Raw genomic sequence first — 50865 nt, forward strand, 5'->3', positions numbered from 1 at the left:
GTCATTCCACAACTCGACACCGTGCAGATTGACGCGCCCCATGGCGCCGAGTTCATCGATGCCCCAGCGCGCCTTAGCCGCTACCGAACCTGGGGCGAGAGCATCGACAAGGCAGCTCTCCCGCAGGAGGCTTCCCTCGACCTCATCCGCCGTATCGCCCAGGAATTCTGAAGGAACACCCGTGTCCGAAGCCCTCCACTGGCAGAAGTCGTCGTACTCCGGAGGAAACGTCGAAACCAGCTGCCTGGAGATAGCCACTACCTCCACCGCCCTCCACCTCCGCGAGAGCGACGAACCCGCCACCCTCCTCTCACCCACCCCCACCGCCCTGAACGCCCTGCTCACCGCCCTGAAGGGTCAGTTCAAGGTGTGACCCGTCGTCGCGTCCACGTGAGCCGGGATCTCCTCATGCTGGTCGCCGACCGTGAGCGTGCCGGTCGGTTCGAGGACGAGGATCTCCGACGGGACCGGGGCGAACGGCTTGTGTTCCGTGCCGCGCGGGACCGTGAAGACGGAGCCCTTGGGGAGGACGACCGTGCGTTCGTCTGAGCCCGCCGACTCCCTTAGGGCGATGTGCAGTTCGCCCTCCAGGACCAGGAAGAACTCGTCGGTGTGGTCGTGGGTGTGCCAGAGGTGTTCGCCCTCGACCTTGGCGACGCGGACGTCGTAGTCGTTGACGGTGGTGACGATGCGGGGGCTCCACCGGTCCGTGAAGGAGCCGAGGGCGGCGGGGAGGGAGATGGGTTCCGTGGAGGTCATGGGGTCAGCCTGCGGGGTGTCGGGGCGGCCTCACGAGTGCTAGGAATCGCACATGCCGCAAGGATCCTCTCAGCGTTTCCCTTCGAAGCCTCATCGCGTCGCCGTCATCGTCGACGAGGGCACCAACCCCTTCGAAGTCGGCGTCGCCACCGAGCTGTTCGGGCTGCCGCGGCCCGAACTCGGGCTGCCCGGGCCGCTGTACGAGGTGCTGGTGTGCACGCCCGCGCGTGAGGTGCGGATGAACCACGGGTTCTTCACCCTCTCCGGGGCGCACGGTCTGGACGCGGTGGATACGGCGGACACGTTGGTCGTGCCGGGGCGGCCCGACAACGTCGTACCGCGCGGGGCCGCCGTTCTCGACGCCATCCGGCGCGCCCACGCGCGCGGGGCCCGTGTCATGAGCCTCTGCACCGGGAGCTTCGCGCTCGCCGAGGCGGGGTTGCTGGACGGGCGCCGGGCGACCACGCACTGGATGTGGGCCGACCGTTTCCGCGCCCTGCACCCGCGCGTGCGGCTCGAACCGGACGTCCTCTTCGTGGACGACGGGGACATCCTCACCGCCTCCGGGAGCGCCGCCGCGCTCGACCTCGGACTGCATGTCGTACGGCGGGACCATGGCGCCGAGATCGCCAACGCGGTGTCCAGGAGGCTGGTCTTCGCGGCTCACCGGGACGGCGGGCAACGGCAGTTCGTGGAGCGGCCGTTGCCCGAGGTGCCCGACGAGTCGCTCTCGCCGTTGCTCGCGTGGGCGCAGGAACGGCTGGGGGAGCCGTTGACGGTGGCGGGACTGGCCGCCCGTGCCGCCGTCTCCCCCGCGACCCTGCACCGGCGCTTCCGGGCGCAGCTGGGGACGACGCCGCTCGCGTGGCTGACCGGGGAGCGGGTGGCGCTGGCCTGCCGGTTGATCGAGCGCGGGGAGGAACGGCTGGACGTGGTCGCGGCGCGGTGCGGTCTGGGCACCGGGGCGAACCTGCGCGTACGGCTGCGGAGGGAGACCGGATTGAGCCCGTCGGCCTATCGGCGGCGTTTCGGACCCGCTGCCGGGGAAGCCGTAATGTCATGAGATTCCTCGTACGCGATCGGATCCTCGGCTTCGGTGAGGATTACTGGATCGAGGACCAGAACGGCAACAAGGTGTTCCTGGTCGACGGCAAGGCCATGCGCATCCGGGACACCTTCGAGCTGAAGGACACGCACGGGCGCGTGCTCATCGACATCCACAAGAAGATGCTCGCCCTGCGCGACACGATGGTCATCGAACGGGACGGTGAGCCCCTGGCGACCATCAAGCACAAGCGGTTCTCCCTGCTGCGCAACCACTACAAGGTGTCCCTGGTCGACGGCACCGAACTCGACGTCAGCGGCAAGATCCTCGACCGCGAGTTCGGCGTCGACTACGACGGCGAGCTGCTGGCGCAGATCTCCCGCCGCTGGCTGCACATCCGGGAGACCTACGGCGTCGACATCGTCCGCGACGACGCGGACGCGGCGCTGCTGATCGCGGTGGCGGTCTGCGTGATCCACCTGGCGGAGAAGGAACGGGAGGACTAACTCAGTTCCTGGTCGGCGGCCGTACGGGCACGAGCGCGTGCCCGGCGGCGCTCCTTCAGGCGGTCCCCGAAGTAGCCGCCCACGACGAACAGCGCGCCGAAAACCGCGCTGGCCGTCCAGCTGGGAGGGTCGTCCTGAATCCTGCCCACGAGCCAGACGAACACCGTCGCCGGGCCCCACGCGAGGAGCATGTCGGCGAGTACTGCGCGCGGCCGGGCGGTCGACCAGGAGTCGCGAGGCGCGGTGTCGTAGCCGACACGGGAGTAGTGGGCCTGACGGCGGCGTTCGAGGCGCAGGAACGCCCAGAACAGCAGCCACGCGCACGTGCCGACGAGGATCGCCCGGAACGGCGCGAAGGCCAGGCCGACGGGTATCGCGACGAGCAGCGCGGCCGCCGTGGCGCAGCCCGTCGGCTACCGGGCGGCGAACGCCTGAGGTGCGGGTGGAGGGTTCGCTCCGCCCAGGCCGCGGTCGATGGCCAGGAAGGCGCGCTCAAGTGCGGCCAGGGTCCGGTCCGTTCTGGCGCTCACCGCGTGCGACGCGGACGTTCCAACCCCAGTACCCGGTCCTTCAGCGCCGGGAACTGTTCCCGCGTCACCGCGACCTTTCCGGGGTCGAACTCCACCGTGAGGATCTCCTCCCCCGCTCCCGCCTCCGCGAGGACCTCGCCCCAGGGGTCGACCACGATCGAGTGACCGGCCTGGGGAACTCCGGCGTGCGTACCGGCCGTTCCACAGGCGAGGACGAAGGACTGGTTCTCGACCGCCCGGGCCTGGGCGAGGAGGGTCCAGTGGGAGCGGCGGCGTTCGGGCCAGCCCGCGGGGAGGACCAGGGTCTCGGCGCCGGCGTCGACGAGGCCGCGGAAGAGTTCGGGGAAGCGGAGGTCGTAGCAGGTGGCAAGACCGAGAATCGTGTCGGGGAGACGGACCGTCATCAGTTCGCTGCCCGCGGCCATCAGTACGGCCTCGCCCTTGTCGAAGCCGAAGCGGTGGATCTTGCGGTAGGCGGCGGCCAGTTCACCGGAGGGGGAGAAGACGAGGGATGTGTTGTAGAGGGGGCCATCAGGGTCACGTTCGGGGATCGAGCCCGCGTGCAGCCACACGCCCGCGTCGCTCGCCGCCTTGGCCATCGCCTCGTAGGTCGGGCCTTCCAACGGCTCCGCCTCCTCGGCGAACCGCTCGTAGGCGAACGCACCGGTCGTCCACAGCTCCGGCAGGACGACGAGGTCGGCACCGGCTTGGTCGCGGACGAGGGACGCCATCCGAACCCGGCGGGATTCGACTGATTCGCCCTCTTCTACGGCGATCTGGATGAGGGAGGCGCGCACACTACCACCGTCCTGGCATTCGAGCCGTTCACACGGGCCTACGATCGTCACACGAAAGCACTGCCGGGGTGCCTCACAGCAGCGTAACTTAGCGTTCCAAGACACCCGCCGACAGCCACCTCCCGCTGGCAACGCCGCCCGCCACCCGACCTGTACCGACCGCCGAGGGGTCCCGTTCCGTGAGTCTGCATCCCACTCTCCAGCCCTACGCCGACGCCTGGACCCACTCCATCGACGCGATATCCGAGCTGGTCACCCCGCTCGCGGAGGGAGAGTGGAACCGGCGAACGCCGTGCCCGGGCTGGTCGGTGCGTGACGTGGTCTCCCATGTCATCGGGCTGGACAACGAGATGCTCGGCGACCCGCGCCCCATCCACACCCTCCCGCGCGACCTCTACCACGTCACCAACGAACACCAGCGGTACATGGAGATGCAGGTCGACGTACGACGCCACCACACGGCGCCGGAGATGACGTCGGAGCTGGAGTACACGATCATCCGCCGCAACCGCCAGCTGCGGAACGAGTCGCGCGACCCCGGCACGAAGGTGCGCGGCCACGTCAGCACCGAGGTCACGCTCGAAGAGTCGATGCGGAACCACGCGTTCAACGTGTGGGTGCACGAGCAGGACCTGCGCGCCGCCCTCGGCCGCCCCGGGAACCTGGACTCACCCGGCGCGCACATCGCCCGTGACGTGCTCCTCGCCGCGCTCCCGAAGGTCGTCGCCGACGACTCGGGCGCCCCGCGCAGTTCGGCGGTCGTCTTCGACGTGCACGGCCCGATCGAGTTCCTCCGTACGATCCGCGTCGACATCCAGGGCCGCGGCACCCTGGAGACGGCCCCCGCGCTCGGCCCCGCCGCGACCCTCATCCTCGACTGGGAGACGTACGTCCGGCTGGCCTGCGGGCGGGTCACCGTCGACTCGGTGTCGGACAAGGTCAAGGCGGACGGCGATCCGGAGCTGTCGGCTTCGATACTGCGGAACTTCGCCGTCACCAAGTAGCGGTCTCCAAGCAGCGGTCTCCAAGTAGCGGCGGCGGGGCGGAAATTCGTTGTCCCCGGGCGGCCGTCTGTCGCTAGCCTCCGCCGCATGTCTGACGTGACGTCCGAAACCGCGCACACCGAGAACGCCGAACCCGACGACGGGCCTCCCCGGCTCACCCGGCTCGCTTTCCACAGCCCCCTCTCCGAGGCGCGCGCCGACGGGATCGTGCGGCGGCTGGCCGGTGCCGGGCCGCGCACGGTGCTCGACATCGGCTGCGGCTGGGGCGAGTTGATGCTGCGGGTCCTGGCCGCCGTACCGGAAGCGCGGGGTGTCGGGATCGACGTGAACGCGCGGGATCTGGCGCGTGGGCGGCGCGATGCCGAGGCGCGGGGGCTCGCGGAGCGGGTCGAGTTCGTCGAGGAGTCGGCCGTGGGGACGGAGCGCGGTCCGGCCGATCTGGTGCTGTGTCTGGGGGCGAGCCAGGCCCTCAGTGACGCGGAGCCTCCCCGGCACACGGCTGAAGCCCTGCGGGAGTTGCGGCGGCTCGTCGTCGGCGGAGGGCGTGTGGTGCTCGGTGAGGGGTTCTGGCAACGTCCGCCCACGACGGCCGAGTTGGCCGGGATGTGGCCGGACGCGCGGGCCGACGAGCACTACGACCTCGGGGCGCTCGTCGATCTCGCGGTGGCGGCCGGGTTCCGGCCCGAGTGGACCGAGACGGCGAACGCGGACGAGTGGGAGGAGTTCGAGTCGGCGTACCAGGCGGACGCCGAGGTGTGGCTCGCCGGGCACGGCGACCATCCGCTGGCCGCCGCGACCCGCGAACGGCTCGACCGGCACCGGGCCCAATGGATGAGCTACCGGGGCGTGTTGGGCCTCGCGTACCTCACCCTCGTAGCCGCCTGAAAAGGGTCTACGCCGGCACGTGCACCGTCTCCACCCGGCTCGCCACCAGGTGTTCGCTCTCGCGGCGGGCCGCCCGGCGGCGCAGCCGGAGGATCTGGCTGACGCCGACCGCCTGGAGGACGAAGATCACCGAGAAGGCGATCGAGTAGTTGTCGCCGGTCGCGTCGAGGAGCACGCCGACCAGGAACAGGGTCGTCATCGAGGCCACGAAACCACCCATGTTGGTGATTCCGGAGGCGGTGCCCTGACGCTCCGGCGGGTTGGCCGGGCGGGCGAAGTCGAAGCCGAGCATCGAGGCGGGCCCGCAGGAACCGAGCACCGTGCACAGCACGATCAGCAGCCACATCGGCGCGTGGTCGCCGGGGTAGAGGAGCGTGACCGCCCACACGAGGGCCGTGGCGCCGACCGTGCCGAGCGCCAGCGGCAGCCGCGCGGTGTGGTGCCGGGCGACGATCTGGCCGTAGACCAGGCCGACCAGCATGTTGGACAGGACGACCAGGGTGAGGAGTTCGCCGGCGGTGGCGCGGGACAGGCCCTGCGCCTGGACCAGGAACGGCAGGCCCCAGAGGAGCAGGAACACCATCGCCGGGAACTGGGTGGTGAAGTGCACCCAGAGGCCGAGGCGGGTGCCCGGTTCGCGCCAGGAGGCGGCGATCTGGCGGCGGACGTAGGCCGCGCCGCGGTGCGGGAAGGGGGCCGGTTCGTGGCCCTCCGGGTGGTCCTTCAGGAAGAGCAGCAGCAGGACGAGGACTACGACCCCTGCGAGCGCGCTGCCCGCGAAAGCGGCCGTCCAGCCGATGCCGTGCAGCAGGCGCGCGATCACCAGGGTGGAGACGAGATTTCCGGCCATTCCCGCGAGGCCCGCTAGCTGGGCGACCATCGGGCCGCGGCGGGCCGGGAACCAGCGGGTGCCGAGCCGCAGCACGCTGATGAACGTCATCGCGTCACCGCAGCCGAGCAGCGCGCGGGAGGCGAGGGCGGTGCCGTAGGAGGGCGAGAAGGCGAAGCCGAGCTGGCCTGCGGTGAAGAGAACCACCCCGATGGTCAGCACCTTCTTGGTGCCGAGGCTGTCGACGAGGAGGCCGACGGGTATCTGCATGCCCGCGTAGACCAGCAGTTGGAGGATCGAGAAGGTGGAGAGCGCGGAGGCGTTGACGTGGAAGCGCTCGGCCGCGTCGAGGCCGGCGACCCCGAGGGACGTACGGAAGATGACGGCGACGAAGTAGACGGAGACGCCGATGCCCCACACGGCGAGCGCGCGGCGGCCGCCGGGCGGGTCACCGGGCAGGGACATCGCCGCACTGGAACTGCTACTGCTGCTGCTCATCGGACCTCGCCCCGGGCCAGGTGGGAGAACCAGTCGACGTGCTGGTGGACGATCCCGGCGGCCGCCTCGGCGTCGCCGGTGCGCAGCGCGTCGAGGATCGCCGCGTGCTCGGTGAGGGTCTTGGCGATGCGGTCGGGGTGCGAGTGCATGATCGCGACGCCCATCCGCAGCTGCCGGTCGCGGAGTTGGTCGTAGAGGCGGGAGAGGATCTCGTTGCCGCCGCTGCGGACGATCTCGGCGTGGAAGCAGCGGTCGGTGACGGCGGCGCCGGCGAGGTCGCCCGCGGCGGCCTGTTCCCGCTGCCGGTCGAGGAGTTCCTCGAGGCGGGCGATGAGCGTCGGGGACGCCGGTACGACCTTGCGGACCGCGTGCTGCTCGACCAGCATCCGGGTCTCGACCACGTCCGCGATCTCCTGCGAGGAGACGGGCAGGACCAGGGCGCCCTTCTTGGGGTAGAGCTTGATCAGCCCCTCGACCTCCAGGCGCAGCAGTGCCTCGCGCACGGGTGTCCGTGACACTCCGACCGCCTCGGCCAACTCGCCCTCGGTGAGCAGGGTTCCGCCTTCGTAACGCCGGTCCAGGACGCCTTGTTTGACGTGGGCGTAGACGCGGTCGGCGGCGGGGGGTTGCTTGACGGCGGGGGGTGAGGTGAGTGACGGAGCGGGGGACGGGGACGGCATGAGGACAGCATAGATACAACACGTACGCATGAGGACGGGCGTCCAGGATGCGGACGGAACCGAACGGGGTCGGGGGTGCGTCTACGGGGATGCGTGTACGGCGTGGGTTTCCGTAGTTTCCGCGGCCGGTTCTCGGGGGCGTTTCACACATTCGGGGAACCCGGCGCAGCAACCGCACAACCTTCTGTGCTACTTACGTGTCACACACGTACGGCCCTTTCTTTCCCCCCTCCAACTGGGCCGTTCCTCAGGGGCATTCAACGTATTCGGGGTACCTCAGTTGATTACTGCCATTACCGGCATCAAGGGCAGCCGCTTCCGCAGAGCCGCCGCGGTCACCGTGACCGCAGGCGCCGTGCTCGCGACCGGCGCCCTGACCGCGGCACCCGCGCAGGCTGTCACGACGCCGTCGATCGTGGCCAAGGGCGGGTTCGTGATGAACAACGCCACCGGCAAGACTCTTTACACGAAGGCCGCCGACACCAAGCGTTCCACGGGCTCCACCACGAAGATCATGACCGCGAAGGTCGTGCTCTCCCAGGCGAACCTCAACCTCGACGCCAAGGTCACCATCCAGAAGGCGTACAGCGACTACATCGTCGCCAACACCGCCTCCTCCGCCCACCTGATCGTCGGCGACAAGGTCACCGTCCGCCAGCTCCTCTACGGCCTGATGCTGCCGTCGGGCTGCGACGCGGCGTACGCGCTGGCCGACAAGTTCGGCTCCGGCTCGACCCGGGCCGCGCGCGTGAAGTCGTTCATCGGCAAGATGAACTCGACGGCGAAGACGCTCGGCCTGACGAACACGAAGTTCGACTCGTTCGACGGCATCGGCAACGGCAGCAACTACTCGACGCCGCGCGACCTGACGAAGCTCGCCAGCAACGTGATGAAGAACGCCACGTTCAAGACGGTCGTCAAGACCAAGTCGTACAAGGCGAAGACGATCACGAAGACCGGCAGCACCCGCACGATGGCTGCCTGGACCAACACGAACACCCTGCTCAGCAGCTACAGCGGCACGATCGGCGTGAAGACCGGCTCCGGCCCCGAGGCCAAGTACTGCCTCGTCTTCGCCGCCACCCGCAACGGCAAGACGGTCATCGGCACGGTTCTCGCGTCGACGTCGGTCGCCCAGCGCTCGGCGGACGCGACGAAGCTCCTCAACTACGGCTTCGCGAAGATCGGCTGACGATCGGTCAGCTTGCTCATAGGTACTGAGGGGCCTGCCGCATGCCAGCGGCGGGTCCCTTTGCCGTACGGCTTCCTCGACGTACGGCGCTCTCTAGTCGGTGTCCGTCGCCGCCAGCACGGCGATACGGCGGCGGTCGGGGGAGAGGGCGGCTATCCCGTAGTCGGAGTCGATGTCGCCGTGGAACCACTCCGTGTCGGCCTCGAAGTGGAACCAGGTGCACTGCCGGGCACGGTGCTCCACCTCCTCCGCACTCGCGCCGGCCGGCGCACCGCTCAGCCCGGCGATCGAACGCCATGCCCACAGCCGGCCGTACCCGCCGTGCACGCCCGAGTCGAACATGCCGCCCATCGACGCCGTGGCGAAGAGGAGCCGCCAGATCTCGTCCGGCGGGCGGACGGCGACCCCGAAGCGGTCCTCGGGGCCGAGCCCGTCGACGCACGGCATGGGCAGGGTCGGCAGCAGAGCCGGTACCCGCTCGGGTGCGACGGCCTCGTCCAGCAGGAAGACCCAGGCGCCGTGGTTACCCCATTCGCCCGCCTGCACGGCGGCGACGATGCTCTCCTGTACGTCCGTCGTGGCCATGTCGCGCAGGGCGGACCGCTCGGACGTACGGGGAGTCGGCGGGTCCACGCGGCCTTCGGCGGGCAGCTGACTCGGCACGCCGTGGGCGGAACCGTTGATCGAACGGCTCGGGAAGTCGGCGACAGCCTCGATTCCACGGCGGTGCACCGGGAGCCAGGCCAGGGCGTGCCAGCCGGGTCGGACGATCGTCCAGGCGCGCAGCGCCGGGAACGCGTCGGCGTCCACACCGCGGAGCACCAGCTCGTGGAAGAGGCAGTCGCGCAGTTCGTCCAGGTGATCCGGCGCGCGACGTTCGAAGACGGTGGCCGCGAGGTCGGCGACCGGGTGGTGCTCCGCGAGGAGCGAGGCGACGAAGGGCAGCACGGGGCGGCGCCCTGTGGACGGGCGCTTCTCGTCGAGGAGTTGGAGCAGGTTGCCCAGGCTGTCCCGGCCGGGGGTGAGGGCCAGCACCCGTACCACGTGGGCGAGTTGACGCTCGTACTCCCGTACCTGGCGGACGGCTTCCGTGCGTCGGTCGGCCAGCCGCTCCCCCAGCTCGCGCATGGACCCCGCGTCACCTTGCGCGGCACGCTGTGCGGCCTGGCTCCATGTGAGGCCGTCGAGATCGCTCACCGTCGGTTGTCACCTGCGTGTGTTGCGAAGGCCGTCCAGGTTGAGGGGGTGACCTGGAGTATGGGGCCGTTGGGGTGCTTGGAGTCTCTGATGGCGATGGTGGTGGGGGTGTTGCGGGCGACTTCCACGCACTGCTGTCCGACGTCTCCGCCGCTGTGGCTGGACTTGGCGAACTGAAAGCGGGGCACGGTTCAGAGGTCCCTGGTGAATGTTGCCCATGCGGTTCGGGTGAGCCGGAGTATCGCCCCGTCCACGTCCTTCGAATCACGGACGGCCACCGCGCCGGGGACGTTGCGGGCGACTTCCACGCATTCCTGGCCGGCATTTCCGCCGCTGTAGCTGGACTTGACGAACTCGAATGCGGGCACGCCGGCTACGTCTCCTTCAGGATCGCGTCGATCAGTCTGACCGAGTTCTGCCCCGCGAGGCCCAACCGCGTGATCCGGTCGAAGAGCCCGTTGTGGTGGTCGGCATCAGTATCGCTCTCCAGCCAGACGGTCGACGAGGTGGTATCCACGTGAACCACGTCCAGGGCACCGGGTTCGGCGAACGACACGATGGTGAAGGCGCTCGTCATCCCCGGATGCGCACCGGCCAGGTAGGGCAGCACCTGGAGTTTCACGTTCGGTCGGCGCGCCATGTCCAGCAGATGCCCCAGCTGGGCTCGCATGACCTCACGCCCGCCCACGAGTTGACGCAGGGCGGCCTCGTGCACGACCGCCCACAGTTCCAGCGGGGCCTCTCCGTGCAGCCGAGCCTGTCGCGCCATTCGGGACTCGACAAACGGCTCGATCTCATCCGGGTCCTCCCAGTGGCCGTTGCCGACCGCCAGTGCCCGCGCGTAGTCCGGCGTCTGCAACAACCCCGGGACTACGGCCAGTTGCCATGTCCGGATGTTGGTGGCGATGTCCTCCAGCGCCACGTACTCGACCATCGCCTCCAGCTGCGGGTATTGGTTCCACCAGCCGTGCGCTTTCCGCCGCTCACGGTCCGCCTTCGCGAGGGCCAGCAGCTTCCCGATCACCACCTCGTCGCTCTCGCCGTACAGATGGCACAGCGCCCTGACATCGGGGTCGCGCATCGGCACCTGCCCGCGCTCGATCTTCGCGACCTTGGTCACGGACGCCGTCAGCGCTTCGGCGGCATGTGCCTGCCTCAGGTCACGCGCCTCCCGCATCCGAAGCAGCTCGCCACCGAGCCTGCGGCCCAACACGGTGGTCACCGTCCGCCCGCGGTCAGGGTTGTTGCCCATACAGCGTTTCCTCCCCATGAGTCGCCCCAGTCTGTAGCCCTCCCGAAGCAACTCACAACCGAGGCAGGAATTTTTCTGCCGACAAGTAGTTGCTGCCAACTACCGTGGAACGCTACCTTCAGTGCACAACAAGTCACCCAGCGACACCAGTTGGCGTAAGGGCACCGCGCTGCCCGCGCCCGACCCCCACATCGCACAAGGAGGTGCCCCCGGTGACCGACTCCTGTCCTCCCGGACTCCCCAACCCCCACAACCGCCGCTACGACCACTACGACGCCGTCACCTACACCCCGTACCCGATCAACATCCCCCGCGCCCGCAGACACGTCGCCCACCTCACCGCCGCCTGGGGACACCCCCACTCCGCCGGCGACGCGGCGCTCCTGGCAAGCGAGTTGTGCACGAACGCCTTACTTCACGGGTGCCTGCGGGACCGCCTGTTCCGCGTGGAGACGTCCCTCACCGGCAACGCCCTGCGCGTGGCGGTAACCGACCCGCGGGGCGAACGGCTCCCGTACCCCCAAACCTCCACCCCCGACGACCAGTTCGGCCGAGGCCTCCTCATCGTCCGTACGCTGGCCGCCCGTTGGGCCGTGGAGAAGCTCACCGTCGGCAAGACCGTCTGGGCGGAGCTGAACATCGCGGGACCCTGATGCCTCGCTTCGAGGTCACCGCGAACGAACCGTAGGATTATTGCAACAGCAAGTGACGTGTGATGTCGACGCGACGGGGGCGGAGATACGGCATGGCAGTGCCCGGAACCGGCGCGGGCCAGGGTGGCAACCCTGACCTGCACGTGTCGTCCAAGGACCTCACCAAGCTCGCCGGCGACCTCGACGACATGCAGGATCACCTCGACAAGCAGGTCAAGCGGATGGACGCGATCGTCGACCGCGTCGAGGCCGGCTGGCGCGGGCCGGCGGCGACGGCGTACCGCGAGTTCCACCGCGCGGCCACCGAGGACGCCGTACGCATCCGCGAAGTGATCAAGCTGCTGGAGCAGGCCGTGCGGATGAGCCGCGACGGCTTCTCCGCGAACGACATCGAGGTGCTGGAGCACATGCGGACGATCCAGGTCGACGTCGGCAGCGAGGTCGACAAGCTGTCCACGCCGAACGCGGAGGCGACGGGAGATACGCCACCGCCACCCCGCAGCAGCCTCGACTCCTTCTGAACGCGGGGCGCCAACTGCCCATCACTCAGCCATAGTTACCGACCGATATCCAGGGGGATCATGTCGACCGGGGCTTCCGCCGACGACGACCACATAGCCGTCTCCTTCGCCACACTCCACGACCTCACCGCCGAGCTGGAGGACATCCTCAAGCAGCTCAACGGCAGACTCGACGACCTCTACGGCCGTGCCGAACCGGTCGTCCTGTCATGGAAGGGCGAGGCCCGCGAGGTCTTCGTCCAGAAGCTCGACGAGTGGGACCGGTCGGCACAGGATCTGCAGGCCGCGCAGAAGTGGCTGCACGCGTACGTCACGACTGGTCACGCAAACTACTCGGCGGCTCATCGGGCGGTGCTGCGCGGCTGGGGAGCCGCCTGATGGCAACGCCCTCACCTCAGCCGAGTCCGTCCACCAGCCCCGCCGCCGGTGACACCGAACCGGCTCCCGAACCCAGTGCCGCGCAGCCCGACCCGAGCCCCGGCACCTCTCCGGATCCCCACTACGAGCCGCCACCCCCACCGGCCACCGAATCCGACGGCCGCCCTTCGGACGCTCGCCGCGCGTGGGAACGGGAACAGTTGAAACAGCCCGCGCCCGACAGCGGGAGCGGCTTCGACATCAAACCGGGGCACGTCTACTACACGTCCACGGTGATCCGCGACGAGCAGTTCACCTTCCACAAGACGGCCGGCCGACTCGTGCAGGACGTCGACCATCGACAGGCGGCCGGGAACGGCGGTGGCCCCGACGACTTCGCCGGTGTCTACGACGACGTGGCCAAGGAGTTCCTGAAGACGTGGGCGGAGTGCGTGGCCAGTATCGGCGGCGTCTCACTCGGGCTGACCAACACGGCGAACAACTACATGGCGGCCGACTGGCACTCCCGGGGCATCTACGGACCACCACCGCGCCGGGACGCTCCGATCGGCGTCGGCAAGGTTTCGTACGGACCCGTCGCCTCCATCAAGTGGACCGGCACCGGCGACGGTTCGGACATCCCCTTCGTGGCCGCGATAGGCGATGTCCCGGACTTCCTGGCCGACTTGATCAAACCGGCGATCGAGGAAGGGCTGCGCCTCGGCAGAACCCACGAGATCACTCCCGGCGCCGAGACGGACAACCTTCGCAGCATCGGAAACGCATGGGAAGCGGCCGGCAAAGCGGCACAGTCGTCGGCCGACAGCTTCACCCAGGACATCGAGTATCTGACCGACAGCGGCAACAACGACTGGCAGAGCGCGATGAACGCCTTCTGCCAGTCGATCTGGGGCACCACCGCGTGGGGCGGCCGACGGGACGGCGACAACAACGCCATACCGCCGTCCCAGACCGGCGGCCGTGACTGGCGTACCAATCCCGGTACGGCGCCCGCCGACCGGCGCCCCGTCATCGAGGTCCTCAAGAAGACCGGTGACGACTTGAAGCAGATCTTCCACGATGTCGCGGACGCCGCCGAGAAATGCCGGAAGACGACCGAGCGCCTGGCCTTGGAGGCCACGAAGGCGACCGTCAACGACATGGTCCCGGACGGCTTCTCCTGGGACGAGTTCACCAAGCTGAGTGCCTACGCCACGTTCGCCGAGATCGTCCTGAAGTTCCGGTCACACATGGACAAAGGAGGATGCGATGCCGCCGTCGAGACCTACCACAAGGCGTTCCACGACGGCGCCGATCGCCTCCGTAAACTGCTTCCCGAACTGACCGAAGCCGCCATGAGCGCTCCGACGTACGAGGCCGAGGAAGCCCGCGCCGAGGCGTTCGGGGCGCGTTCCCTGACCGAATTCAAACCTGGTCATGTGTGGTCCACACCCGGCGACGCGGACAACGGGGTCTACAAAGTCGACCTGGCGTCCACGGAGTGGCTGGAGAATTCCCACACCGTCTCGAAGCATGTCGGCCTGACGGACGACCAGTTGGCCCAACGCCTGCGCGACGACCTGAAGGGTCCGCCCAAGCCGGGAACGACATGGCCCTACGGACAGCCCAAGATCGCCCAGGCCTCCACGTTCAAGGATCTGAAATCCGCGCAGAAGTTGACACAGTACACTCTCGATAAACGTTCGGAAGAAATCCAGGCATGGCTCGACGGTCCACCGAAACCGACACCGGGAAAACGCGAGGATTTCACAGTGGACAACACTCCGTACGGCGTGAGCGGAAGGAGCATTCCCAAATCCGCGATACAGTCGAACCCGCTCCCTTCCGATCAGGCCAAGGATGTTACGGGCGTACAGGTACGTCTTGTCTACAACGACAAGCTTGATCCTCCTTTCACTGTCCTGACATCCATGCCGGTCGCCAAATAGAAGGGTCAGGTTTTCGACCTTGTCATCCAATAAAAAGAATCTGGCCGACTATTTCAGCGTATCCGGCGCCAGGCTCCTCCTCTCGCGCTATTCGGGATTCCCCGAAGTGATCCCCGATGACGCGAGTACGTGGCGCGCCGACCTGTTCCCGATGATCCGGGGAATCTGGAATTCCCAAGTATCCGGCGGTCGCAGCATCTATGAGATCTCGGCCGAGCTACGACATGCTGCCGACTTGTTCGAGCAATACCCAGACGGGTCGCATCGGTCACTGAAGAACCTACCGAAATCGGAGTCGGGGTCGAATACGCCGACCACTTATCGACAGATCGCCGATTATGTCGAACAATGGCTCTCGCCGTTGAGCGGCGAAGAATTGTATGCCGTCCCGATGACGTCGCGGGAATTGCATTTGCGCTTCCCTCGCCTCGACCATATTCTGTCGATCTACTTCGGTCAGGATGGGGTGGCGGTCAGTGATGAAATGCAGAGCGCCACTGCGGAGGAGGGTATCCGGATGTACATTTCAGAGACCCACCCCCAATGCCCTTGGCAGCTCCCGGGAGCGGTTGCTGAATGCTCGGAGGCACTCACCCTCTTCCACACCGAGGAACAACTGGACCACTTCTTCAGTTACGTGGTGCACGGCGGGTCGGGCAGTGAGGATTTCACTGACTTCTTCCCCCTCTTCATCCGCCTTTGCACAGAACATCTGAAGGAAGCCCATTCACCACTCTGGCAGTGGCAGGAGCGGTAGGGCCACCGAGCCGGATCAGGAGAACCCGTTCAGCATGCGCACCCGTACCGCCACGTACCCCGACCGCGAGACCGCCCAATGGGCCACCCAACAGACCGTCACCGCCAACGAGCAGGCAATCCACCGCTGGCTGGCCCGGTCCACCCGCCCCCGCCTGACCATCGAGGCATCCTGGCCCTCCCGCCCCGAACCGGTCGGCCGGGTCCTGCTCCAGGCGATGATGCTGGCCGGACGGGAACCCGTCGATGTCCGCGCGGCCCGGGTGATCCTGAAGCGGGACGCGTCCCGACCGCACGGGTTCGCCGTGCACGCCACGTTCCCGATGTACCTGTAACCCCGTAACGATGCACCTGTAGCGACCCGACCTGTAGAGGCTGATCCCGTGCCCCTGAGCCCCCTCGAACACGACCGCCGCTACGGCGAGTTGGACCAGGTGATCCGCGCCTACGCCGGTCAGCCGGCCGACGACACCCCGGACAAGCCGAGCGAGGCACTGGTCGCCTACCTCCGCCACACCTGGCACACCCGCCCCTGGGCCCTCGCCGTCGCCGAACGCCAACTCCGCGAGTACGCCGGCAATCCACCGGGCCGACTCCGCCTGCGCCTCGGCGAGTTCTACGCGATCCCGGACGTGGGACTCCCCGAGGCCGAGATCCAGCAATGGCTGTACTGCCTCGCCGACCACATCAAACACAGCGTCGAGGAGGGCGAGGTCCCGCCCCCGGCCAACCCCGCCACCCACTGGGAATGGCACGCCCGCTTCCCCGAACTCGGCCAGTTCCTCGGCGGGTGGTTCTCCCAGGACATGCCGGACGAGTTCGACGACCACGACGCGGCGACCGACGACTACCGCACCTCCACCGACCCGCACCTCGTCGCCCGCCTCACCGGCGAACTCCACGAACTCCTCGCCCTGGACCTCGACGAGTCCGACTACGCCCTCGCCGTCGCCGAGTTGGGCATGGAGGTCGACCCGCCGACGCCGTACTCACCAAGCGGCTGGCTCGCACTGGTCGCCGACCGGCTGACCACACCGCGCGCCGACTACGGGCCCCCGGCGTAAGAAGGGAGTCCAAGTGGCCCGGGACAGGGACGAGTTGTCGGTGCTGCTGAAGCGGCTGGCGCATGCTCAGCGCGTGTACGTCCGCTCGGGGCGGCTGCCTTCGACGAGCGGCGGTACAAGCGGCGGTACGAACGGCGTCCTGGCCGCCATCGCCGCTGAAACGCACATCCTCGTGGGGCAATTGCACCGGGAGGACTGGCAGCGGTTCGCCAGCGCCCCGGAAGGTCCGGCAGCCGTCGAGCAGGTCGAGGAGGCGTTGGAACCCATCGCCGCGAAGAACGCCGCGGCCCTGATGGGCCGTCTCGCCTCGCAGTGCCTCGTGTGGCCCCAGTTCACGTTCATGGACCGCGCCGAGGCCGACGCCGTGGCCGGCCTCGTGGTGGAACTCCTCGGGGCCGACGCCCTGTGGTGGTCGAACTGCGACGGAGACGACGAAGACAGCTGGACCGCCGTGACCGCCTGCACCTTCGACACCCTGGTCGCCGGCACCGACGGCCACCGCTTCGCCGTACTCATCCAGGTCGGCGAGGACTGAGAAGACCGGGAGACCCGGAGACCCGGAGACCGAGAAGACCGAGCCGCGCATCCCCAACTCACAGAGACGCGCGGCCCCCGCCCCCTACCCCCAGGTGATCAACCGCTTCGGCTGCTCAAGAATCGCCGCCACATCCGCCAGCACCTTCGACCCCAACTCCCCGTCCACCAACCGGTGATCGAAGGACAACGCCAGCGTCGTCACCTGACGAGGCTTCACCTTGCCCTTGTGGACCCACGGTTGGAGCTTGATCGTGCCGACCGCGAGGATCGCGGACTCGCCGGGGTTGAGGATCGGCGTACCGGTGTCGATGCCGAAGACGCCGACGTTGGTGATGGTGACCGTGCCGCCCTGCATCGCCGCCGGGGAGGTCTTGCCGTCCCTCGCCGTGGCGACCAACTCGCCCAGCGACTCCGCCAGTTGAGGCAGCGTCTTCGCGTGGGCGTCCTTGATGTTCGGGACGATCAGGCCGCGCGGGGTCGCCGCCGCGATGCCGAGGTTGACGTAGTGCTTGAGGACGATCTCCTGGGCGGCCTCGTCCCAGGACGCGTTGATGTCGGGGTTGCGCTTGATCGCCACCAACAACGCCTTGGCGATCAGCAGGAGCGGGTTGACCCGTAGGCCCTGGAGCTCCTTGTCCTGCTTGAGCTCCTCCACCAGCTTCATCGTCCGCGTCACGTCCACCGTCACGAACTCCGTGACATGCGGCGCCGTGAACGCAGAGCCGACCATCGCCGCCGCCGTCGCCTTGCGCACGCCCTTCACCGGGACGCGGGTCTCCCGGCTCGTGTCGTACGTCGCCGGTGCGGCGGCCGGAACCACCTGGACCTGAGCCCGCGGTGCCGTCGGAGCCGGCGCCTGGGGGACCGCCACCGCCGCGTGCACGTCCTCGCGCGTGATGACGCCGTCCGGGCCCGACGGGGTCACCGTCGCCAGGTCGACGCCGAGGTCCTTCGCCAGCTTCCGCACCGGCGGCTTCGCCAGCGGGCGGGACTGCGCTACAGCGGACCCGGTCTCGGCCGGCGTCGCCGTCGCGTGGCCGTTCAGCTCCGCCTGTACGGCCGCCACCGCCGCTCCCGTCGCCGACACGGCCTCCTGCGCCGGGATCTCCGCCCCCTTGCGCGGCCGGCGCTTCGTGGCGGACGTGGACACTCCGTAACCCACCAGGACCGGTGTGCGGGCCGCCGGCTTCTCCTCCGCCGGAGGCTCGGGAGCAGCCGCGGCCGGAGTCTCGGCGGGGGCGCCCCCGGAGACGTCCACCGCGATGATGGACGTGCCCACGTCCACCGTCGTCCCCTCGGGGAAGCGCAGCTCGCGCACCACCCCGTCGTACGGGATGGGCAGTTCCACCGCGGCCTTCGCCGTCTCCACCTCGCAGACGACCTGGCCGTCGGTGACGGTGTCGCCGACCTGGACGTACCACTTGAGGATCTCGGCCTCGGTGAGGCCCTCGCCCACGTCCGGCATCTTGAACTCGCGTACGGACGCTTCAGCTTCAGTCATCGTCGTCACGACCCCTCTCCTCAGTACGCCAGAGCGCGGTCGACGGCGTCGAGCACCCGGTCCAGGCTCGGCAGGTACTCCTCCTCCAGGCGGGCCGGCGGGTACGGGGCGTGATAGCCGCCGACCCTCAGCACCGGGGCCTCCAGGTGGTAGAAGCAGCGCTCCGTGATGCGGGCCGCGATCTCGCCGCCGGAGCCGAAGAACACCGGGGCCTCGTGGACCACGACCAGGCGGCGGGTCTTCTCCACCGAGGTCTGGATCGCGTCGAAGTCCATCGGGGACACCGAACGCAGGTCCAGGATCTCCAGGGACCTGCCCTCCTCGGCGGCCGCGTCGGCGACCTCCTGGCAGAGCTTCACCATCGGGCCGTAGGCGGCGAGGGTGAGGTCCGTACCCTCGCGGACCACGCGGGCCTTGTGCAGGGGGTCGGGGATCGCCTCGGTGCTGACGTCGCCCTTGTCCCAGTAGCGGCGCTTCGGCTCGAAGAAGATCACCGGGTCGTCGCTCTGGATGGCCTGCTGCATCATCCAGTAGGCGTCCGACGAGTTCGACGGGCTGACGATCTTCAGGCCCGGGACGTGCGCGAACAGGGCCTCGGGGGACTCCGAGTGGTGTTCGACTGCGCCGATGCCGCCGCCGTAGGGGATGCGTACGACGATCGGCAGCTTCACCTTGCCCAGGGAGCGGGCGTGCATCTTGGCGAGCTGGGTGACGATCTGGTCGTAGGCCGGGAAGACGAAGCCGTCGAACTGGATCTCCACCACCGGGCGGTAGCCGCGGAGGGCGAGGCCGATGGCCGTGCCCACGATGCCGGACTCGGCGAGGGGGGTGTCGACGACCCTGCGCTCGCCGAAGTCCTTCTGGAGGCCGTCCGTGACGCGGAAGACGCCGCCGAGCTTGCCGACGTCCTCGCCCATGATGAGGACCTTGGGGTCGGACTCCAGGGCGGCGCGCAGCGATTCGTTGATCGCCTTCGCCAGCGGCAGGTTCTTGAACGTCGTGGTCTCCGCCATGTCACTTACCCCCCTCTTCGTCCGCGAACGACGCCTGGTAGGCGGCGAACTGGGCCCTCTCCTCGTCGACGAGCGCGTGCCCGTCCGCGTACACGTGCTCGAAGATGGCGAACCGGTCCGGGTCCGGCATGGCACGGACCGCTTCACGCACTCGTCTGCCCAACGCCTCGCTCTCCGTCTCCAGTTCCGCGAAAAATCCCTCATCCGCGTGATGCGCGGCCTCGAGATACGTGCGCAGGCGCAGGATCGGGTCCTTCGCCTCCCAGGACTCGCGCTCCTCGTCGGCCCGGTACTTCGTCGGGTCGTCGGAGGTGGTGTGCGCGCCCATGCGGTACGTGTACGCCTCGACGAGCGTCGGTCCCTCGCCGTTGCGGGCCCGCTCCAGCGCCCACTTGGTGACCGCGAGGCAGGCCAGGACGTCGTTGCCGTCGACGCGGACGCCCGGGAAGCCGTAGCCCTGGGCGCGCTGGTAGAGCGGGACGCGGGTCTGCTTCTCGGTGGGCTCGGAGATGGCCCACTGGTTGTTCTGGCAGAAGAACACGACCGGCGCGTTGTAGACCGCGGAGAAGGTGAACGACTCGGCGACGTCGCCCTGGCTGGAGGCGCCGTCCCCGAAGTACGCGATCACGGCGCTGTCGGCGCCGTCCATGGTGACGCCCATCGCGTAGCCCGTGGCGTGCAGCGTCTGGGAGCCGATGACGATCGTGTACAGGTGGAAGTTGTTCGTGTTCGGGTCCCAGCCGCCGTGGTTGACGCCCCGGAACATGCCGAGCAGGTTGGTCGGGTCGACGCCGCGGCACCAGGCGACGCCGTGCTCGCGGTAGGTCGGGAAGACGTAGTCGTCCTCCCGGGTGGCCCGCCCGGAGCCGATCTGGGCGGCCTCCTGGCCGAGCAGCGACGCCCACAGGCCCAGCTCGCCCTGGCGCTGCAGGGCGGTGGCCTCGGCGTCGAAGCGGCGGGTGAGCACCATGTCGCGGTACAGGCCGCGGAGCTCATCGGGGGTGATGCCGGCGACGTACTTGTCGTACGGGGCGGTCTTCGCGTTCTTGACTCGCTTGCCCTCGGGCGTCAGCAGCTGGACGAGGTCCGGGTCGGCGCCCTTGGCCTTGCTTCCGGCGCTGCGTCGCGGCTTGCGCGGGGCAGTGCTCTCCACGGTCACGTGTGCTCCTCCGTCGGTCCGGCTCCCCGGGTTCGCCGGGTGCCAGTGCGGCTCACCTGCGCCCCACGGACGCACAGGGTGGGTGCGGTTCGTCGGGAACAGGCGTGACAGGTGCCCCGGCGAGCGCCCTGCAACAGGCACGTTACCCAGTGCTCCACAATTCTGTGAAACCCCTCCTGACCTGCGATTTTGCTTGGATTTCCAAGTAAATCGCGAAAGTCGGGAACAAGTCCTGGTCACAGCCTTGCAGGGGGCCGGAACAACGGCACGTTATCCCGCTCACCTCGGGCACGGGAAGAGCCCGTATGTGAGACTTACCGCGTGCCCGGAGACGGAAAAATCAGCGTATTTCTCCTCGATGACCACGAAGTGGTCCGCCGGGGTGTCCACGAGCTGCTCTCGGTCGAGGCCGACATCGAGGTGGTCGGCGAGGCCGGCACGGCGGCCGACGCGCTGGTGCGGATCCCGGCCGTGCGCCCGGACGTGGCGATCCTGGACGTACGGCTCCCGGACGGCAGCGGGGTCGAGGTGTGCCGGGAGATCCGCGCCCGGGACGAGTCCGTGAAGTGCCTGATGCTGACCTCCTTCTCGGACGACGAGGCCCTCTTCGACGCGATCATGGCGGGCGCCTCCGGGTACGTCCTGAAGGCCATCCGGGGGAACGAACTGCTGAGTGCCGTACGGGACGTCGCGGCCGGCAAGTCGCTGCTCGACCCGGTGGCGACCGCCCGGGTCCTGGAGCGGCTGCGCAACGGCGGCCCGCAGCAGGACGAGAAGTTCGACTCCCTCACCGACCAGGAGCGCAGGATCCTGGACCTGATCGGGGAGGGGCTCACCAACCGGGCGATCGGCGAGCGGCTGCACCTCGCGGAGAAGACCATCAAGAACTACGTGTCGAGTCTGCTTTCCAAACTCGGTATGGAGCGGCGCTCGCAGGCGGCGGCCTATGTGGCGCGGAGACAGGCCGAGCAGCAGCGTCATTAGGGACCAAAGACCCCTCCCCCGAAGGGCCCGCTCAACCGACAGTAAGTGCATGCCCACCGACGAACGGCTCGCCGTCGATCTGCTCGCGCGCACCGACCACGGCCGGGTGGCCACCACCCTGGACGCGCTGCCCTTCCTGGCCCCCGCCCGGCACATCGTGGCGGACGAGCGGCTGCTGCTGCGGATGCCCCGGAGCCAGGGCCATCACCACGCGTGCGTGGACCGTGTCGTCGCGTACGGCGCCGACAACCTGGACTCGGCCGGGCCGGACGACGACCTGTGGTCCGTACAGGTGGTCGGCACGTGCGAGCCGCATGAGCCGACGGCGGAGCAGGTCGAGCGTTTCGGGCCGGCCCGGGACGCGATGGTGTACCTGCGCATCGAACCGCGGCTCAGCACCGTGCACTCCCCGGACGGCGGCCTGGAACGGCGCTTCGGGCCCACCCTGTGACCGAAAGCGACCATCGACGACCGAGCGGTGACTTTCTGTGACAAACCGCAGCTCAAGGGCCCACCCCGTGCCCTAGCATCGGCCGCGTGCCGCCCTTACGTGTACCACCCCCCGTGCCCCACGCGCCCCCGCTGGGCGCCCTCCTCCGCCAGTACGCCGCCGGGTCCGCCGTCACCTGCGAACCCGTCGAGCAGGGCCTGCTGAACCGCGGCTACCGGCTCCGCACGACCCGGGGCCGCTACTTCCTCAAGCACCACTTCGACCCCGAGACCGCGGACCCGGCGGCGATCGCCCGCCAGCACACCGCGACCCGGCGCCTGGCCGACCTCGGCGTCCCCGTGGCGCCCCCGCTGCCCGCCCGCGACGGCCGTACGGTCGCCGTCGTCGGCGGTCACGCCTACGCCCTGCACCCCTGGATCGACGGCAGGCACCGCCACGGCGGCCAGTTGACCACCGGTCAGTGCGGGCGCCTCGGCGCGCTCCTGGGGGTCGTCCACGCGAGCCTGGAGCGGGTCATGCCGGGGCGCCGCGAGGAGTGCGCGCCGGGGGCCGACCCCGCCGACACCTTCGCCCTCATCGACGACCTCCTCGGGCACGTCCGCCGGCACCGACCCGCCGACGCCTTCGACGAACTGGCCCGCCACCGGCTTCTGGAGCGGCGCGAGCTGCTGGAACGGCACGCGGACCGACGGCCGCCGCGCGGGGCCTCCGTGGGGTGGACGCACGGGGACTTCCACCCCTTCAACCTGCTCTACAAGGGCGACGCCCCCGCCGCGATCGTCGACTGGGACCGCCTCGGCGTCCAGCCCCGCGCGGAGGAGGCCGTACGCGCCGCCGCGATCTTCTTCGTACGGCCCGACGGAGCCCTGGACCTGCCGAAGGTGCGGGCGTACGCGCACGCGTACCGGCGTTCCGCGGGCGCCGGTGCCTCCGAACTGGCCGCCGCCGTGCACCGGGTGTGGTGGGAGCGGCTCAACGACTTCTGGATGCTGCGCTGGCACTACGAGCGGGGCGACACCCGCGCGGACCCCCAGTTCCCGGCCGCGTCGGCGCTCGCCGTGTGGTGGACGCGGGAGTACGGCGCGGTGTGCGAGGCGTTCGCGGAGGGCGCTCCCTAGGGACAGCGGAAAACAGCACGCGCGCGTGGACCCCTGTTACGGGGTGCACGCGCGCGTGAGTGCTTCGGTGCCGGTGGTCCGGGCGGGGTCAGCCGCCGCCCAGGGCGCCCGCGACCGTACCGCCGCTGTCGTCCCCGCCGGCGTCACCGGTGCCGCCCGTGTCCGTCGGGTCCACCGACGTCGACGCGGTCGGCGTGTCCGACGGCTCCTCGGAAACCGTCGCCGACGGGGTGCTCGAAGGCTTCTCGCTGGCCGTCTCGGTCTGGGTGTACGACGGCGTCGGCGTCGGCGTGTACTGCGAACCGGAACTCGTGCCGCTGTCGTCCGTGGCCGTGTCGGACGACGAGGCCGTCGCGTCGTCGCTCGGCGTCTCGGTGGCCGTGTCGTCGGTCGCGGTCTGCGAGGTGGTCGGCGACTGGGTGGTGCCCGAACCGCCGCTGCCGTTACCGGTGTTGTTCATGGCCAGCGCGACACCCGCCGCGATGGCGATCACCGCGAGCACCGCGAGGATCCACAGCTTGCCCCGGCCGCTGCCGTGGTTGCCGTGCCCCTCGAAGCCGCCGTCGTCGCCGTTGCCGTAGCCGCCCGGCAGGATCGGCTGCGGGATCTGCGTGGTCCCGGAGGAGTCGCCCTGGGGCATCACGGTCGTACCGGCGAAGCCCCCGGGCGGGGTCCCCTGCCCGTTGGCCACGGTCACCGGGCCGGTGTTCCAGGTGCCGGTGTGGCCGCCCTGGTCGTAGAGCATCTGCAGGCCGTACTGGACGAGCCCGCGCATCTCCTCGGCCGTCTGGAAGCGGTCGTCCGGGTCCTTCGCCAGGGAGCGCATGACGAGGCCGTCGAGCTCCGGCGGGCAGACGCCGTTCGAGGTCTGGGACGGCGGGACGGGGATGTCCTGGACGTGCTGGTAGACCACCGACAGGGGTGTCTCGCCGGTGAACGGGGGCCGCAGCGCGAGGAGTTCGTAGAGGAGGCAGCCCGTCGCGTACAGGTCGGAGCGGTGGTCGACGGCCTTGCCGAGCGCCTGCTCCGGGGAGAGGTACTGGGGCGTGCCCATGACCATGCCGGTCTGCGTCATCGTCGTGGACGCCCCGTGCAGGGCGCGCGCGATGCCGAAGTCCATGACCTTGACGGCGCCGTTGTGCGTGATGATCACGTTCGCGGGCTTGATGTCGCGGTGCACGATGCCGTGCTGGTGCGAGTAGGCGAGCGCCTCCAGGACGCCGGAGACGATGATCAGGGCCTGCTCGGGCCCGGGCGCCTCGGCGTTGAGAAGGAGGTCGCGGATCGTGCGGCCCTCGACGATCTCCATGACGATGTACGGCACCGACATGCCGCCCACGTAGTCCTCGCCGGAGTCGTACACGGCGACGATCGCGTGGTGGTTGAGGCCGGCCACCGACTGGGCCTCGCGCGTGAAGCGGGCCTTCGACGTCGGGTCCTCGGCCAGGTCCGAGCGGAGCAGCTTGACCGCGACCGTGCGCCCGAGCCGTACGTCCTCGGCCGCGAAAACCTCGGCCATACCGCCCCGGCCCAGTCTGTGGGTGAGCCGGTACCGGCCGTCGCCGACCAGTCCGCCGTTACCCCACAGCTCCGGTGCGTCCGACATTCCGCCGCCAGCCGCCTCGGGGTCGGACGGGCCCTGAGCGTGCTGCTGTGCCATCAGTCCTCGCCGTCGTTTCTGCCCGCGGTGCGCGCGGTGTTGTTACGGTCTCCGTCGGCCACGCTACAGGCTCGGCGCAAGCCTCCGGTCCGGGATCAGTGCCGGAATCGTCCGGAGACGGACCGGCCATCAAATCGGTATCACGGGCCGTCGTGCAAATTCTGTGTACCGCCGGTACAGCACCTGTAACGCTTCCACGACTCTTCTTTCGCGTACGGTCACGGATCGGGCACCGCGCTTGACGTGTCAGTGCCCTCCGGCAGACTTGGCCGGGAATGGCACTTTCGATCACTGGGCCGGCGCCGATGGGGGACACGGGACATGAGCCAGGACGGCGCACACGGCCGGTATGCGGGGCGCGCGCTCGCAGGTGGCCGCTATCAACTGCGCGACCTGCTCGGTGAGGGCGGCATGGCCTCGGTCCACCTGGCCTACGACTCGGTGCTCGACCGCCAGGTCGCGATCAAGACACTGCACACGGAACTCGGCCGGGAACAGGCCTTCCGCGAGCGCTTCCGCCGCGAGGCCCAGGCCGTGGCCAAGCTCACCCACACCAACATCGTCTCGGTCTTCGACACCGGCGAGGACGCCCTCGACGGCACGACGATGCCGTACATCGTCATGGAGTACGTCGAGGGCCGCCCGCTCGGCTCCGTACTCGACGAGGACGTACGGCAGTTCGGCGCGATGCCCGCCGACAAGGCGCTGAAGATCACCGCGGACGTGCTGGCCGCGCTCGACATCAGCCACGAGATGGGCCTGGTCCACCGGGACATCAAGCCGGGCAACGTGATGATGACCAAGCGCGGTGTCGTCAAGGTCATGGACTTCGGCATCGCCCGCGCCATGCAGTCCGGTGTCACCTCGATGACGCAGACCGGCATGGTCGTCGGCACCCCGCAGTACCTCTCGCCCGAGCAGGCGCTCGGCCGGGGCGTGGACGCGCGCAGCGACCTGTACTCGGTCGGCATCATGCTGTTCCAACTGGTCACCGGGCGGCTGCCGTTCGACGCGGACTCGCCGCTGGCCATCGCGTACGCGCATGTGCAGGAGGAGCCGGTCGCGGCCTCCTCGATCAACCGTTCCCTGCCGCCGGCCGTGGACGCCCTGATCACCCGCGCGCTGAAGAAGAACCCGAACGAGCGCTTCCCGAACGCCGAGTCCATGCGCGACGAGTGCCTGCGCGTCGCCGCCTCGCTGCACGCGGCGCCCCCGAGCATCGTGCCGGGCGCGCCCACGCAGAGCGGCGCGGGCGTCGGCTCCGCGGTCTTCCCGCCGGTCGACCAGGCGGCCCCGGCCCCCACCGGCCCGGTCCACACGCCGTACCAGCCGGGTCCCTACGGCGGCACACCCGCGCCCGCCCCCGCCTACGGCTATCCGCAGCAGGCGGGCTACCAGCCGCAGCCCTCGGTCGGGTTCGGGCAGCAGGGCATCTCGACCCCGCCGCCGTACAACCTGACCCCGCAGCACCCGACCCCGGCCTCCGGGGGAGGCGGCGGCAGGAGCAACAAGCCGGTGATCATCGGCTCGGTGGTCGTCGCCGTCGTCGCGGTCGGCGCGCTGATCGCCGCCCTGTCGATGAACAACGGCGGCGGGGACGACGCGAAGGGCAGCGGCGGCAGCGCGAGCGCGAGCACCTCGGCGACCGCGGTCGAGGGGCACCGCGACGGCGACACGTCGAAGACGATCGCGACGACCGCGTGCAAGGAGCCGGAGGAGTCGTACAACGACCCCAGCAAGATCCAGGTCCCGGACTTCCAGTTCAAGTACATCGACTCGGTCAAGTCCTGCCTGCAGGCCGCGGGCTGGAAGGTGAAGATCAAGTCCGAGGACGAGAACACCTACGGCCAGGGCACGGTCATGGACCAGTTCCCGGCGGCCGGCACGGACGTGGACCCCAAGGACATGCCCCAGATCCAGCTGGGCGTCTCCACGGGCAACCCGTCCTGACACCGATCATGTGGAAGGGCCCGGCAGCATCGGCTGCCGGGCCCCTTTGTCGTGTCGGTACGGGCTCTCGTGTGCGGGTCGGGTTCCTACAGGTACGGGCCGCCCACACGGCCGCCGCCCGGCTGGCCCTCCTCGGCGCCGTCGCCGACGCCCGGCGGCAGCGCCCGGCGCATCTGCTCCAGCTGCGCCCGCGCGGCCATCTGCTGGGCGAACAGCGTGGTCTGGATCCCGTGGAAGAGCCCCTCGAGCCAGCCCACCAACTGGGCCTGCGAGATGCGCAGTTCCGCGTCGCTCGGCGTCACGTCGTCCGTGAACGGCAGCGACAGCCGCTCCAGCTCCTCCACCAGCTCGGGCGCCAGACCGTCCTCCAGCTCCTTCACGGAGCTGCGGTGGATCTCCTTGAGCCGGGCCCGGCTGGCTTCGTCGAGGGGAGCCGCACGCACCTCCTCGAGAAGCTGCTTGATCATGCTGCCGATCCGCATGACCTTGGCCGGCTGCTCCACCATCTCCGTCACCGGGATCTCGCGGGAGTCCTCGTCCCCGGTGCCACCGAGCGCCATCCCGTCCTGTCCCACGACCAGGATCTGAGGCTTCTCCGGTGACCTTTCGTTCCTCGGCATCTCCATGCCGCCATTCTCTCGCACTCGTACACCTCACGACCGTGGTGCCCCCCTCGAAAGGTGATCCACCGTTTCCGCATGGCCGAACCCGGAGTGCCGGAGCGTCCGCACGGTGTGACGCTGGGTGCGTCGATCTTGCCGCCTCGGCTCGGGAGGGGGTCACGGACGTGACTCCATGGCTGCGTACAACGGGACTGCTGCTCGTGCTGGGCACGGGTGCGGTGGTGAGTCCGTGCGGGGGTGCTCCGGCGTACGGGGTGGTGGTGGGGAGCGGTGGTACCGGGGGTGGTCGCGTCGCGGTCACGGCGCCGGCCTCCGGCTCCCCCTCCGCCTCCGACTCCGCCTCCGCCTTGAGGCCCGCTTCCGGTCCCGACGCCGCGCATGCCTCCCCCGAGCCCTCCAGGGCCGGAAGCCAAGCGGGCGAAGGACGGCAACGGCCGGGCCGTACGGCGGAACCGACCGCGGACGAGGACGAGGACGAAGGTGGCGGAGGAGACGGTGACGACACGGCCGGCCTGACGGCGGACGGTGACGGGAGCCCCTCGGCCGGCCCCGCGAGTGCCGCCCCCGCCGACTCCGCGTCCTCCCAGGAGGCCGCACCTGTGCCGTCCTCGCCGCCGCTCCGGCCCCTGCGCCAGACCGTCGCCCACGCCGAGGGCACCGCCGAGCCCGTGCTGCGGATCCTGCCGCTGGGCAGCGGCCTGATCCTCATCGGGCTCGGCCTGGGCCTGGCCTTCATCGCTCTCCGGGTGCGCCGGAGCTAGGATCCGCCGGGCCTACGGCGCGACGAGCAGCACCTTGCCGATGTGCCCGCTGTCCTCCAGCACCTGGTGCGCGGTCCCGGCCTCGCTCATCGGCAGCTCGCGGTCGACGACCGGCCGGATCTGACCGGCCTCGATCAGCGGCCACACATGCTCGCGTACGGCGGCGACGATGGCCGCCTTCTCGCCGAGCGGGCGGGCCCGCAGCGAGGTCGCGCTGATCGCGGCCCGCTTGCCGAGCAGCGTGGCGATGTTCAGCTCGGCCTTGATGCCGCCCTGCATGCCGATGATCGCGAGCCGCCCGTTGACGGCGAGGGCCTGGACGTTGCGGTCCAGGTACTTGGCGCCCATGTTGTCGAGGATGACGTCGGCGCCCGCACCGCCCGTGGCCTGCTGGAGCTCCGCGACGAAGTCCTGCTCGCGGTAGTTGATGAGGATGTCGGCGCCCAACTCGGCGCAGTAGTCCAGCTTTTCCTTGGTGCCGGCGGTGACGGCGACCTTCGCGCCGACGGCCTTGGCGAGCTGGATCGCCATGGTGCCGATGCCGCTGGAACCGCCGTGCACGAGGAGCGTCTCGGCGGGGCGGAGGTGGGCGACCATGAACACGTTCGACCAGACCGTGCAGACCACCTCGGGCAGCGCGGCGGCCTGCTTCAGGTCGACACCGGCGGGCACGGGCAGCAACTGCCCCGCCGGAACGGCGACCTTCTCGGCGTAACCGCCGCCCGCGAGCAGCGCGCACACCTCGTCGCCGACCGACCAGCCGGACACCCCGGGGCCGATCTCGACGATCCGGCCGGAGCATTCGAGGCCGGGGTAGGAGGACGCGCCGGGCGGCGGGTCGTAGAAGCCCTGGCGCTGCATGATGTCGGCGCGGTTGACGGCGCTGGCCACCACCTCGACCACCACCTCGCCCTCGCCGGCGACCGGATCGGGGACCTCGCCCCACACCAGTGCCTCGGGCCCACCAGGTTCGGAAATCGTGATCGCATGCATGAGGCCGACGCTACTCCTCGTCCTCCGGCCGACCGCCGAAGGCGGGTCACTGCGGCGGCGGTCGGAGGCGTGTCACTCCGGCAGCGGCCGGGTGTCCGGCGCAACCTGCGAACCCGGCGAGACCCGCACGATCGTGATGAGCCGGTCCGTCAGCTGAAGCGTCCCGATGGCCGGGTCGTCGTAGCCGAGTACTCGATGTCCGCGTACGACGCTCACGACCAGGTCGTCCGTGTCGCGCGGGGACTTGCCGACCTCGGCCTTTATGACCGGGCGTTCGGTCATGTCGAGGCCGCTGCCCTGCTGGATGAGGTCCTCCATGACCATGCCGGCGGCGGGGCTGAGCACGGAGAGGCCGAGCAGGCGGCCGGCCGCGCTGGCGCTGGTGATGACGGCGTCGGCGCCGGACTGCTTGAGCAGCGGCGCGTTCTCCTCCTCGCGCACGGCGGCCACGATCTTCGCGCTCCGGTTGAGCTGCCGGGCCGTGAGGGTCACCAGCACCGCCGTGTCGTCGCGCTGGGTCGCGATGATGATCTGCCGCGCCTTGTGCACCTCGGCGCGCTTGAGGACCTCGCTGCGGGTGGCGTCCCCGACGACGCCGACGTATCCCTGGCTGCTCGCCGCCTCGATCGCCTTGCCGCTGGGGTCGACCACGACGACCTGTTCCTTCTTCAGCCCCGTCGCGCACACGGTCTGGATCGCGGACCGCCCCTTCGTCCCGAAGCCGATGACGACGGTGTGATCCCGCAACGTGGACCTCCAGCGGTTGAGACGCCATTCCTCCCGCGTGCGTTCGGTGAGGACTTCGAGGGTGGTGCCGACGAGGACGATCAGGAAGAACACACGCAGGGGCGTGACGACCAGGATGTTGGTGAGCCGGGCGCCGTCGCTGACCGGGGTGATGTCGCCGTAGCCGGTGGTCGAGAGGGTGACCGTGGCGTAGTAGAAGGCGTCGAGGAAGTCGACCGAGCCGTCCGAGTTGTCGTTGTAGCCCTCGTGGTCGGCGTAGACGATCAACGCGGTCGCGACCAGCAGGAACAGCGCGATGGACAGCCGTTTCGCGACCTGCTGGAAGGGGTGCTCGACCACTTTCTTCGGGAGTTCCACCCGATGGGTCACGAGATGTTCGTCCGCCTGGCGGGCGATCGCATCATGGCCCGACTGTTTCACGTGAAACACACCCCGATCCCGGCGACCGCCCAGGGCAGGTCGATCAACTCCGCCTGCTGTCCCTGCCGCGCACCACCCGGCGGTACGACCGCGAGCGCGTCGGCGGCCGCGATCCCGCGCAGCATCGCCGGGCCGTTGTAGTGCAACGGCACGGCGGAGTCGCCGCGCAGCACGGCGGGGATGAGCCGGGTGTCGTACGGGTGCCCGTGCACCGCGTCCTGGAGGGGCAGCGCGTACGGCTCCGGGGCGGGGTGTGCCGACAGGGTCCGCAGCAGCGGTTCGGCGAGGGTGAGCAGGCCGGAGATCGCCGCGAGGGGGTTGCCGGGCAGGCCGACGAGGTGCTGGTCGTCCTTGATGCGGGCCAGCAGCATGGGGTGGCCGGGGCGTACCTTCACACCGTCCACCAGGAGCTCGGCGCCCATGCCGCGCAGGGTGGGGTGGACGTGGTCGACCGGGCCGGAGGCGGTACCGCCGGTGGTGACGATGAGGTCGGCGGTGCTGCCGGTGATGGCCTTGTGCAGCGTCTTCGCGTCGTCGCGGAGCCGGCGGACCGCGATGACCTCGGCGCCGAGCGCGCGCAGCCAGGACGGCAGCATCGGCCCGAGCGCGTCCCGGATGAGCCCGTCCCGGGGCAGCCCCTCGGTGAGCAACTCGTCGCCCAGGATGAGGACTTCGACCCGGGGGCGGGGTACGACGGTGACCGTGTCGTACCCGGCGGCCGCGGCGAGGCCGAGCACCGCCGGGGTCACCAGCGTGCCGCCGGGCAGCAGATGGTCGCCGCTCCGGCACTCCTGGCCGCGCGGGCGGATGTCCTGGCCGTGCCCGACGTCCCTGGCCGCGTGGAGCCGCCCCTTGTCGTCGGTACGGCCGTGCTCGCTGCGGATGACGGCGGTGGCGTCCGCGGGGACCCGGGCGCCGGTCGCGATCCGTACGGCCTCGCCGTCGCTCAGCGGCTCGGCCTGCGTGTGCCCGGCGAGCACCCCGTCCTCGCGTACGGCCCAGGGGCCGGGGCCCGCGACCGCCCAGCCGTCCATCGCCGAGGTGTCGAACGAGGGCAGGTCGCTCAGGGCGACGAGCGGTGCGGCCAGGACGAGGCCGAGGGCGGAGTCGAGGGGCACGGAGACGGGGGCGCGGCGGGAACCGGTGCGTGCGGCGCGGCCGGCGATCGCGCGGGCCTCGGGCCAGGGGGTGGCCTTGTGCTGGTCGGTGTCGGGTTTGCGCGGGGTGCCCTGCGGTGAGTGCGCGGGTGAGGTCGAGGGTGGGGGCACGGCGGGGTCGCCGGAGCCGGTGCTGCCTTCGTTCACGAGGGCGAGGACCTCCTCGACGTCGAGGTCCTCGGCGTCCGGGGCGTGCTCACCGGCGTGAATTCCGCGCGCGGTCATCCGGCGGCGTCCGGACCCGGGGCGGCCTGTGGAGCATCGGCCTTGGCGTCGGACGGGGCTTCCGGGGTGTCCTCGTCGGCCCAGCGCAGCGCGAGCGCGGCGGCCTTGCGGGCGGCCTCGGCGACGGCTTCGGGGCCGCCCTTGCCCTGCGCCGCCGCGTAACCGACCAGGAAGGTGGTCAGCGGTGCGGCGGGCCTGGCCACCCCGTGGGCGGCGTCGCGGGCGAGGTCGAGCAGGATGCCGGTGTCGACGTCCAGGTCGATGCCCAGTTCGTCCTTGACTGCGGAAATCCATTCATCCAACACGTGCCCATGCTCCCTGATGCGTGCCCTGGCGGTGGCGAGGTCGTCCCAGGTGTCGCAGTCGAAGGACGCGACGGGGTCGGGGACGCGGGTGAGATCGAGTGCGGCGGTCAGCCGACGCAGAGGCAGTCCGGTGAGGGCGCCTTGCTCTGAGGTGAGTGCGGTGAGTTCGCGGCGGAGGGCCGACGCGCGATATGCGGCGACGAGCGGCTGGTCACGCCCGTCCGCGTCGGTGAGCAGCGCCCCTTCGGCGCCGCTGCTCCGCAGGACGGTCAACAGCCGCCGTACGGTGGCCACTTCGAGGAACGGCAGGTCGGCGGAGAGGGCCACGACGACATCGGCGGTGGTGTGCCGCAGACCGGCGTCGAGCGCGGCGACCGGGCCCGCGCCGGGCGGTTCCTCACGCGCCCAGCGCACCGGCCGGGCGGTGGGCCTCGGGTCGGCTACGACGACGGTGGTCCCGGCGTCCGCGCAGGCGGCGAGCACCCGGTCGAGCAGGGCCCGGCCGCCCACCCGCAACCCGGGCTTGTCGGCACCCCCGAGGCGCCGGGCGGCACCACCGGCGAGCACGACGGCGTCGTAGGAGGCGTCGTGAGCGGCGTCGGGGGGCTCGTGCGCGGTCACCCCCCGAGTATGCGTCCCGCCCTGATCACAGGGAACTCGCCCGCGCCGCCGTGATCACAGGTTGCGCAGCAGGACCGCCGGCTGTTCCACGCAGTCCGCCACATACCGCAGGAAACCGCCCGCCGTGCCGCCGTCGCACACCCGGTGGTCGAAGGTGAGCGAGAGCTGGACGACCTGCCGGACCGCCAACTCGCCCTCGTGCACCCAGGGTTTGGGGACGATACGGCCGACGCCGAGCATGGCCGCCTCGGGGTGGTTGATGATCGGCGTGGAACCGTCGACGCCGAACACGCCGTAGTTGTTGAGCGTGAAGGTCCCGCCGGTGAGGTCCGCGGGCGTCAGCGTCCCGGTCCGGGCCGCCTCGGTCAGCCGCCCGAACTCCGCGCTCAGCGCCTCCGCGTCCCGCGCGTGCGCGTCCCGTACGACGGGCACGACCAGCCCGCGCTCGGTCTGCGCGGCGAAGCCGAGGTGGACCCGGTCGAACCGGACGATCTCCCGCGCCTCCATGTCCACGCTGGAGTTGAGCTCCGGGAACCGGGCCAGCGCGGCCGTGCAGATCCTGGCGAGGAGCGCGAGCACGGAGATCTTGGGGCCACCGGCGGCGTTCATGGCCGCGCGGGCACGCATCAGCTCCGTCGCGTCGGCGTCCACCCAGCAGGTCGCGTCGGGGATCTCCCGGCGGCTGCGGGAGAGCTTGTCGGCTACGGCGCCACGGATGCCGCGGAGGGGGGTGCGGGTGACTCCGTCGGTGGGGGTCGCGGGCGCGGCCTTCGCCTCGGGGAGCGGGGCCTTGGGGTCGGGGAGTGTGGCCGGGGGCAGGAGGGTCGCTTCCTGGGCGATCGCCTCCTGGGCCGCCGCCGCGCGGAGCGCCTGCTCGACGTCCGCCCGGAGGATCAGGCCGTCGCGTCCGGAGCCGGTCAACTCCCTTAGTTCCAGGCCGTTCTCGCGCGCGAGGCGTCGGACGAGGGGGGAGATCACGGGTACGGGACCGTCGTCGCGGGGGCCGGTCCCGGCGGCGGGGGCAGGAGCGGGGGCTTGGGCGGGGGCGTCCGCCACCGAGGTCACAACATCCGCCGCCATCCGCCGTACTCGCCGCCGCCTCGCCGGAGGCGCGCCCGTGCCGTAGCCCACCAGCACGTTCCCCGAGCCCTCGGTCTCAGCCTCGACATCGGACGCCGGTGCCCCCACCGCGACCGTCAACAGCGGGGAACCGACGGGCAGTTCCGTGCCCTCCTCGCCGAAGCGGGCCGTGACGACACCGCCGTAGGGGCACGGCACCTCGACCATCGCCTTGGCCGTCTCGACCTCGACGACGGGCTGGTCGATGGCGACGACGTCGCCGACCTCGACCAGCCAGCGCACGATCTCCGCCTCGGTGAGGCCCTCGCCGAGGTCGGGGAGCTTGAACTCCAGGCTGTACATATTAGAAGCGTGTGCCATCAGTTGTCCGCCTCCCACTGGAGCCGTCCCACGGCGTCCAGGATCCGGTCGACGCCGGGCAGATGGTGCCGCTCCAGCATCGGCGGCGGATACGGGATGTCGAAACCGGCGACGCGCAGCACCGGCGCCTCCAGGTGGTGGAAGCAGCGCTCGGTGACGCGGGCCGCGATCTCGCCGCCCGGGCCGCCGTAGCCGCCCGACTCGTGCACGACGAGCGCGCGGCCGGTGCGCCGTACGGACGCGCAGACCGTCTCGTCGTCGAACGGCACCAGGGAGCGCAGGTCGACGACTTCGAGGTCCCAGCCCTCGGCCCGGGCCGCCTCGGCGGCTTCTAGGCAGACGGGGAGGGAAGGGCCGTAGGTGATGAGGGTGGCGCTGCGGCCGGGGCGGCGGACCACGGCGCGGCCTATGGGTTCAACGGGTGACGGCTCGTCGGGGTTCCAGGTGTCCTTCGACCAGTACAGACGCTTGGGCTCCAGGAAGACGACGGGGTCGTCGGAGGCGATGGAGGCGCGCAGCAGGCCATAGGCGTCGGCGACTGTGGCGGGGGTGACGACATGGAGGCCCGGGGTGGCCATGTAGTACGCCTCGGAGGAGTCGCTGTGGTGCTCGACGCCGCCGATGCCTCCCCCGTAGGGGACGCGGATGGTGATCGGGAGGGGCATGGCGCCGCGGGTGCGGTTGCGCATGCGGGAGACGTGGCTGATCAGCTGCTCGAACGCCGGGTAGGCGAAGGCGTCGAACTGCATCTCCACGACCGGGCGCAGACCGTACATCGCCATGCCGACGGCCGTGCCGAGGATGCCCGCCTCGGCGAGCGGGGTGTCCGTGCAGCGGTCCTCGCCGAACTCCTTGGCGAGGCCGTCGGTGACCCGGAAGACGCCGCCGAGGGTGCCGACGTCCTCGCCCATGACGTGCACGGTGGGGTCGGCGGCCATGGCGTCGCGCAACGCGCGCGTGAGGGCCTGCGCCATGGTGGCCGGTTTGAGGGCGACGGTGGTCATCAGTGCGTCCCCTCGCGCTCGGCCGCCAGCTCCGCCGCCAACTGTTCGCGCTGTTCGCGCAGTTGGGGAGTGGGCTCGGCGTACACGTGGGCGAACAGGTCCATGGGGTCGAGCACCGGGTCCTGGTTCATGTGCGCGCGCAGCTCGGCCGCCATGGTCTCGGCGGCGTCGCGCGCGGCCTTGATGCCGTCCTCGTCGATGAGCCCGCGCTCGGTGAGTTCGTGCTCCAGGAGGGCGATCGGGTCGTGCGCACGCCAGGCCTCGACCTCGGTGTCGCCGCGGTAGCGGGTCGCGTCGTCGGCATTGGTGTGGGCCTCGATGCGGTACGTGATGGCCTCGACCAGCGTGGGACCGCCACCCTCGCGCGCGTGCCGTACGGCGTCGGCGAGGACCTCGTGCACGGCGGCCGCGTCGTTGCCGTCGACCAGGCGGCCGGGCATGCCGTAGCCGACGGCCTTGTGGGCCAGGGAGGGGGCCGCGGTCTGCTTGGCGAGAGGGACGGAGATCGCGAAGCCGTTGTTCTGGACGAGGAAGACGACCGGGGCCTGCCAGACGGCGGCGAAGTTCAGCGCCTCATGGAAGTCGCCCTCGCTGGTGCCGCCGTCGCCGACCATGGCGAGCGCGACCACGTCGTCGCCCTTGAGACGGGCCGCGTGCGCGAGGCCGACGGCGTGCGGGAGTTGGGTGGCGAGCGGGGTGCTCAGGGGGGCGATGCGGTGCTCGCGCGGGTCGTAGCCGGTGTGCCAGTCGCCGCGCAGCAGGGTCAGGGCCTGCACGGGGTCCAGGCCGCGGGCGACGGCGGCGAGCGTGTCGCGGTAGCTGGGGAAGAGCCAGTCCTGCTCCTGGAGGACCAGCGCGGCGGCGACCTCGCAGGCCTCCTGGCCGGTGGTGGAGGGGTACACGGCGAGGCGGCCCTGCTTGGTGAGGGCGGTGGCCTGCGCGTTGTACCTGCGGCCGCGCACCAGCTCGGCGTAGAGCCGGCGCAGCAGCGCGGGGTCGGCCTGCGCGGCCGCCTCGGTGCCGAGCACGCGGTACGGCGCGGCGTCGGGCAGCAGCGGCGCGGGGTCCGTGCGCGGCTGCCAGGCGGGCGGCGGTGTGGGCCGGTACGCGCCCCGCTGCTCCATGACCGTCATGACGGCACCTCCTCGTGGGAGTGGCTCGAAGAGGCGCGTCGGACGTGCCGCGCCTCCCTACCGATTGTTCGGTCGTCGGCACATTTTGGCTACAGGCACCTCCAGGCTGTGGACAAACGGTTCTCCACAACCTGAAATGAACGCAGTACGTCCATGGTAGGGAGGCGGGGGGACATGGCACCTGAACAAATGGCCGAAGGCCCGGAGGCGGGCAACGCCCTGCCGCCCCCGCGCCCGCTCGACGCCATTGATCAGGACATCCTGCAGATGCTCCAGGCGGACGGCCGCGCGTCGATAAGGTCGGTCGCCGAACGGGTGCACGTCTCCCGCGCCAACGCCTACGCGCGGATCAACCGGCTCATCGAGGACGGCGTCATCCGCGGTTTCGGCGCCCGGGTCGACCACGAACGCGCGGGTCAGGGCACCTCGGCGTACATCACCCTGAAGATCGTGCAGAACTCCTGGCGCACGGTCCGCGAGCAGCTGAGACTGCTCCCCGGGGCCTCGCACATCGCGCTGGTGGGCGGTGACTTCGACGTCCTCCTGCTGGTGCACACGCCGGACAACAGGGCGCTGCGCGAGCTCGTCCTCACCCGGCTCCAGGCGATCCCCGAGGTGCTCAGCTCACGCACGCTGCTGGTCTTCGAGGAGGAGGACCTGGAGCCCCAGAGCTGACCCGCTAGGCCGGGTTGCGCAGCCCGGAGAAGACCAACTGGGCCACCGCGTCGGTCACTTCGCGCTCGCCCATGCCCCGCGCGTCGGGCCGGTACCACTCCACGATGGAGTTGATCATCCCGAAGACGAGCCGGGTCGCGAGCCGTACCTCCACGTCACCGCGGAGATCGCCGTCGGCCGCCGCGGCCTTCAGCAGGTCGGCCACCCGGTGGTCGAAGTCCCGCCGCCGCTCCAGGGCCCACCGCTCGGTGTCGGTGTTGCCGCGCACCCGCAGCAGCAGCGTCACGTACGGCAGCTCGGAGGTCAGCACCTCGACCATCCGCCGTACGACGTACTCCAGCCGCTCCACGGCGCGCCCCACGCGTGCGTGCTCCTCGTCGAGGATCCCGAAGAGACCGTCCAGGGCGCGGCTGACCGCGCGGCGGAGCAGTTCCTCCTTGCCGGTGACGTGGTGGTAGATCGACGACTTGGAGATACCGGCCGCCTTGGCGAGGTGCTCCATGGAGGTGCCGTCGTAGCCGCGCTCGATGAAGACCTGGACGGCGACGTTGAGCAGGGTCTCCGGGGTGTAGGTGTCGCGCTTGGCGGTCGTCATGGGGTGCCCTCCCGCTTCTCGGTGGCGTACGCGTGGCGGTAGAGCGCCAGGGACGGCGCGTACCGTCCCGACGGATCACGCAGGTGCAGGTCGTCCAGGAGGTCGTAGGCCCAGCTGCGGCCGAGCCTGCGGCTCCATTCGAACGGACCCAGAGGGTAGTTGACACCCAGGCGCATCGCGGTGTCGATGTCCTCCTCGGTGGCGACGCCCTTGGCGACGGCGTCGTGCGCCAGGTCGACGATCCGGGCCACCGTGCGGGCGACGATCATCCCGGGGGCGTCCCCTACGACGCTGACGTTCTTGCCGAGCGCCTGGAAGAGGCCGATCGCCTCGGAGAGGGTCCCCGACGCGGTGTCCTGGGAGGCGGACAGGGCGATACGGCCGGCCCTGCGGTAGTCGAGGGCGAGGTCGAAGTAGACGACGTCACGGAACTCCACGGAGGTCTGCCCGTCGGCGAGCGCCAGCTGACCGCCGCCCGGCAGCACCATGCGGGTGCCGTGGTCCTCTTCCTCCTCGCGGACGACGATGCCCGCCTCGCGGATCAGCGTGGCCAGCTCGGCCGCGGGGCCCAGATCGCCCTCCACGACGACGTACGCGGGCGCCTGGGCCGGTTCCGCGGTGTGCGGCTCGGGCAGCTCGGCGTCGGCCCCGTGGTCGTACCAGCCCTGCCCGGTCTTGCGGCCGAGGCGGCCGGACTCGACCAGGCGGCGCTGCGCGAGGGAGGGCGTGAAGCGCACGTCCTGGAAGAAGGCCTGCCACACGGAGTGGGTGACGGACTCGTTGACGTCCTGCCCGATGAGGTCGGTCAGTTCGAAGGCGCCCATCTTGAAGCCGCCGGACTCGCGCAGCACCGCGTCGATGGTGGCCGGGTCGGCGGCCTGCGCCTCGTAGACCGCGAAGGCCTCGGCGTAGAAGGGCCGGGCGATGCGGTTGACGATGAACCCGGGGGTGTCCGCGCAGGCCACAGGGGTCTTGCCCCAGGCGCGGGACATCTCGTACGCGCGCGTGGCCGACGTGACGTCGGTGGCGAACCCGGAGACGACCTCGACGAGCGGCAGCAGCGGCGCCGGGTTGAAGAAGTGCAGGCCCACGAAGCGGCCGGGGTTGCGCAGGGCGCCGCCGATGGCCGTCACCGACAGGGACGAGGTGTTGGTGGCGAGCAGACAGTCCTCGCCGACGATGTCCTCCAGGTCGCGCATCAGCTGCTGTTTGACGTCCAGCCGCTCCAGGACCGCCTCGACGACCAGGGTGCAGTCCGCGAGGTCGGTGAGGGCCTCGGCGGGCAGCAGACGAGCGCGTGCGGCGTCCCGGTCGGCGGCGGTGAGCCGGTCCTTCTCGACCAGCCGGTCGAGCCGGGCCACGATCGCGGCGGCCGCGTCCCGGGCCCGCCCCGGGACGGCGTCGTACAGCCGTACGACGTGGCCCGCGGTCAGCGCGACCTGGGCGATGCCCTGGCCCATGGTGCCGGTGCCGACGACGGCCACGGGGCTGCTGAGGTCCAGTGCTGTCATGTGCGCGATCCTCCCGCACAGGGTTTTCCACAGATGCGGCGGACCCCCTTGTCCCGACCGATCGTTCGGTTACTCTAACTCTGACTGCCTGTTCCCGCCCAAGTCTCTGCCCAGGTCATGAGCTCGCAGACGAGTTCTTGAAACGAGGAGTTGGTCCCGCATGGCCGCCGAACTGACCGCGCCCGAGCTGATCGCCCGGCACCGGCCGACACTCGACCAGGCGCTCGAAGCGATCCGCACACGCGCGTACTGGTCCCCGCACCCCGAACACCCCAAGGCCTACGGCGAGCACGGCAGCCTGGACGCGGCGGCGGGCAAGGCCGCCTTCGACGCCCTCCTGGGCACCCGCCTCGACCTCGGCCAGCCCGGCACGGACGACTGGGTGGGCGGCGAAGTGTCGCCGTACGGCGTCGAGTTGGGCGTGACGTACCCGCACGCGGACCTGGACGTGCTGCTGCCGGCCATGCGCGCAGGGCAGCGGGCGTGGCGGGACGCGGGCGCGGAGACGCGGGCCGTGGTCTCCATCGAGATCCTCAAGCGGATCAGCGACCGGACGCACGAGTTCGCGCACGCGGTCATGCACACCAGCGGCCAGGCCTTCATGATGGCGTTCCAGGCGGGCGGCCCGCACGCCCAGGACCGCGGCCTCGAGGCGGTGGCGTACGCGTACGCGGAGCAGGTCCGCACGCCCGCCGTCGCGGAGTGGACCAAGCCCCAGGGCAAGCGCGACCCCCTGGTGATGAACAAGCAGTTCACGCCCGTGCCGCGAGGGACCGCTCTGGTCATCGGCTGCAACACCTTCCCCACGTGGAACGGCTATCCGGGCCTCTTCGCCTCCCTCGCCACCGGCAACGCGGTCCTGGTGAAGCCCCACCCGCGCGCGGTGCTGCCGCTCGCGCTCACGGTGCGGGTCGCGCGCGAGGTGCTCACCGAGGCGGGCTTCGACCCGAACCTGGTGGCACTGGCCGCCGAGCGTCCCGGTGAGGGCATCGCCAAGACGCTGGCCACCCGCCCCGAGATCCGGATCATCGACTACACGGGGTCGACGGGCTTCGGCGACTGGCTGGAGACCAACGCCCGCCAGGCGCAGGTCTACACGGAGAAGGCCGGCGTCAACACCGTCGTCGTGGAGTCGACCGACGACTACAAGGGGATGCTGTCGAACCTGGCGTTCTCGCTCTCGCTGTACAGCGGCCAGATGTGCACGACCCCGCAGAACCTGCTGATCCCCCGGGACGGCATCGGCACCGACCAGGGGCCCAAGTCCTTCGACGAGGTCGTCGCCGACCTCGCGCGGTCCGTGGACGGCCTCCTCGGTGACGACGCGCGGGCCAACGGTCTGCTCGGCGCGCTCGTCAACCCGGACGTGAAGGCCCGCCTGGAGGCTGCCGCCGGGCTGGGTGAAGTCGCCCTCGCCTCACGGGAGATCAGTAACCCGGAGTTCCCTGACGCGGTCGTCCGGACGCCGGTGATCGTGAAGCTGGACGGGGCGAAGCCGGATGACGAGGCAGCGTACATGAGCGAGTGCTTCGGGCCGGTCTCCTTTGCCGTCGCGGTCGATTCGGCGGGGGACGCGGTGGAGTTGCTGCGGCGGACTGTGCGGGAGAAGGGGGCGATGACTGTTGGGGCGTACACCACGGACGAGGGGGTTGAGCGGGCCGTCGAGGAGGTTTGCCTTGAGGAGGCTGCCCAGTTGTCGCTGAATCTGACGGGTGGGGTGTTCGTCAACCAGACCGCCGCGTTCTCCGACTTTCACGGGTCTGGTGGCAATCCGGCTGCCAACGCTGCCCTGTGTGATGGGGCGTTTGTCGCCAATCGGTTCCGGGTTGTCGAGGTTCGTCGGGACGCCTAGGAGCTCGGGGGGTGCGGTTGGTGTGCGACTGACCGGTTCGTTGTGGCTGGTCGCGCCGTTCCCCGCGCCCCTAAAGGGGCGCTGTTGTGGACGTGCTCCAGTGGTACAGGGTCATGGCCACGCTCGTCGCGAGGTTGTAGCTGCTGACCTGGGGGCGCATCGGCAAGGCCACCAAGTGGTCGGTGCGGGTGCGTAGTTCGGCGGAGAGGCCGCTGCGCTCCGAGCCGAAGGCGAGGACGGCGTCGTCCGGGAGCTTCAGGGCCCGGATGTCGTCGCCCTCCGGGTCGAGGGCGAACACCGGCCCCGGGGGCAGTTCGTCGACCGTCAGCCGCTCTACGGCGGTCGCGTAGTGCAGGCCCGCCCCAGCTCGTACGACCGTCGGGTGCCAGGGGTCGAGGGTTCCGGTGGTGACCACCCCGGTCACGCCGAAACCGGCGGCGAGGCGGATCACGGCGCCGGCGTTGCCCAGGTTGCGCGGGTTGTCGAGGACGACGACGGGCGCGGTGCGGGGCGTGTGCGCGAGCTGCCGGAGGTTGGCCTCACGCGCGGGGCGTACGGCCAGGGCGGCCACCGCGGTGGGGTGGGGGCGCGGCACGAAGGAGCGGTACGTGTCCTCCGGGACCTCTGTCAGGAGGGCGTCCAGGGTGGCTCGTACGTCGGGGGCCAGTTCGTCGGCCAGGGCGAGGGCCGCCCGTCGGTCCGTGGTGACCGCCACCGGGACCTCCGCGCCGAAGCGCAGGGCGTGCTTCAGGGCGTGGAAACCATCGAGCAGCACGGAGGTGTCGGCGAGCCGACGCCAGGCGGTTGTGGCGGGGTCGGGGGCGGTCATGCCGTGCAGCCTACGTGGGTGTGCTGCGGCTCTCCGGAGCTACGTGGGCGGGCTCGGGGTCCTCCGGTAGCGGGACGGAGTCGCCCCCTTCGGGGAGCGGCGTTGGGCCGCCCGCGGAAAACAGCCGTCCACGCGCGTGTGCCGCCCAGCCGCCGAGCCGGAGCAGGAACGACGTGGGCAGGAAGACCGCGTCCGTCGCGATCATCGCGAGGGAGAAGAACGGCAGGCCCAGGAGGACGGCGATCGCGGCGTGCTCGGTCATCATGAGGGCCAGCAGGACGTTCTTGACGCGGCGGTTGAAGAGCGTGAACGGGAAGGCGACCTGGACGATCACGGTCCCGTAGGTCACGAGCATGACCATGGTGCCGTTGCCGGCCAGCACGTTCGCGAGGGCGGGCCAGGGGGAGAAGTAGTCGAGGTGGAGCGGGTAGTAGACGGCGGTGCCGTCCTGCCAGCGGGAACCCTGGATCTTGTACCAGCCGGCCGTCGCGTAGATCAGGCAGGCCTCGCTCGCGATCACGAACAGCGCGCCGTTGTGGATCACGTTCGCGACGATGTCGAGCAGCACCCGGGGCTCGTACGACTTCGCGTACCGCCCGATGACCCACCACAGGGCCTGCGCCAGCCAGACGCCCCACAGGAGCGCGGGCACGAACCAGTCGCTGTCGAACCGGCCCCCCGCGGTCACCGCGACCAGCGTCGCGCCGAGGACGACCCACAGGACGGGCCCGACCCGGTCGGGAATCCACTCCCCACGCGTGCGTGCCTCCCGCGTACGCGCGGCCCGGCGCGCGTCGAGGGACCAGACCTGGCCGCAGCGGGTGAACACCAGGTAGAGGGACATCAGGTGCAGGACGTTGTCGCCGCCGTCGCCCATGAAGACACTGCGGTTCTGCAGCGAGAGCACGCCGACCATGAAGAGCACGGACATCGTGCGGGTGCGCCAGCCCAGGAGGAGCAGGACGCTCGCCAGCACGGCCAGCGCGTACACCGCCTCGAACCAGAACTGCCCGTCCCACCACATCAGGGCGGTGAACGCGCCGTTGTCCGCGACCAGTTGGCGGGCCAGGTCCCAGCTCCAGGGTCCGTCGGGGCCGTAGAGCTCCTGGCGGTGGGGCAGTTCGCGGAGCAGGAACAGCAGCCAGGTGCCGGCGAAGCCGATGCGGATCACGGCGCTCTGGTAGGGGCCCAGGGCCGACTCGGTGACGCGGGCGATGCCTCGGGAGACCGAGACTCCGAAGTCGTTCACCGGACGCCTCCCGCGGCCTCGTCCGCCGGGACCGGCCACCAGGGCAGCAGGCGGTACTGGGGGGTGGTCGACACCTGCTCGTCACTCCACTCGGGCGGGGGCACGTTGGTGGTGCGGGAGCGGACCTGGACGCGCTGGACGGCGCCGCCCTTCCCGGCCGCGTCGTCCCGGTCCAGGCGCAGCACGACGATGCGCCGCAGATACGTCTCCGCGAGGGTGCCGCGCAGGCCGATCGGGCGGTTGGCGTTGTCGTGCGTGGCGGTGAGGAAGTCCCAGGCCCGGCGCAGTTCGTTCTGCTCGGTGTGGCTCGGCAGCAAATTGCCGTCGATGGCCGCGCCGTCCTCGGCCGACAGGTCGTACCAGCCCGTCGTACGGGTCGTGCCGTCCGCGCTGCGGACATCCGCGCGCACCTGGACCTCGATGTTCTGCTGGAGCGGGTTCGGCGCGAAGAGCTTCCAGTTCTGCTCGAACTCCGGGTAGATCCACTCGTCGATCGCCTTGCCGTGCTGCTTCGTCACCGTGTTCGACGGCGCGACGTGCAGGAACACCATCCCGAGATGGACGAGCGCCGCCACCGCGACGACCGCGACCGCCAGCGCGGCACCGACCTGATAGCGCAGGGACAGCGCGGCGACGCCGATACGGGCGTCGGGGTGTGCGGGGACGGTGGCGGGGGCGTCCGCGGGGTCGGTGGGACCGTACGACGGCTGCGGCTGCGGCTGCGGCTCTGACTGTGGCTGTGGCTGCGCCTCTGGCTCGGGCGGGGGCGGGTGAGGGGGCTGCTGGGCGGGCACGTGCGGCCATCCGGAGGCGGTGGACGTGTGCGGGCCCTCCGGGGTGGCAGGCGGGGGCGGGCCCTCGGGTACGACCGGCGGGCGCGGGCCCTCAGGTGCGACCGGCGTGCCTGGCACCTCGTCGGAGGCAGGCGTGCGCCCGCTCTCCTCGGGGGCGTTCGAGCCTCCGTCGTTCGCGTCCATTCCGCCCCGTTTCCGAGTCCCGTCCGTCCATCGGCCACCGTCCACCACGCCCGCCCGGCCGCGGGGCCCGGCACCGCTCCACGCCTATCACTCCCCGGCGCCGCACGGAACGGTACTCAGGGGCACGCCCCGGGCACAGCCCCCTGCCTCACCGGCCACACAGGTTGTCCACAGCGGCTGCCCGCAGGTTATCCACAGCCGTTGACACCTCTCCTCGGCGCATCCCACCATGGAATCCCCGAACCGAACGATCGGTCGTCCGGCGACTCCCGCGGCCGGGTGCCGAACGACCTCTCGATCGCCAGTACACACCTGGTAGTGCATACCCAGGAGGTGCGCCCGTTCCCTTCTTCTAGAACCTGTTCTATCTTGACGCTCCGTCAGATCTGGTCGGACGTCCGGCTGTTGGCCGGTGCGCGCGTGCGGAAGGGCAGGGACCGTGGACTTCACCTTCAGCGAGGAGCAGCAGGCGGCGGCCGAGGCGGCGGCGGGGGTGTTCGCCGATGTCGTGCCGGACGGTGTGCCCAGCCCGGCCGACACCACGGGCGCCGTAGCCGAGGACTTCGACCGCGCGCTGTGGGCCAGGCTCGCCGAGGCGGACCTGCTGAGCCTGCTGCTCGACGAGGCGTACGGCGGCGCGGGCCTGGACGCGATCGCCCTCTGCCTGGTGCTGCGGGAGTCGGCGAAGGTGCTGGCCAGGGTGCCGCTCCTGGAGAGCAGCGCGGCCGCGGCGGCCGTACAGGCCTACGGCGGCGAGGAGTTGAGGTCAGCCCTGCTCGCCCGGGCCGGCCGCGGCGACCTCGTGCTGACCGTCGCCGCGCACGGCCGCACCGGCCACGACCCGGCCGAACTCGCCGTGACGGCACGGCGGGACGGTGACCGGTGGGTGCTGGACGGGGTGCAGACCGCGGTGCCGTGGGCGCACACCGCGGACCTGGTCGTCGTACCGGCGCACACGGACACCGGCCGGACCGTCCTCGCGCTGGTCGCCCCGGACCGCGAGGGCGTCGTCCTCGCCGAGCAGATCTCCACCACGGGCGAGCGGCTCGGCGAACTGCGCCTGGAATCCGTGCCGATCGCGAGGGTCGACGTCATCGACGCCGACGGCGCCTGGGAGTGGCTGCGCGACCTGCTGACCGCCGGGACCTGCGCGCTGTCCCTCGGCCTCGGCACCGCGGTCCTGCGCATGACCGGCGAATACACCAGCAGGCGCGAGCAGTTCGGGTTCCCCGTCGCGACCTTCCAGGCCGTCGCCGTACAGGCCGCCGACCGCTACATCGACCTGCGCGCGATGGAGGCCACCCTGTGGCAGGCCGCGTGGCGGATCGCCTCGGGGGCATCGGGCGCGCTGCCCGCCGCCGCGGACCTGGCCGTGGCCAAGATCTGGGCGGCGGAGGGGGTACGACGGGTCGTGCAGACCGCGCAGCATCTGCACGGAGGGTTCGGCGCCGACACCGAGTATCCGCTGCACCGGTACCACGCCTGGGCCAAGCACCTGGAGCTGTCGCTCGGCCCGGCGGCGGCACACGAGGAGGCGTTGGGGGATCTGCTCGCGGCCCATCAGCTGGGCTGAACCCCGCCTGCGACCACCGCAGTTGCAGCTGTAGCCGTAGCCAGCTGTAGCTACAGCACGAAACCCGGCTGGCCCTCGTCCGTGACGACGGGTCGGCCCGCGGCGGCCCACACCTGCATGCCGCCGTCGACGTTCACGGCGTCGATGCCCTGCTGGGCCAGGTACATCGTGACCTGGGCCGAACGCCCGCCGGAGCGGCAGATCACATGGACCCTGCCGTCCTGCGGCGCCGCCTCGGTCAACTCGCCGTACCGGGCGACGAATTCACTGATGGGGATGTGCAGCGCCCCCGTGGCGTGACCCGCCTGCCACTCGTCGTCCTCGCGGACGTCCAGCAGGAAGTCGCCGTCCTTGAGGTCGCCGACCTCGATCGTGGGCACACCAGTTCCGAAACTCATGGCCCGACGCTACCCGACGGACCTTCCGTCGCGTGCGGCTGCGAGAGCAGGTTCGCCAGCTCCGCCTCCCGCTCGGCGACCTGGGCGAGCAACTGCTCGGCGATCTCGTCGAGGAGACGGTCCGGGTCGTCCGGGGCGATGCGGAGCATGGAGCCGATGGCGCCCTCCTCCAGCTCGCGGGCGACCAGGGTGAGGAGTTCCTTGCGGTGGGCGAGCCATTCGAGGCGGGCGTAGAGCTCCTCGCTGGGGCTCGGGCCGCGCTCCGCCGGGACCGGTCCGGCGGCCCACTCCTCGGCCAGCTCGCGCAGCAGCGGGGCGTCGCCGCGGCTGTAGGCGGCGTTGACCCGGGTGATGAACTCCTCGCGCCGCTTGCGCTCGTCGTCGTCCTGCGCCAGGTCGGGGTGGGCCTTGCGGGCCAGCTCGCGGTAGAGCTTGCGGGCCTCCTCGCTGGGGCGCACCCGCTGCGGGGGCCGGACCGGCTGGTCCGTGAGCATCGCCTCGGCCTCCGGGAACAGGCCGCTGCCGTCCATCCAGCCGTGGAACAACTCCTCGACCGCGGGCATCGGCATCACCCGGGCCCGCGCCTCGTCCGCCTTGCGGATGTCCTCGGGGTTGCCGGTGCGTTCGGCCAGGGCCTCGGCGATCCGGGCGTCCAGCTCGTCGAGGCGGGTGTACATCGGGCCGAGCTTCTGGTGGTGCAGCCGGGAGAAGTTCTCGACCTCGATGCGGAAGGTGTCCACCGCGATCTCGAACTCGATCAACGCCTGCTCGGCGGCGCGCACGGCCCGCTCCAGCCGTTCTTCGGGCCGGGGGGCGGCACCGTCGACGGGGTGGGCGCCGGTCTGGTGGGCATCGGTGGGAGGGGCCTCGGTGGGAGGGGCCTCGGTCGGATGGACGTCGGCATCACGGGAGTCGGTCTCAGGCGAGTCGGCATCACGGGAGTCGGCCGCACCGCCCTCGGTGCCATCGCTCACGGAACCATCGCCCGCCACGGCTCCGGCGGCGGACGGCACCTCGGCGCCCGTCTGCTCCGGCACCGGTTCACCAACGGGCGCGGACTGGGACTGCTCAGCTTCCGGGGTCGTCACCTGCCCAGCGTAGGCCACGGCCCGACGGGCGACGGGGCGTCGGCTGTACGGGGCCTTGTGGACGACGGGTGACCTCGCCAACGGTGGGGCGTTGGCTGTGCCGGCCATGCCTGATGTCGGTTCTGCCGGCGGTGCCTTAGGTCGACGGGGCCGTCGGTGTCGGCGGTGCCTTGTGAACGGCGGGTCATGTCGCCGCCGGTGGGGGTCCCGCCTTGCAGCCAGTGCGGGTGCCGCCTCGCCGCCAGTGCGGGTGCCGCCTCGCGGACAGACGGTCCGAGGTACCTCGCCGCCCCGATCAGCTCCCCCGCCCGCGATCACAGCGGGCACCCGCACCTGCACCCGGTCACCGCTCACCACTTCCCGCTCACGGCTCCGGCTCCGGCTTCCAGCTCACGGCTCCGGTTCCGGCTCCCGGCTCCCGGCTCCCGGCTCCCGGCTCCCGGCCCCCAACCGCCTACACCCCCATCTCCGCCGCGATCCGCCCCGCCCGCACCGCCCCCACCAACTCCGCGTGGTCCGCCTCGGTCCGGTCGGCGTAGGCCACGGCGAACGTCGCTATCGCCTCGTCCAGTTCGTCCTTCTTGCCGCAGTACCCGGCGACCAGGCGCGGGTCGGCACTGTGGGCGTGGGCCCGGGCCAGGAGGGCGCCGGTCATGCGGCCGTAGTCGTCGATCTGGTCGGCGGCGAGGGCGGCGGGGTCGACGCTGCCCTTGCGGTTGCGGAACTGCCGTACCTGGAACGGGAGTCCGTCGACCGTCGTCCAGCCCAGCAGGATGTCGCTGACGACCTGCATCCGCTTCTGGCCGAGCACCACCCGCCGACCCTCGTGCGCGACGGACGTCGCGTCGAACCCGGCGGTCAGCAGATGCGGGACCAGCGCCGAGGGGCGGGCCTCCTTGACCTGGAGGACGAGGGGTTCGCCGCGGTGGTCCAGGAGCAGCACGACGTACGACCGCGTGCCCACGCTGCCCGTGCCGACGACGCGGAAGGCGACGTCGTGCACCGTGTGCCGGGCGAGCAGCGGGAGGCGGTCCTCGGAGAGCGTGTCCAGATACTCCTCCAGGGACGCCGCCACCGCCGCGGCCTCCGCGTCCGGGATCCGCCGCAGCACCGGCGAGGCGTCGACGAAGCGCCGACCGCCGTCCTCGGCCGCCTCGGTCGACCTGGCCGCGAACCGTCCGCTGGTGTTGCCCCTCGCCTTCTCGGAGACCCGCTCCAGCGTGCCGAGCAGGTCACGGGCGTCGGCGTGGGAGACCAACTCCTCGTCGGCGATGGCGTTCCACGCGTCCAGCACCGGGAGCTTGGCCAGCAGCCGCATGGTTCGGCGGTACGAACCCACTGCGCCGTGCGCCGCCGTACGGCAGGTGTCCTCGTCGGCGCCGGCCTCCCGGCCCGCGAGCACCAGCGAGGCGGCGAGGCGCTTGAGGTCCCACTCCCAGGGGCCGTGCACGGTCTCGTCGAAGTCGTTGAGGTCGATGACCAGGCCGCCGCGGGCGTCGCCGTACAGGCCGAAGTTGGCCGCGTGGGCGTCGCCGCAGATCTGGGCGCCGATCCGGGTCATGGGGGTGCGGGCGAGGTCGTAGGCCATCAGTCCTGCCGAACCGCGCAGGAACGCGAAGGGTGTGGCCGCCATCCTACCCACCCGTATCGGCGTGAGCCCGGGGATGCGGCCGCGGCCGGACTCCTCGACCGCGGTGACCGCGTCGGGGCGGGAGACGTCCAGGTCGAGAGCGGCATGCGCGCTGCGCGGAACGCTCGCCCGCAGCGCCTTCCCCTCCTCCTTGGGCGACCCCTCCACTGGCCAGGTGGCGAACCCCCGCACCCCGGGCAACCTGCGCCCCGCACCGCCCACACGGATACCAGCCTCGGTCATACCGACCGCCTCCCCCGTACACACACCCACGCTCACACGTGCGCTCGTCCGAACATCAACTCGCGACGACCGTACAACCGGCGGCGAAAACACGTCAGACCCTGTGGACAACTCCGCGGCTGTGGAAAACCGATGCCGATCGAGTCTCATCGGTACCAATTGAGGCCCCACCGCTGCCGATCGACGCCTCAGGAGTGCAGATCGAGGCCCCAGCGATCAGCGCCCCCGCCCAACCCGGCGGTACACCCCGACCTACCCGGGCCCACCCCGCCCTGCCTGCCTCGACCTAGCACTCGCCGCCCGACTGCCACCCCTCACGCAGATGCACCTGCGCCCACGCACCAAGTTCCCGAAGTGCCGGTCCCAGCGCCTTCCCCGACTCCGTCAGCCGGTACGAGACGCGCAGCGGCGGGCCCTCGTCGACCTCGCGGACGAGCAGCCCGGCGGCGCCGAGTTCCGTGAGGCGGTCGGAGAGCATGCGTTCGCTGATGCCCGGGATCGCCCGGCGCAGGTCGGCGAAGTGGACGGGCTGCGCCATCAGGACGGCCACGATCGGCCCGGTCCAGCGCTTTCCGAACAGCTGGAAGACACGGGTGATGCCGTCGTCGACCTTCTTGCACTGATCCGTGCCGTGACTCTGCTCGACCGCCATGCCCTCAGGGTACTGCCCTCCCGTACGGGGATGAAAAAAAGTAAGCACCTGTGTTATTCATAGTCGAGTACGAAAGCTCAGCTACTGAACAACGCGACGGGCCTGCCGTGCCCAGCAGGCGCTCACCACCCGTTCGACGCCTCGTCCGGCACCCGTTCGGCACCTCGCCGACACCTCTTGGAGACCCCCATGGCCACGCTCCTGCACATCGACTCGTCCGTGTTCCCCGCCGGCGCCTCCGCCTCCCGCGCGGTCGCCGACGCCTTCCGCACGTCCTGGGAGGAACAGCACCCGGAGGGCACGGTGATCCACCGCGACCTCGCCGCGAACCCCGTTCCGCACATCACCGTCGACGCCCACACCGCCGGCTTCGCCGACCCGGCCACGCACACGCCCGAGCAGGCGGCGGCCTTCGCCGAGCGCGTGAAGCTCATAGAGGAGCTGGAGCAGGCGGACGCGGTGCTGATCGGCGCCCCGATGTACAACGCCACGATCCCCTCGACCCTGAAGGCCTGGCTGGACAACGTGATCCTGATGGGCCGCACCGCCGGGACCGAGGACTCGAAGCTGAAGGGCATCCCGACCGTCGTGATCGCCAGCCGCGGCGGCGCCTACGGCCCGGGCACCCCGCGCGAGGGCTACGACTACGTCCAGAACTACCTGAAGGCGGTCCTCGTCGACGCCCTCGGCCTGGACGCCGAGTTCATCGTCCCGGAGCTGACCATGGCCCCCCAGAACCCGGCGATGGCCGACCTGGTCCCGCTCTACGAGGCGTCCCGCGAACGCGCCCTCGGCGACGCGGCCACCAAGGCCAAGACCCTGGCGGAACGCCTGGCGGCCTGACCCGACGCCCGGGCCCTGCCTCCGCTTCAGCCTCTACCTCCGCCTCAGGTAAGGACAGCGTGTGATTGTCCTCACCTGAGGCGGAGATCACCGAAGCATCACCGGAGCTGGTACAGCACACGAAGAAGCCCCTCAGGTCTGAGACCTGAGGGGCTTCTGTCTGTGCGCGAGGGGGGAGTTGAACCCCCACGCCCTTTCGGGCACTGGAACCTGAATCCAGCGCGTCTGCCTATTCCGCCACCCGCGCATTGGGTGTGTCCTCGGGCCCTTCCCCTGGGGGGCTGGCGCCTTCCGACATGCAGAAGATTAGCACGGTGCACGGGGTGGATTCACATCCCTTTCCCCTGGGCAGGACCCCCCGTTCCCGCGAGCGGGACACCCCGCGCGAGGCCCCCATCAGGGGTCACCGGCTCGCACCCGCCCCTCCCACCGACCCCCGCCGACCCCTGGCCGGACCCCACCACCCCCTCCGAC

At 70.6% G+C, this 50865-nt stretch carries 54 protein-coding genes and 1 tRNA gene (1 of these 55 only partly in view); 24 read left to right on the forward strand and 31 right to left on the reverse strand.

Features of this window, described 5'->3' with window-relative positions:
- Together OO69_RS37165 and OO69_RS52640 are read left to right on the forward strand one after the other, a co-directional pair.
- A protein-coding gene (locus OO69_RS37165; protein ID WP_033285330.1) for a helix-turn-helix domain-containing protein crosses the window boundary here: on the forward strand, nucleotides 1-171 show its 3' portion. Its footprint begins 675 nt before the window's first position; the window shows 171 of its 846 coding nt (coding positions 676-846); the start codon falls outside the window, past its left edge; its stop codon occupies nucleotides 169-171.
- Nucleotides 172-181: 10 nt separating this feature from the next.
- A complete protein-coding gene (locus OO69_RS52640; protein WP_033285331.1) occupies nucleotides 182-373 on the forward strand; it encodes a DUF397 domain-containing protein in 192 nt (63 codons plus the stop codon).
- Here OO69_RS52640 and OO69_RS37175 read toward each other — a convergent pair.
- Nucleotides 358-759: a cupin domain-containing protein gene (locus OO69_RS37175; RefSeq protein WP_033285332.1), complete on the reverse strand. Its 402-nt coding sequence runs from the start codon at nucleotides 757-759 to the stop codon at nucleotides 358-360. The two genes, OO69_RS52640 and OO69_RS37175, sit on opposite strands and share 16 nt — an antisense overlap.
- Nucleotides 760-811: 52 nt before the next feature.
- Here OO69_RS37175 and OO69_RS37180 point away from each other — a divergent pair, with 52 nt between their 5' ends.
- On the forward strand, nucleotides 812-1822 hold the full coding sequence (locus OO69_RS37180) for a GlxA family transcriptional regulator (protein WP_033285333.1): 1011 nt from the start codon (nucleotides 812-814) through the stop codon (nucleotides 1820-1822).
- Nucleotides 1819-2310, forward strand: a complete 492-nt coding sequence (locus OO69_RS37185) for an LURP-one-related/scramblase family protein (protein WP_033285334.1) — start codon at nucleotides 1819-1821, stop codon at nucleotides 2308-2310. Before OO69_RS37180 ends, OO69_RS37185 begins: the two co-directional genes overlap by 4 nt.
- On the opposite strand, the gene OO69_RS37190 is transcribed toward OO69_RS37185, so the two are convergent.
- On the reverse strand, nucleotides 2307-2501 hold the full coding sequence (locus OO69_RS37190; protein WP_033285335.1) for a hypothetical protein: 195 nt from the start codon (nucleotides 2499-2501) through the stop codon (nucleotides 2307-2309). The genes OO69_RS37185 and OO69_RS37190 overlap by 4 nt on opposite strands.
- A gap of 335 nt (nucleotides 2502-2836) precedes the next feature.
- The gene (locus OO69_RS37195; protein WP_033285336.1) at nucleotides 2837-3637 is read right to left on the reverse strand and encodes a carbon-nitrogen family hydrolase; all 801 of its coding nucleotides are present in this window, start codon (nucleotides 3635-3637) and stop codon (nucleotides 2837-2839) included.
- 179 nt (nucleotides 3638-3816) lie between these two features.
- Here OO69_RS37195 and OO69_RS37200 point away from each other — a divergent pair, with 179 nt between their 5' ends.
- Both OO69_RS37200 and OO69_RS37205 read left to right on the forward strand, forming a co-directional pair.
- Nucleotides 3817-4641 (forward strand): maleylpyruvate isomerase family mycothiol-dependent enzyme, encoded by an 825-nt coding sequence (locus OO69_RS37200; RefSeq protein WP_033285337.1) that lies wholly within the window; start codon nucleotides 3817-3819, stop codon nucleotides 4639-4641.
- Nucleotides 4642-4728: 87 nt separating this feature from the next.
- A complete protein-coding gene (locus OO69_RS37205; RefSeq protein ID WP_051801491.1) occupies nucleotides 4729-5526 on the forward strand; it encodes an SAM-dependent methyltransferase in 798 nt (265 codons plus the stop codon).
- 7 nt (nucleotides 5527-5533) lie between these two features.
- Here the strand turns inward: OO69_RS37205 and OO69_RS37210 are convergent, their stop codons facing one another.
- Nucleotides 5534-6853, reverse strand: coding sequence for an MFS transporter (locus tag OO69_RS37210; protein WP_051801493.1), 1320 nt, complete (start codon nucleotides 6851-6853; stop codon nucleotides 5534-5536).
- Nucleotides 6850-7533 carry a GntR family transcriptional regulator gene (locus tag OO69_RS37215; RefSeq protein WP_033285340.1) on the reverse strand — a complete coding sequence of 228 codons (684 nt, stop codon included), beginning with the start codon at nucleotides 7531-7533 and terminating at the stop codon, nucleotides 6850-6852. Before OO69_RS37215 ends, OO69_RS37210 begins: the two co-directional genes overlap by 4 nt.
- A 280-nt stretch (nucleotides 7534-7813) precedes the next feature.
- On the opposite strand from OO69_RS37215, the gene OO69_RS37220 reads away from it, so the two are divergent.
- Nucleotides 7814-8725, forward strand: a complete 912-nt coding sequence (locus OO69_RS37220; RefSeq protein WP_033285341.1) for a D-alanyl-D-alanine carboxypeptidase family protein — start codon at nucleotides 7814-7816, stop codon at nucleotides 8723-8725.
- A 93-nt stretch (nucleotides 8726-8818) separates the two neighbouring features.
- Here the strand turns inward: OO69_RS37220 and OO69_RS49045 are convergent, their stop codons facing one another.
- From OO69_RS49045 to OO69_RS37230, 4 genes are read right to left on the reverse strand one after another with little or no spacing between them, the layout of a single operon-like run.
- On the reverse strand, nucleotides 8819-9922 hold the full coding sequence (locus OO69_RS49045; RefSeq protein ID WP_063744484.1) for a DUF6183 family protein: 1104 nt from the start codon (nucleotides 9920-9922) through the stop codon (nucleotides 8819-8821).
- Nucleotides 9919-10110, reverse strand: a complete 192-nt coding sequence (locus tag OO69_RS50750) for a DUF397 domain-containing protein (RefSeq protein ID WP_078652738.1) — start codon at nucleotides 10108-10110, stop codon at nucleotides 9919-9921. The genes OO69_RS49045 and OO69_RS50750 overlap by 4 nt, the downstream gene beginning before the upstream one ends.
- Before the next feature lie 3 nt (nucleotides 10111-10113).
- Nucleotides 10114-10290 carry a DUF397 domain-containing protein gene (locus OO69_RS49830; RefSeq protein ID WP_063744485.1) on the reverse strand — a complete coding sequence of 59 codons (177 nt, stop codon included), beginning with the start codon at nucleotides 10288-10290 and terminating at the stop codon, nucleotides 10114-10116.
- Between the two features lie 5 nt (nucleotides 10291-10295).
- Nucleotides 10296-11174, reverse strand: a complete 879-nt coding sequence (locus OO69_RS37230) for a helix-turn-helix domain-containing protein (protein ID WP_033285342.1) — start codon at nucleotides 11172-11174, stop codon at nucleotides 10296-10298.
- Nucleotides 11175-11386: 212 nt separating this feature from the next.
- Between OO69_RS37230 and OO69_RS37235 the strand changes: the two genes are divergently transcribed.
- The 8 genes from OO69_RS37235 (at nucleotide 11387) to OO69_RS37270 (ending at nucleotide 17009) form a co-directional block, all read left to right on the forward strand.
- Complete coding sequence (locus tag OO69_RS37235) at nucleotides 11387-11827, forward strand: ATP-binding protein (RefSeq protein WP_033285343.1); 441 nt, start codon at nucleotides 11387-11389, stop codon at nucleotides 11825-11827.
- 92 nt (nucleotides 11828-11919) lie between these two features.
- The gene (locus OO69_RS37240) at nucleotides 11920-12348 is read left to right on the forward strand and encodes a WXG100 family type VII secretion target (protein WP_033285344.1); all 429 of its coding nucleotides are present in this window, start codon (nucleotides 11920-11922) and stop codon (nucleotides 12346-12348) included.
- 60 nt (nucleotides 12349-12408) lie between these two features.
- A complete protein-coding gene (locus tag OO69_RS37245) occupies nucleotides 12409-12726 on the forward strand; it encodes a WXG100 family type VII secretion target (protein ID WP_033285345.1) in 318 nt (105 codons plus the stop codon).
- Nucleotides 12727-12998: 272 nt separating this feature from the next.
- Complete coding sequence (locus tag OO69_RS37250; protein WP_158713469.1) at nucleotides 12999-14654, forward strand: RNase A-like domain-containing protein; 1656 nt, start codon at nucleotides 12999-13001, stop codon at nucleotides 14652-14654.
- Nucleotides 14655-14673: 19 nt separating this feature from the next.
- Nucleotides 14674-15411, forward strand: coding sequence for a hypothetical protein (locus OO69_RS37255; RefSeq protein WP_158713470.1), 738 nt, complete (start codon nucleotides 14674-14676; stop codon nucleotides 15409-15411).
- Nucleotides 15412-15445: 34 nt separating this feature from the next.
- Entirely contained in the window at nucleotides 15446-15745 is a 300-nt protein-coding gene (locus OO69_RS37260; RefSeq protein WP_033285348.1) for an RNase A-like domain-containing protein, read from the forward strand.
- Nucleotides 15746-15793: 48 nt separating this feature from the next.
- Nucleotides 15794-16474 carry a contact-dependent growth inhibition system immunity protein gene (locus OO69_RS37265; protein ID WP_033285349.1) on the forward strand — a complete coding sequence of 227 codons (681 nt, stop codon included), beginning with the start codon at nucleotides 15794-15796 and terminating at the stop codon, nucleotides 16472-16474.
- A 13-nt stretch (nucleotides 16475-16487) separates the two neighbouring features.
- Entirely contained in the window at nucleotides 16488-17009 is a 522-nt protein-coding gene (locus OO69_RS37270) for a hypothetical protein (RefSeq protein ID WP_033285350.1), read from the forward strand.
- A gap of 84 nt (nucleotides 17010-17093) precedes the next feature.
- Here OO69_RS37270 and OO69_RS37275 read toward each other — a convergent pair whose 3' ends face one another.
- The 3 genes from OO69_RS37275 to pdhA (OO69_RS37285) are packed head-to-tail and all read right to left on the reverse strand — an operon-like array spanning nucleotide 17094 to nucleotide 20684.
- Nucleotides 17094-18521, reverse strand: a complete 1428-nt coding sequence (locus OO69_RS37275; RefSeq protein WP_033285351.1) for a dihydrolipoamide acetyltransferase family protein — start codon at nucleotides 18519-18521, stop codon at nucleotides 17094-17096.
- Between the two features lie 11 nt (nucleotides 18522-18532).
- Nucleotides 18533-19525 (reverse strand): alpha-ketoacid dehydrogenase subunit beta, encoded by a 993-nt coding sequence (locus OO69_RS37280; protein ID WP_033285352.1) that lies wholly within the window; start codon nucleotides 19523-19525, stop codon nucleotides 18533-18535.
- A gap of 1 nt (nucleotide 19526) precedes the next feature.
- Nucleotides 19527-20684: a pyruvate dehydrogenase (acetyl-transferring) E1 component subunit alpha gene (gene pdhA, locus OO69_RS37285; RefSeq protein WP_033285353.1), complete on the reverse strand. Its 1158-nt coding sequence runs from the start codon at nucleotides 20682-20684 to the stop codon at nucleotides 19527-19529.
- Nucleotides 20685-21005: 321 nt separating this feature from the next.
- Between pdhA (OO69_RS37285) and OO69_RS37290 the strand changes: the two genes are divergently transcribed.
- The 3 genes from OO69_RS37290 (at nucleotide 21006) to OO69_RS37300 (ending at nucleotide 23237) form a co-directional block, all read left to right on the forward strand.
- Nucleotides 21006-21668 (forward strand): response regulator, encoded by a 663-nt coding sequence (locus OO69_RS37290; RefSeq protein WP_033285354.1) that lies wholly within the window; start codon nucleotides 21006-21008, stop codon nucleotides 21666-21668.
- Nucleotides 21669-21717: 49 nt separating this feature from the next.
- Complete coding sequence (locus tag OO69_RS37295; protein WP_033285355.1) at nucleotides 21718-22119, forward strand: pyridoxamine 5'-phosphate oxidase family protein; 402 nt, start codon at nucleotides 21718-21720, stop codon at nucleotides 22117-22119.
- A gap of 113 nt (nucleotides 22120-22232) precedes the next feature.
- Nucleotides 22233-23237 (forward strand): phosphotransferase, encoded by a 1005-nt coding sequence (locus OO69_RS37300; protein ID WP_199811103.1) that lies wholly within the window; start codon nucleotides 22233-22235, stop codon nucleotides 23235-23237.
- 88 nt (nucleotides 23238-23325) lie between these two features.
- Here the strand turns inward: OO69_RS37300 and OO69_RS37305 are convergent, their stop codons facing one another.
- On the reverse strand, nucleotides 23326-24843 hold the full coding sequence (locus tag OO69_RS37305) for a protein kinase domain-containing protein (RefSeq protein ID WP_051801499.1): 1518 nt from the start codon (nucleotides 24841-24843) through the stop codon (nucleotides 23326-23328).
- A gap of 375 nt (nucleotides 24844-25218) precedes the next feature.
- Here OO69_RS37305 and OO69_RS37310 point away from each other — a divergent pair, with 375 nt between their 5' ends.
- Nucleotides 25219-26847: a Stk1 family PASTA domain-containing Ser/Thr kinase gene (locus tag OO69_RS37310; protein ID WP_033285358.1), complete on the forward strand. Its 1629-nt coding sequence runs from the start codon at nucleotides 25219-25221 to the stop codon at nucleotides 26845-26847.
- 86 nt (nucleotides 26848-26933) lie between these two features.
- Here the strand turns inward: OO69_RS37310 and OO69_RS37315 are convergent, their stop codons facing one another.
- On the reverse strand, nucleotides 26934-27473 hold the full coding sequence (locus tag OO69_RS37315) for a bacterial proteasome activator family protein (protein ID WP_033285359.1): 540 nt from the start codon (nucleotides 27471-27473) through the stop codon (nucleotides 26934-26936).
- A gap of 161 nt (nucleotides 27474-27634) precedes the next feature.
- On the opposite strand from OO69_RS37315, the gene OO69_RS52170 reads away from it, so the two are divergent.
- A complete protein-coding gene (locus OO69_RS52170; protein ID WP_158713471.1) occupies nucleotides 27635-28231 on the forward strand; it encodes a hypothetical protein in 597 nt (198 codons plus the stop codon).
- Between the two features lie 12 nt (nucleotides 28232-28243).
- On the opposite strand, the gene OO69_RS37325 is transcribed toward OO69_RS52170, so the two are convergent.
- The 7 genes from OO69_RS37325 to pdhA (OO69_RS37355) all read right to left on the reverse strand — a co-directional run bounded on the left by OO69_RS37325 (nucleotide 28244) and on the right by pdhA (OO69_RS37355) (nucleotide 36276).
- Nucleotides 28244-29224, reverse strand: coding sequence for an NAD(P)H-quinone oxidoreductase (locus OO69_RS37325; protein WP_033285361.1), 981 nt, complete (start codon nucleotides 29222-29224; stop codon nucleotides 28244-28246).
- Between the two features lie 72 nt (nucleotides 29225-29296).
- Complete coding sequence (locus OO69_RS37330; RefSeq protein WP_033285362.1) at nucleotides 29297-30391, reverse strand: potassium channel family protein; 1095 nt, start codon at nucleotides 30389-30391, stop codon at nucleotides 29297-29299.
- Nucleotides 30388-31773, reverse strand: a complete 1386-nt coding sequence (locus OO69_RS37335) for a molybdopterin molybdotransferase MoeA (protein ID WP_033285363.1) — start codon at nucleotides 31771-31773, stop codon at nucleotides 30388-30390. Before OO69_RS37335 ends, OO69_RS37330 begins: the two co-directional genes overlap by 4 nt.
- On the reverse strand, nucleotides 31770-32699 hold the full coding sequence (locus OO69_RS37340; protein WP_033285364.1) for an NTP transferase domain-containing protein: 930 nt from the start codon (nucleotides 32697-32699) through the stop codon (nucleotides 31770-31772). Before OO69_RS37340 ends, OO69_RS37335 begins: the two co-directional genes overlap by 4 nt.
- Nucleotides 32700-32753: 54 nt before the next feature.
- Nucleotides 32754-34121 (reverse strand): dihydrolipoamide acetyltransferase family protein, encoded by a 1368-nt coding sequence (locus OO69_RS37345; protein ID WP_051801496.1) that lies wholly within the window; start codon nucleotides 34119-34121, stop codon nucleotides 32754-32756.
- A 17-nt stretch (nucleotides 34122-34138) separates the two neighbouring features.
- The gene (locus OO69_RS37350) at nucleotides 34139-35143 is read right to left on the reverse strand and encodes an alpha-ketoacid dehydrogenase subunit beta (protein ID WP_033285366.1); all 1005 of its coding nucleotides are present in this window, start codon (nucleotides 35141-35143) and stop codon (nucleotides 34139-34141) included.
- A complete protein-coding gene (pdhA, locus tag OO69_RS37355) occupies nucleotides 35143-36276 on the reverse strand; it encodes a pyruvate dehydrogenase (acetyl-transferring) E1 component subunit alpha (RefSeq protein ID WP_033285367.1) in 1134 nt (377 codons plus the stop codon). The genes OO69_RS37350 and pdhA (OO69_RS37355) overlap by 1 nt, the downstream gene beginning before the upstream one ends.
- 174 nt (nucleotides 36277-36450) lie before the next feature.
- On the opposite strand from pdhA (OO69_RS37355), the gene OO69_RS37360 reads away from it, so the two are divergent.
- Nucleotides 36451-36951, forward strand: coding sequence for an Lrp/AsnC family transcriptional regulator (locus OO69_RS37360; protein WP_390167049.1), 501 nt, complete (start codon nucleotides 36451-36453; stop codon nucleotides 36949-36951).
- Between the two features lie 4 nt (nucleotides 36952-36955).
- Here OO69_RS37360 and OO69_RS37365 read toward each other — a convergent pair whose 3' ends face one another.
- Both OO69_RS37365 and OO69_RS37370 read right to left on the reverse strand, forming a co-directional pair.
- Nucleotides 36956-37546, reverse strand: a complete 591-nt coding sequence (locus tag OO69_RS37365; RefSeq protein WP_033285369.1) for a TetR/AcrR family transcriptional regulator — start codon at nucleotides 37544-37546, stop codon at nucleotides 36956-36958.
- On the reverse strand, nucleotides 37543-39057 hold the full coding sequence (locus tag OO69_RS37370) for a 3-hydroxyacyl-CoA dehydrogenase (RefSeq protein WP_033285370.1): 1515 nt from the start codon (nucleotides 39055-39057) through the stop codon (nucleotides 37543-37545). Before OO69_RS37370 ends, OO69_RS37365 begins: the two co-directional genes overlap by 4 nt.
- A 160-nt stretch (nucleotides 39058-39217) precedes the next feature.
- Here OO69_RS37370 and paaN point away from each other — a divergent pair, with 160 nt between their 5' ends.
- Nucleotides 39218-40909 carry a phenylacetic acid degradation protein PaaN gene (paaN, locus tag OO69_RS37375; RefSeq protein WP_033285371.1) on the forward strand — a complete coding sequence of 564 codons (1692 nt, stop codon included), beginning with the start codon at nucleotides 39218-39220 and terminating at the stop codon, nucleotides 40907-40909.
- Nucleotides 40910-40979: 70 nt separating this feature from the next.
- On the opposite strand, the gene OO69_RS37380 is transcribed toward paaN, so the two are convergent.
- Genes OO69_RS37380 through OO69_RS37390 form a run of 3 tightly spaced genes read right to left on the reverse strand, consistent with a single transcriptional unit; the run spans nucleotide 40980 to nucleotide 43964 of the window.
- Complete coding sequence (locus OO69_RS37380; RefSeq protein WP_033285372.1) at nucleotides 40980-41738, reverse strand: TrmH family RNA methyltransferase; 759 nt, start codon at nucleotides 41736-41738, stop codon at nucleotides 40980-40982.
- 10 nt (nucleotides 41739-41748) lie between these two features.
- On the reverse strand, nucleotides 41749-42987 hold the full coding sequence (locus OO69_RS37385) for an HTTM domain-containing protein (RefSeq protein ID WP_033285373.1): 1239 nt from the start codon (nucleotides 42985-42987) through the stop codon (nucleotides 41749-41751).
- Complete coding sequence (locus OO69_RS37390; RefSeq protein ID WP_033285374.1) at nucleotides 42984-43964, reverse strand: DUF5819 family protein; 981 nt, start codon at nucleotides 43962-43964, stop codon at nucleotides 42984-42986. The genes OO69_RS37385 and OO69_RS37390 overlap by 4 nt, the downstream gene beginning before the upstream one ends.
- Before the next feature lie 439 nt (nucleotides 43965-44403).
- Here OO69_RS37390 and OO69_RS37395 point away from each other — a divergent pair, with 439 nt between their 5' ends.
- Nucleotides 44404-45537 carry an acyl-CoA dehydrogenase family protein gene (locus OO69_RS37395; RefSeq protein WP_033285375.1) on the forward strand — a complete coding sequence of 378 codons (1134 nt, stop codon included), beginning with the start codon at nucleotides 44404-44406 and terminating at the stop codon, nucleotides 45535-45537.
- Nucleotides 45538-45587: 50 nt separating this feature from the next.
- Here OO69_RS37395 and OO69_RS37400 read toward each other — a convergent pair whose 3' ends face one another.
- The 4 genes from OO69_RS37400 to OO69_RS37415 all read right to left on the reverse strand — a co-directional run bounded on the left by OO69_RS37400 (nucleotide 45588) and on the right by OO69_RS37415 (nucleotide 49548).
- Nucleotides 45588-45917 (reverse strand): rhodanese-like domain-containing protein, encoded by a 330-nt coding sequence (locus OO69_RS37400; RefSeq protein WP_033285376.1) that lies wholly within the window; start codon nucleotides 45915-45917, stop codon nucleotides 45588-45590.
- Between the two features lie 14 nt (nucleotides 45918-45931).
- Nucleotides 45932-47023, reverse strand: coding sequence for a J domain-containing protein (locus tag OO69_RS37405; RefSeq protein WP_037831867.1), 1092 nt, complete (start codon nucleotides 47021-47023; stop codon nucleotides 45932-45934).
- 454 nt (nucleotides 47024-47477) lie between these two features.
- Nucleotides 47478-48896, reverse strand: coding sequence for a DUF2252 domain-containing protein (locus OO69_RS37410; RefSeq protein ID WP_033285378.1), 1419 nt, complete (start codon nucleotides 48894-48896; stop codon nucleotides 47478-47480).
- Between the two features lie 286 nt (nucleotides 48897-49182).
- Nucleotides 49183-49548, reverse strand: coding sequence for a winged helix-turn-helix transcriptional regulator (locus tag OO69_RS37415; RefSeq protein ID WP_033285379.1), 366 nt, complete (start codon nucleotides 49546-49548; stop codon nucleotides 49183-49185).
- A gap of 189 nt (nucleotides 49549-49737) precedes the next feature.
- Between OO69_RS37415 and OO69_RS37420 the strand changes: the two genes are divergently transcribed.
- The gene (locus OO69_RS37420) at nucleotides 49738-50391 is read left to right on the forward strand and encodes an FMN-dependent NADH-azoreductase (protein WP_033285380.1); all 654 of its coding nucleotides are present in this window, start codon (nucleotides 49738-49740) and stop codon (nucleotides 50389-50391) included.
- A 163-nt stretch (nucleotides 50392-50554) separates the two neighbouring features.
- On the opposite strand, the gene OO69_RS37425 is transcribed toward OO69_RS37420, so the two are convergent.
- Nucleotides 50555-50638, reverse strand: a tRNA-Leu gene (locus tag OO69_RS37425).
- Nucleotides 50639-50865 lie beyond the last annotated feature (227 nt).

It is taken from the genome of Streptomyces sp. NRRL F-525 (assembly GCF_000716605.1).
In the GTDB taxonomy this organism is placed as follows: Bacteria; Actinomycetota; Actinomycetes; order Streptomycetales; family Streptomycetaceae; genus Streptomyces.

Coding starts and splice junctions, on each gene's coding strand:
- OO69_RS37175 (WP_033285332.1), bottom strand. CDS start 759: ATGACCTCCACGGAACCCATCTCCCTCCCCGCCGCCCTCGGCTCCTTC.
- OO69_RS37180 (WP_033285333.1), top strand. CDS start 812: ATGCCGCAAGGATCCTCTCAGCGTTTCCCTTCGAAGCCTCATCGCGTC.
- OO69_RS37185 (WP_033285334.1), top strand. CDS start 1,819: ATGAGATTCCTCGTACGCGATCGGATCCTCGGCTTCGGTGAGGATTAC.
- OO69_RS37190 (WP_033285335.1), bottom strand. CDS start 2,501: ATGCTCCTCGCGTGGGGCCCGGCGACGGTGTTCGTCTGGCTCGTGGGC.
- OO69_RS37205 (WP_051801491.1), top strand. CDS start 4,729: ATGTCTGACGTGACGTCCGAAACCGCGCACACCGAGAACGCCGAACCC.
- OO69_RS37210 (WP_051801493.1), bottom strand. CDS start 6,853: ATGAGCAGCAGCAGTAGCAGTTCCAGTGCGGCGATGTCCCTGCCCGGT.
- OO69_RS37215 (WP_033285340.1), bottom strand. CDS start 7,533: ATGCCGTCCCCGTCCCCCGCTCCGTCACTCACCTCACCCCCCGCCGTC.
- OO69_RS37230 (WP_033285342.1), bottom strand. CDS start 11,174: ATGGGCAACAACCCTGACCGCGGGCGGACGGTGACCACCGTGTTGGGC.
- OO69_RS37240 (WP_033285344.1), top strand. CDS start 11,920: ATGGCAGTGCCCGGAACCGGCGCGGGCCAGGGTGGCAACCCTGACCTG.
- OO69_RS37245 (WP_033285345.1), top strand. CDS start 12,409: ATGTCGACCGGGGCTTCCGCCGACGACGACCACATAGCCGTCTCCTTC.
- OO69_RS37260 (WP_033285348.1), top strand. CDS start 15,446: ATGCGCACCCGTACCGCCACGTACCCCGACCGCGAGACCGCCCAATGG.
- OO69_RS37280 (WP_033285352.1), bottom strand. CDS start 19,525: ATGGCGGAGACCACGACGTTCAAGAACCTGCCGCTGGCGAAGGCGATC.
- OO69_RS37295 (WP_033285355.1), top strand. CDS start 21,718: ATGCCCACCGACGAACGGCTCGCCGTCGATCTGCTCGCGCGCACCGAC.
- OO69_RS37305 (WP_051801499.1), bottom strand. CDS start 24,843: ATGTCGGACGCACCGGAGCTGTGGGGTAACGGCGGACTGGTCGGCGAC.
- OO69_RS37310 (WP_033285358.1), top strand. CDS start 25,219: ATGAGCCAGGACGGCGCACACGGCCGGTATGCGGGGCGCGCGCTCGCA.
- OO69_RS37315 (WP_033285359.1), bottom strand. CDS start 27,473: ATGGAGATGCCGAGGAACGAAAGGTCACCGGAGAAGCCTCAGATCCTG.
- OO69_RS37325 (WP_033285361.1), bottom strand. CDS start 29,224: ATGCATGCGATCACGATTTCCGAACCTGGTGGGCCCGAGGCACTGGTG.
- OO69_RS37335 (WP_033285363.1), bottom strand. CDS start 31,773: ATGACCGCGCGCGGAATTCACGCCGGTGAGCACGCCCCGGACGCCGAG.
- OO69_RS37345 (WP_051801496.1), bottom strand. CDS start 34,121: ATGTACAGCCTGGAGTTCAAGCTCCCCGACCTCGGCGAGGGCCTCACC.
- OO69_RS37350 (WP_033285366.1), bottom strand. CDS start 35,143: ATGACCACCGTCGCCCTCAAACCGGCCACCATGGCGCAGGCCCTCACG.
- pdhA (WP_033285367.1), bottom strand. CDS start 36,276: ATGACGGTCATGGAGCAGCGGGGCGCGTACCGGCCCACACCGCCGCCC.
- OO69_RS37360 (WP_390167049.1), top strand. CDS start 36,451: ATGGCACCTGAACAAATGGCCGAAGGCCCGGAGGCGGGCAACGCCCTG.
- OO69_RS37365 (WP_033285369.1), bottom strand. CDS start 37,546: ATGACGACCGCCAAGCGCGACACCTACACCCCGGAGACCCTGCTCAAC.
- OO69_RS37370 (WP_033285370.1), bottom strand. CDS start 39,057: ATGACAGCACTGGACCTCAGCAGCCCCGTGGCCGTCGTCGGCACCGGC.
- paaN (WP_033285371.1), top strand. CDS start 39,218: ATGGCCGCCGAACTGACCGCGCCCGAGCTGATCGCCCGGCACCGGCCG.
- OO69_RS37380 (WP_033285372.1), bottom strand. CDS start 41,738: ATGACCGCCCCCGACCCCGCCACAACCGCCTGGCGTCGGCTCGCCGAC.
- OO69_RS37390 (WP_033285374.1), bottom strand. CDS start 43,964: ATGGACGCGAACGACGGAGGCTCGAACGCCCCCGAGGAGAGCGGGCGC.
- OO69_RS37410 (WP_033285378.1), bottom strand. CDS start 48,896: ATGACCGAGGCTGGTATCCGTGTGGGCGGTGCGGGGCGCAGGTTGCCC.
- OO69_RS37415 (WP_033285379.1), bottom strand. CDS start 49,548: ATGGCGGTCGAGCAGAGTCACGGCACGGATCAGTGCAAGAAGGTCGAC.
- OO69_RS37420 (WP_033285380.1), top strand. CDS start 49,738: ATGGCCACGCTCCTGCACATCGACTCGTCCGTGTTCCCCGCCGGCGCC.